Origin of the sequence: Marinitoga sp. 38H-ov (genome assembly GCF_011057715.1) — a bacterium.
Taxonomy (GTDB): domain Bacteria; phylum Thermotogota; class Thermotogae; order Petrotogales; family Petrotogaceae; genus Marinitoga.
This window is the reverse complement of record NZ_LNGH01000023.1, coordinates 57,672-115,342: the sequence shown is the minus strand read 5'-3', so window position 1 is coordinate 115,342 and position 57,671 is coordinate 57,672. Positions and strand designations below refer to the sequence as shown.

The following is a 57,671-nucleotide window of genomic DNA, read 5'->3' as shown; positions in this document are numbered from 1 at the left end:
GATGCTAGTATATATCATAAGGCGGGGAATTTTGTTAGAATTGTTGAAGGTGAAGAATATAATATAAAAATAACTACTGAATTTGATTTGAAATTTGCAAATTGGTTGATTGAGGAAGGGAAAATTAATGTTTAAAATTGGAGCTCATATGAGTACATCTAAAGGGTTTCATAAAGTACCTCTTGATACTTTAGCAATAGATGGGAATACTTTTCAGATATTTTGCCATAGTCCTAGAACATGGAAGGTAAAAGAACCTATGGAAGAGGATATTATAAAATTTAAAGAAAATATGAAAAAAAACAATATATCATTTGAAGACGTTTTGGTTCATTCTGGGTATTTAATAAACTTAGCAACGCCGAATTATGAAAACTGGGAAAAATCAATAAATTTAATGATTGAAGAAATAAAGATAACCTCAAAATTAGGAATTAGATATTTTAATGTTCATCCAGGATCGCATTTAGGCGAAGGTGATGAATTTGGTTATGACAGAATTGCAAAAGCATTGGATATTATTTTGAACGAGGTTAAAGATTTGAATGTTGATATATTATTAGAAAATGTAGCAAAAAAGGGCGGTAATATAGGTTGGAAAATAGAACAATTAGGAGAAATAATTAAAAGAAGTAATTTTCCCGAAAGATTAGGTATTACATTTGACACATGTCATGGATTTGATTCAAATTATAATATTAAAGACAAAAATGATGTGAAAAGATTATTGGATGAAATTGAAAAATATATAGGATTAAATAAATTTAAAATGATACATCTTAATGACTCAAAGTTTCCACTGGGAGCTGGTAAGGATAGGCATGAATTTATTGGTGAAGGAGAAATCGGTATTAGAGGTTTTGAAACATTTTTATCTTTTAATGAAATAGCAAAATTGCCTATGCATCTCGAAACTCCTGGTGATGATTTAGAGCATGCAGAAGATATTAAAGTTGTTAAAAGTATATTGGGAATATAAGGAAGGGGTGACAAAATGACGGATAATTTTGAAATTTTTGATGTTCAAGAAGAAAAGCCGAAAAAGAGAAAAAACATTTTTAAACGCGTTTTTTGGTTAGTAATTGTCTTATTAATTTTAGGGTATTTTAGCACAAGTGTATATCAAGTAGGGCCATCTGAAATGGGATTAGTACTTACTTTTGGTAAATATACATCAAGTACAGGACCAGGTATTCATTGGCACTTGCCATATCCATTTCAAAGTCATAGGATAGTTGATATTAAGACATTAAAAAAAGTAGAAATAGGATTTAGAACAGTAAATTATAGAGGAAAAATAGAATACCAAACAGTTTCCGAAGAAGCATTAATGATTACAGGTGATGAAAATATAGTAAACCTTGAAGCTGTAGTTCAATATAGAATTGCTGATCCGGTTAAATTTGCTTTTAGAATATTAAATGGTTTTGATATGGTTAAATTTGCAACAGAAAGTGTATTAAGGGAAATGGTTGCTATTAATGTTATTGATTCTGTATTAACTTCTGAAAGAGATAGAATTGCAATGGAAACAGCGGAAAAAGTTCAAAAAATACTTGATGAATATGGAGCAGGTATTAAGGTAGAAAATGTTTATTTGCAAGAAGTATCTCCTCCAAATGAGGTTGTAAAGGCTTTTGATGATGTTAATAGTGCAAAGCAAGATAAAGAGAAATTCATAAATGAAGCTAAAAGATACTCAAATGATGTTATTCCTAAAGCAGAAGGTGAAGCTCAAAAAATATTAAGAGAAGCCGAAGCATATGCATATGAAAAAGTAGCACTTGCAACAGGTGAAGCTCAAAGATTTAAGGAAATGTTGAAAGAATATACCAATGCAAAAGATATAACTAAAAAAAGAATTATATTAGAAGCAATACAAGATTTAGTTGAGAATTCTAAAGAAAAGATTATAGTTGATAGTTCAGATACGCTTAAACTATTAAACTTACCAGAAATTGGTGGTGATGTAAAATGAAAAAACAAACACGATTTATTATATTCGGATTATTAATATTATTGATAGTAATATTTATATATACTTCTGTCTTTATTGTAAACCAAGAACAACAAGCAGTGGTTTTAAGGTTTGGGCAAATTAAAAAAGTTGTTACAGAACCAGGTATTAGTTTTAAAACACCATTTGTTGATAATGTGGTAAAATTTGAGAAAAGGTTAATGTTATACGATATTGAGCCAGAGAGAATAATAACAGCAGATAAAAAAACAATAATAGTTGATACATATACAATATGGAGAATAAATGATCCCAAAACATTTATTGAAAGTATGAGATCAGTTGATTTAGCCTTAACAAGGATAGATGATGTTGTATATTCTAATGTAAGGGATTTAGTAGCTAAGTATACATTTGAGGAAGTGTTGTCAAAGAAAAGAGAAGAAATGTTATCGGAAATAACAAAAAGAAGTGGAGAGAATTTAAAACAATTTGGTATTGATATTGTTGATGTAAGAGTAAAAAGAACAGATCTTCCACCAGATATTTCAAAGTCAGTATATAATAGAATGATGGCAGAAAGATATTCAATTGCAGCACAAATAAGGGCTGAAGGGCAAAGAGAATCAGAAATAATTAAAGCAGAAGCAGATAAAAAAGTAAAAATTATCACTTCAGAAGCTCAAAAAAATGCAGAAATAATTAGAGGTACAGCTGATGCAAGTGTTATATCTATTTTTGCTGATGCTTTTGGTGCGGATCCGGAATTCTTTGAATTAAGGAGAATAGCAGATATTTATCAAAACTCATTTAAGGATGGAATGTTAATTTTATCTCCAGATTCACCAATATTAAAATTTCTATATGAGGAGAAATAAATGAAGAAAGTTATAACAGCAATATTTTTAATTATTTTATTTTTGAATTCATGTTCTAATATACAGAAAAAAATCTATATTAAAATCGAAGGTGACATTGCGTCACCTTCTTTTCCCATAAAAATCAATGTTAGTAATATAGATGAATATATATTAAAATTTTATGATAAAAACAATAATGAGATTTCTTTTAGAAAAGATAATGAAAAAATCTATTTCCTTAATTTGAAAGAAGGAAAGAATAATATAAAAATGAATGTAGTTTATAAAAATAAGGTTATTCAAGAAAAAACTTTTTCAGTATATTATGATAATACTTCACCAGATATATCTTTTTTAAATTATTATATTAGAAATGGAGAACTTAATATAACAGCATCTTCAAATGCTACAGATTTGGAAAAATTTATTTTAAAAACCGATAATAATTCCTATGAATTTAATATTAATTTTTCACTTCCTATTAAAAAAAATAATGGTGTTTTAAAATATGAATTATACGCAAAGGATAAATATAATAATATTTCTGAACCTAAAATAATAGAAATAGATACAAATAAAGATGAACCTCCACAAATATTAAGTCAAAATTTGGATATATCAATATATGGTAATACAAATATAAAAGTATTGGATGATTGGACTCCTGTAAATGAAATTAAATTAATTTTAAAAACTGAAAAAAATATATATTCGTTAATTAATATAGATGAAGTATTATTAGATAATTCTAAAGAAGGTACATTAATCGCTATAGATAATGGGGATAATAGAGTAGAAAAAAAAGTAAATATTAAATTAGAAAAAGATTTACCCTCTATTCCAACAGGTAATCCAAGATTAATTGATTTTTCTATAGATACATTTGGTTGGAATTATGAAACGGATTCCTATTCATATATTGTAGAGACACCATATTTATATGGATGGAAACAAAATTTAGAAACGAAAGCTGCATTTGCAAGAGTTACAGAATCTAATGTAGCTATGATAAGAGAAAAAAGTCAATTTTCAACATTAAGTTTTCCATCATATCCTACTATTAGATTTTCTGGAACTTTTGTTCATTTAGTTAGAAATATTCTTGAATCATCAGAAGAAAATTTATATCTCCCACAAATAAATTCCGAATTTTTAATAGGTGGAAAAACTGTTTTAGGTGAGAAAAGTGTTGTTATGGTAGAATCTGGTAGTGTTTTAAAATTCGTATCTAATTCGCAATTAATAATTAAGGGTTTATTTTTTATAATGCCAGGGGCAGGTAAATCGTTAATTAGCGGTAATGGTGAAATAATTGTGGATGGAGGTATATTAATAGCCTCAAAAACAATATTTGATAAAGTTAGGATTATAGGTAATAAAGCAAAATTAATTTATTTAGAAGATTCCGAATTTTTAGAAGGCTCTGATATTTTATCTACAAATGACTTTAGAATCTGTTTATATAATAATTTAGGATATAATAGCAATTTGAATTTTCATAATTCTGAAGAAATATATATTAAAGATAGTTCCTTTAAAAATATAACATTATATAACATAAATAAACTAGAAGTTATAAAATCATCATTTAATAATTTAATTGTTAATGGATTAAGTAAAATATTTTTAAATAATAGTATTGTAAACACTATAACACAAAAGAATTTTTCTTGGTCTAAATTTATTAATTCAAATATAAATAAATTATTAATTTCAAATTATTCTAAGAGTGTTATATATAATAGCGAAGTTGAAAGTATAGAATCGGAATCTAGTGTGGTGATTAAATGAAAGAATTAATATTAGAATCACCTAATAAGTTCCATTCACCAACTCACGGAACAACATTTCTTATAGAAATATGTAAATTAATGAAAAATGAAAAGAGAATACTTGAATTAGGGTCAGGAATAGGTAGTGTATCTTTATCTTTAGCAAAAAAATATAATAATATAGAAGTTATAGGTTTTGAAATACAAAAAGAGCCTTATGAATATTCATTAAAGAATGCTAAAATAAATGAATTAAATGTATCTTTTATTAATGATGATATTGCAAATATATCCAATTATTTGGAAAGGGAATCTGTTGATTGTATTGTTACTAATCCACCTCATTATTCTAGTAAGTCTCTAATTAGTCCTTATGATGAAAGAAAAACCGCTAGGACATTCAACGAAGATGAGCTGAAAAAATTTTTTATTGCAGCAAACTATGTTTTAAAAAATAAAAAAAGAATGATATTTGTATATCATCCAACATATTTTATGACTTTTTTAAAATTGGCAAAAAGATATAATTTAATACTCCAAGAAATGTATATAGCATATGGAAAGAAAGATAGTAATGCACAACTAATTGGAGGTATTTTAAGAAAAAATGGTGGGGAAAATTTAATAATACATCCACCAGTGTTTTTAAAAAGTAGTGGGAATTAAGGAGGATAATATGTTAATTACATTTGAAGGTATAGAAAGTTCAGGGAAATCCACATTATCAAAAAAATTAGCTGAATATTTTAAATCGAAAAATTATGATGTTATATGGAACAGAGAACCAGGTGGAACAGAATTGGGCGAAAGAATAAGAGAATTATTATTGGGAGATTATAATATTTGCAGCATAAGCGAAGCTTTATTATTTGCTGCAAGTAGGGCTCAGTTAGTTGAAGAATTAATAAGACCAAATAAAAATAAAATTATTATTTTGGATAGATTTGTAGATTCATCTATAGTTTATCAAGGTTATGCTAGGGAACTTGGTTGGGAAAAGGTCTTTGAAATAAATAAACATGCTTTAAATGGAATAATGCCAGATTTAACTATTGTTGTTGATATTTCAGTTGATGTTTCATTTAATAGGATGAAAAATAAAAATAGAGATAGAATAGAGAGTGAAGGAAAAGAATTTTTTGAAAGAGCAAGAGAAGGTTTTTTAAAATTAAAGGAATGGTTTCCAAATAGGAATATAGAAATAATTAATGGGGAACTTACTTTAAATGAAGAATTCGAATTATTATTGGATATAGTAAAGAAATATATTTAAAGAAGGGGATAATATGTTTTGGTTTAAAAAGAAAAAAAATAATCCATTTTATAATGAAGGTAATGCTTTAGTTATTTATTTTACATGTGATAATTGTGGTGAAAAGTTTAGAAGTTATCTTAGGAAGGGATATGATTTTTCAAATTCTTATGATGGAAAAGCTGTTTATGTTATTAATAAGGAATATATAGGTTCTAAATGCTCAGAAAAAATACAATTAAATGCTGAATTTGATGGTTCATATAAATTATTAAATTTTGAATTAATAGGAGGAAAAATTATAACTAAAGAGGAGTTTGAAGAATAGAATGGAAGGATGGATTCCAACAAGAAGGTTATTAAAAATTACAGAATTTGCAGATAAATTTTGCGGGAAAACTGAACCTATTCATAGATATATATATTTATATTTTGATAAAGTCTTGCGAGTTTCCATGACAGATGGTTGCGCTATTGCAGATATGTTTTTTTCAAAAGAATTTTTCCCATTTAAACAAACATATAAGATCTCTATACAACATTTAAAAGGATTATTAAAAGGTTTAAAAGAAGAGGAAAATCCTTTTATTAGAATGTTGGCTTTAGATGAAGGATTAAAAATAGATTTAGAAAATATGGCATTAAACATAGAATCAGAAGATAAAACAAAACCCGAATTTAAAATAGATAAAATATTTAATAAATCGCCAATAAAAATTAATAAAAAAACTTTTGTTGATTCTTTAGATTTTTCCAGTATATTAGCAATGGAAGGAGACATAATAAATATAATTTCTGATAGTAATGGAAATATGTGGAATTATTATCAAAGTTTTAATATGAGCACATATAGTTTTATAGGTAAATCGAATATATCTTTTTCAAGAGGAATACCGTATGTGACTGTACGACATATAATAAAGTCATTGTCGTTATTATCTGAAGAAATAATAGATATCTTTTTTTTAGATGATTCTATAATTTTAAAGGGTAAGGGTTATAATATAAAAATTTGCAATGTAATAAATCCGGTTATAGAATCTATAAATATGGAGTTTAAAAGTTTGGAAGAAAAGAGATTAAATATTAAAGAAATAAAAAAAATTATGAACAAAGCATTTACTGCCTTACCAGTTCATATAAAAGTATATATAATTTTTGGAAAAGATTCTTATATTTTAGCAAAAGATGGAAAAACAACTTTATCTTGGAAAATAAATTTAAAATTTGAAAATCAATATTTAATGGAGATTAATCATAGAAAATTTAGATCTATTCTTTCTAGAATGGATGATGAGATAATAGTAAAGACAAATGAAAAGAAAATAACATTTATAGATAAAAATAAGTATCTAGAAATATATGTAAAAGAATTTAAAAATCTTCAATATGTTGATAATCCAAAATTTTAATAATTCTTAGTTTTTTATCTTCATTTAAATCTATAATTTCGTTATTTATTTTAACAATAGGTTTCATTTTATTATTCCTATTAGTTCCAACGATAATTCCTTCTGAATTATCATTTAGCATTACTTTCATACCTGGAGGGAACAGGCCAAGAGAATTAATAAGATTTTGTGAAATTTCCGGATCAAAGTCTTTATTCACATGAGATAAAATATACGATATTGTTTTATAAGGAGACCAAGGTTCCTTATAACTCCTTTTGCTAGTTAACGCATCATAAACATCGCTTAAAGCTAATATTCTACCGTATAAAGATATGTCCTTTCCTTTTTTCTTAAAAATATATCCAGTACCATCAAACCTTTCATGATGTTCAATGGAACCATCAATAACTTTTTTTTGGTTAAATCCAGATTTTTCTAATATTCCTTTAGTATATAGTACATGTTTTTTTACAAATTCAAATTCTTTTTCAGATAATTTTCTAGGAGCATTTAATATCTCTAAAGGTATTTTTGTTTTTCCAACATCATGTAATATACCGCTTAAACCTATTTCTACTAATTCATCATTTTTAATTCCCATATCTAAAGCAATTAAGGTACTTAAAATCATTACATTTAAAGAATGGGAGTATAAATAGTCATCATAATTTTTTAATTTTTTTAGAGGGACAAAGATTTTATCTGAAAAATTATTACTCATTTCTTTCACAATTTCAGTAGTGATATTTTCAATTTCTGGAATATTCAAATTTCCTGTAGAAATTAGCGTTTCAAAAATATTTTTAATTTTTATAAAACTTTTTTCTAGAAGTTCTTTACTAATTGTTGTATTTATATAAGTATCAAAATTCATATTAGATACATCTTTAATTGGAATTCTAAAAATCCCATTATTTTTAATGTTTTTAATTTTTGATTCATCTAATAATGTTCCTTTTTTATATAAAATTTTTCCAGAAAAATCTTTTACATCCATTGCTAATACCATGTTTGGTAATACTTTATCTATAGATAGAAACTTCATAAAAACCCCTCACTCTATTAAAATATAGTCCAATACCTTTACAATTCTTAAATTTTTCTCTTTGCTTAAATCTAAAACATCTCCGTGATCTATTTTTATCAATGGACGTATTTTATTTGATCTATTAGAAGCAATAACTGTACCAAATTGGCCATTACTAAGTTGAACCCGTGTCCCTGCTGGATAAATACCGAAAGCGTTAATAAGACCTTGTGCAAACGTACCATCAAATTGTTTTTCTACATTAGTTAGAATAAATGAAATTGTCTTATATGGAGACCAAGGACCCTTATAACTTCTAACGCTTGTTAGAGCATCATAAACATCAGCTATTGCTACAATTTTACCAAAAACGGTAATTTCATTGCCATTTTTTTTCTCTAGATATCCTTTACCATCAACTCTTTCATGATGCTCGTATATTCCACCTATAATATTCTTATCTTTAATACCACTTTCAATTGCAATTTTTTTTCCATATAATACATGATTTCTCATAATATTCATTTCTTCTTCGTTTAAAACTCTTGGAGCATTCATAATTTCAATAGGAACTTTAGTTTTTCCAATATCATGTAATAATGAAGATATTGATATATCTAAAAGTTCATCACCCAAAATTTTACTTTCAACTGCTAATAGCGAACTTATTATCATAACATTTAATGAGTGTGCGTATAAATATTCATCAAAAGATTTTAATTTTTTTAAAGGAACAAATAGTATATCAGAATAATTATTTTCTATTTCATTTTTTATTGATGAAGCTATATCTATAACAGCATCAATATCTAAATTATTATTACTTTCCAAATTTTTAAAAACATCCTTTATTTTCTCATAATTTAAATCTAAAATTTCTGGTGAAATAACAGAATGCTTGAAAGCTTCTTGAGATATTTTTTGTGTAACTTTTAATGAAGAGACAGGAATATTAAAAATTCCAAATTTTTTTAATGTTGATATCACTTCTTCATTTATTTCTGAATTTTTTTTGAATATAATTTTTCCAGTTGTATCTCTGATATCCATGGCTAATATCATACCATATTTTGCTTTATTAAGTGGTATAATTTTCATTCTACCACTTCCTTTATATATATATTAGTATCTGGACCAGTTTTTATAATTTTCCCATCTACTAAAACATCAGGGAAAAATTCTATATCATTTCTTCTCATTACGATTCCAATAGAACCATCACTTAATTTTACTTGCGTTCCTGTGGGATAGTAACCTGTCACTTCATACAATAAACTTACATAGAATGGATCGAAGATAAAACCACATCTTTTTAATATCCAAGATAATGCTTGATAGGGTGTATAACCTAATTCGGTTAAAGAAGTGTATGCATCAGCAACTTGAGTCATTCTAACTAAAGGAGGAATTTTTTCTCCTTTTAAATGGAATTTCCCTTTTCCATCATATCTTTCATGATGATATAAAATGCTATCCAAAATTTCATAATTTAAAGCTGATTTTAATGTTTGTAATTTTTTGTAAGCTATAACATTATGTATAACAGAAATTTTATCATTACTGTCAAAATCATTTATTATCCTATCATTTAACATGGCATAACCAATATCATGTATTAAAGCAAATTTTACTGTTTGTTTGTACATAATATAAGGAGTATCTAATTTTTTTGCTATAATAGAAACTAATATAGCGGTATTTAAAGAATGATACATTAAACTATCATTTCCAAAAGAATTCATAAAGTTTAAAACGAAATATTCGGAAACATTTAAAGTTTTATATATTTCTTCAGAAATATTATTCAATGCAACATAAAACTCTTCTTTTGAGAAATGGGAAAAAATACCGCTAATATTCTCTAACCATTTAGAGTATTTTTTTTCATCAACTATAAGGTCAAAATCTTCAAAACTTTTTTGCATAAAACTAGAAGTTTCATCAAAAGAAACTTCTAGTTCAATTATATTACTTTTTTTAATAAGTTCAATAGTTTTTTCATCAAGAACTTGACCTTTTTTAAAATTTAATCTGTTTTTTAAATTATATATATCTTCCTGAACAATCATTCCAGGTTTTAAATTAAAAACTTTTACTTTCAAAAAAATCATCCCCATTTATTTTGGCTTAACAATAGAAATATATGGATTAGAATAAAAAATTTTTTTAGAAACCTCAAGAATATCATCGTTTTTTTGAGAATTAATTGTTTTAACCATTTCATCAATATTGATTAATTTATCAAATGCTAAATAAAAATCTAATGCTAAAAATCCAAAATTTAAACCAGTTTCTGTTTCAAGCATATATTTACCAGATAATCGTTTTTTTCCATAATCAATCCATTTGTCAATATTATCAAAATTATGAATATTTTGAACCAAATTTAATAAAGAAGAATTTAATTTCTCAAAATTTTCTGGAACAGTTGCTGCAAAAATTGTAAAAGTTCCATTTTCCGTATATGCAGAGTAATCAGCAGAAATTTCATAGGCCAATCCTAATTCTTCTCTTATTTTTGTGAATAATAATGAACTCATTCCACTACTTAAAAAAGTTTTTAGAATAGCTGCTGGATAAAAATCTTTAGACATTTTAGATGGAGCCTTAAAAGAATATGCAACATATACTTGAGATAAGTCTTCTTTTTCTTTTTCCGCTTTTTCTATATTTTCATTAAATTTAGGACTTTTAAAAATACATTTATCCCCAGTCTTATTTGGAATCAAACTTTCCATAGTATTTAATAATTCTTCTAATTCTTTTTCAGGTCCTACAAGTGATAAAACAATGTTATTTGGATTATATTTTTCTTCATAATATTTTTGTATATCATAAGAAGTGATATTTGAAACGCTCTCTTTGGTTCCTAAAACAGGAAAAGAAAATTCATTTAAGTACATAATATTATTTAATTGTTCAAATGTATTGTCTACAGGTTCATCTTCATACATTGCAATTTCATCTAAAACTATTTTCTTTTCTTTTTCAATTTCTTTTTCATCAAATTTTGCATTAAATAAAATATCAACTATAATCTCTAATGCAATTTTAGAAGCATTTAAAGGAACTTTAGCATAATATGCAGTAATATTTTTGCTAGTAAATGCGTTTAATAACCCACCGAATTCTTCGATGGGTCTTTTTATTTCTTCCATATTTCTATTATGTGTTCCTCTAAAAACAGAATGTTCAATTAAGTGCGATATTCCCATTAATTCTTTTGGCTCGTGTGCTGAACCTGCTCTAACTGCCGCAATAATAGAAATGCTTCGTACATTGTTTCTAGGAATAAATAGTATATCTATACCATTATTTAGAGTTTTCTTTTTGATCATTATCTTCCCCCGTTTTTTTAGAATGATAGCTTCGTCTGCTTTTTTTGTGGGGTGTTTCTACCCCGAATTTTTTTAGTTGAATTCTTCCGTTATCATCGATGCTTACTATCTCTACCTTTAGTATATCGCCAATTTTAATATTATTTAATATTTCTTTAGCATCATTTCCTAAGTTTGACATATGAAGTAATCCAACCTTGCCGGGAGCAATTTCAATAAATACACCATAGTTTTCTATTCTTGATACTTTTCCTTCAAAAATTTCTCCTTGTTTAACTTCTTTTATTAAATTTTGAATATATGAAATAGCATTATTTATATTTTCTACATTAAATCCACTTACTTTTGTTAAACCAGTTTCATCATTTATAGAAACCTCAACCTCAAACTCCTTGCTAATACCTTTTATAACTCTTCCTCCAGGTCCGATAACATCAGAAATCTTATCAATTGGTACAACTGTAGTTTTGATTAAAGGAGCATATGGGGATAATTCTTTTTTAGGTTCTGGTATAGTATTATACATAATATCTAATATATGTAATCTAGCAATTCTAGCTCTTTCCAAAGCTTCTTTTAAAACTTCTTCATTAACTCCCGCAACTTTAACATCCATTTGAAATGCAGTTATACCGTCTTTTGTACCAGTAACCTTAAAGTCCATATCACCTAAATGATCTTCCATTCCTAATATATCTGTTAAAACAACAAATTTATCTTCCTCAAAAATCAATCCCATAGCAACACCGGCAACATGTTTTTTCATTGGAACTCCGGCGTCCATTAAAGCTAAAGAACCTGAACAAACAGTTGCCATTGAAGACGAGCCATTTGATTCTAATACTTCTGAGACAACACGTATAATATATGGGAATTCTTCCTCTGAAGGAATTAAATTCTTTAATGCTCTTTCAGCTAAATGTCCATGTCCAATTTCTCTTCTACTTAATCTTAATCCTTTAACTTCTCCTGTAGAAAATGGAGGGAAATTATAATGTAACATAAATCGTCTTTCGCCTTCTTCAAATACTGTATCGATTATTTGAACATCCATAGGTTCTCCTAATGTAACAATTCCCAAACTTTGAGTTTCTCCCCTAGTAAATAATGCAGAACCGTGAGTTTTATCAAATAATCCTATTTCACAAGTTATTGGTCTGATTTCATCTATTTTTCTACCATCTGCTCTTGTATTTTCTTCAATAATCATTTTTCTCATTAATTTTTTTATTTTTTCATCAAAAGCTTCTAAAATAAAACGTTTATATTTATCAAATGTCTCATTATCCCATTTTTCAATATAATCAGTTTGGAATTTTTCTAATAATTCTTTTCTATATGAATCTATAGCGTCATCTCTATCTTTTTTTCCTTTAACTAATATTCTACTTTTTAATTCATTATCATCAATTAATGACTCAAAATCTTTTACAAATTCTTCAGGGTATTCAGGTGGGGTAACTTCCCACTTTTCAATATTAAATTCTGATACAACGCTTTCTTGAAATTCAATAATTTGTTTAATAGCATCATGAGCAAATAACAATGCTTTAACCATTTCTTCTTCTGATACTTCTAAAGATTCACCTTCTACCATTGTTATAGCTTCTTTAGTACCAGCTACAACAATATCCATTTTGCTGTTTTTTAATTCTTCTTGTGTTGGAAATACAATAAATTCTCCATTTACATATCCAACTCTAACTCCAGCAACCATGCCATCAAATGGTATAGGAGATAGATTTAAAGCAAAAGATGCACCGGTTATTCCCCAAGTTTCAATGCTGTCATCAGTATCCATAGATAATGCAGTTACTATAACTTGTATTTCATTATGAAAATCTTTAGGGAATAAAGGTCTTATAGGTCTATCTATCAATCTTGATGAAAGAATAGCTTCGCTACTTGGTCTTCCTTCTCTTTTTAAAAATCCGCCAGGGATTTTTCCAACAGCATAAAATTTTTCTTGAAATTCAACTGTTAAAGGTAAGAAATCAACACCATCTTTAGCTTCTTTTGAAGCAGTTGCTGTTACTAATATAGCAGATTTTCCATATTTTAATAGCACTGATCCGTGTGCTTGTTTTGCCATTTTGCCATGTTCAATAGCTAATTTTCTTCCGAAAATTTCGGTTTCCCATACTTTCATTTATATCACCCCTTTTAAATATTATTATAACATAAAATATTGTGAAATCGCAAAAATTTATCCCTAGCAAAGCTAGGGATAAAATTATATTTTAAATTCGTTAAGTTTATCATTTAGCATATCAACAAGTTTTTTCAGTTCATCGGCCTTATTATTTACTTTCTTTATTGCATTGCTTTCATCTTCTATTTCTTTTGTTATTTCTGATATTTCATTTGAAATTTCTAATATCATTTGCGCAGTTTTATCACTTGCAGCAGCCATTTCCTCCGTCGAAGTACTTTGTTCTTCTGCACTCGCAGTTAAACCTTCTATTCTCTGATTTATACTTTCGACTCTTTCCAAAATATTCTGGAACTTTTCTTTTATTTCTTTTGCCCTATTATCAACATTTTTTATTACATCAGCAGTTTCTTCTGTGGCTTTGCTAGCATCTTTAGCGCCATTTTTTATTTCAACTAATATTTTTGCTATTTCTTCTGTAGCTTTTTTACTTTCTTCTGCTAATTTTCTAATTTCATCCGCTACTACGGCAAATCCTTTTCCTGCTTCGCCAGCTCTAGCAGCTTCTATAGCAGCATTTAATGCTAATAAATTTGTCTGTTCTGTTATATTTGTAATTGTTTCAACTATTTCACCAATATTATTAGCCTTTTCTGTTAGATTTTCAACTGTTAATTCTGTTTTTTGTGCTTTTTCTACGGCTATTCCGATGATATTAGCTATTTCTTCTATTGATTTTTCTCCCTCTTCTGTTATAATAGTTGTTTCATTTGCTTCTTGTGAAATTTCTACTGCATTACTTGATACATTTTGTGCAGCAATTGATACTTCGTTTACTCCGGAGGTTAATTCTTCTGTTGTTGCAGCAGAGTTTTCAGCGTTTTCTTCAATTATTTTAGCTTTTTCAATAACATCATTATTAGCTTGTTCTGTTCTTTCAGATATATCTATTAATATATTTGAAGTCTCCTCTATCTTTTTTCCAGCATCTAATAACCATTTTATTGTAGAATTTAATTTATTTGACATATTTTTTAATGAATTAGCTATCATGGCTGTTTCATCTTTCCCTTTTACTTCAAAATCTACAGTAAAATCACCTGTACCATATATATCAACCTTTTTACTTAATTCTATTAATGGTTTTGAAATTCTTTTTGCAAATATTAATGATATTATTAATGATATTATTAATATAATAGAAGAAGTTATTATTAATATATTTTTAATGTTATTAGCAGCTTGGAAAGCTTCTTTTGTGGATACTTCTGAAATAATTGCCCAATTTATTTCTTTAAATTTTAAAGGAGAATATGCAACTAAAACTTTCTCATTATCAAAATTTGTAGATATTTCCCATCCACTTTCTCCATTTAATGCTTTTTCTACGTAATCTGTTTCTACTTTTTGTTTTAAAATACTATCTCTTTCTGAAATATTGTTTCTTATTATCTTATCTTTTCCAACTAAATAAGTTATACCCGTTTTTCCCATGCCGCTTTTATCTTGTAATATGTCATTTATTTTTTCAATAGATAGTCTAAAAACAAGATAACCGTATAAACCGAAATCCTCATCTTCAACTTTTATACCTGCAAATAATGCAGGATAACCGTAATAAATACCTAAATTTGAAAAATGAACTTCGTTATCATTCTTTTCTTTTAATAATAAATATAAGTCGGATAATATAGTATTTGATTTATTTAAGTCAGTTGCAAAATCATCATATTTCTTCACAGAGTATATCACTATACCATCGGGCGAAATTAAAAGCATATCTTCATAATCTTGTATATCTACAAAATTTTTAAAATCTATTTGTAAATCGGAATGTAACACACTATAATCATAGAACATACTTAAAATATTATTATCAAAATTCTCTTTATTAAAATTTTCATCATAGTAATAATCAAAAAGTTTTGATTTATCATCATATGGATTATTTTTTATGTATATATCTTTTAATGTATTTAGAATATCATCTAAATCCATACTTAATTTAAAATCATCTAATAAATTTGATGAAGAAAAAAATGCATCTTTTATTTTTTCAAAATCTTTTACATAATTTAAATTTGCTATTGAGTTAGATAATACATTTTTTATAAATTTTGATTTTATATCTCTAGCTAATATTAATTTCTCTGTAAAGCTATTTTTCAATGAATTTTGAGAATTAGTAATACTAATTGTGTAAAAAGAAAATAAAACTATGATGATGATAAATAAAAAAAGACTTAATATTTTACTTTGAATTTTCATTCAAATACCCCCTTAATATTGTTTAAATTTTTATATAAATTATTATATCATATGATTAAAAATTTTCAAACTAAGATTATTATATAATTTAAAATTATTATATATAAAAAATAAGCGCTCAATGGCGCTTATAACATTTTTCTAAATATATAATTAACAACTACCTGAATAGCTTTTTCATTAAATCCACCTTCTGGAATAATTATATCGGCATATTTTTTTGTTGGTTCAACATATGCATCATGCATGGGTTTTACTGTTGTAGTATATTGTTTGATAACAGAATCAATATCTCTTCCCCGCTCTTTTATATCTCGTTCTAAACGTCGTATAAATCTAATATCATTTTCTGTATCAACAAAAATTGCTAAGTCATACAATCCTCTTAATTCTTCATAATATAATGCAAAAATTCCCTCGACAATTATTATAGGCTTAGGTTCGAATTTTGAAGTTCCTACTCTCGTGAATTGAGAAAAATCATATTCAGGCAAATCAATAGTTTTTCCCTTTTTTAATTCTTCTATATGTTTAAACATTAATTCATTTTCTATCATATCAGGGTGATCATAATTATGTAATTTTCTCTGTTCTAAAGTTTCATGGCTTAAGTCTCTATAATAATTATCCATAGGTAAAATTTCGCAGTTTTGAACACCTAAAATATCCCGAATCTTATAAGCTACTGTAGTTTTTCCTGAGCCAGTCCCTCCTGCAATTCCTATAACATACATATAAACACTCCTCACTTTTTTGATTTTTTAAAATTAAACATTATACCTATAATAATATATATACTTGATATAACCAATATAGTTATTAATTCGATAGTGCTTATATTAATATTTTGTTTTAATATTGTATTTTCTCCAATTTTTAATGAAAGAGAATTTTCTAAAGCATATACAGTAAAAAATGAAGAAATTGTTGATGCAATGAAAATAGTTAATATAGAAACAACATTGTCAAAATTTTTAGCTATTAATATAGATATTATTAAACCAAAAAATATAATAAAAATCCAGGGGATATATGCTTGATTAATATTTTTCAAAAATTCTATTTTTTCAAAAATTTCAGGGTAAAATTTAAAAATAATAGTAGAAACTTCAAAGCCTACAATACCTCCTAAAATAAAACCTCCAACTTGAACAGATGACTTAAATATAGAATAAGTTAAAATTCCAATAATAATTGAAAATACTAATAGAGCAATTGGTTCGTAATTTCCGGCTTCTTTTAAAAGTGTTTGTATAAATTCAAATTGAAAAAGATAAGGAATTATAAATACATAACTACTAATAAAACCTAAAATAAAAAAGATAATTTTGGAAATTAATTTTGAAAATAAAACAGTAATTATAGAAACAGGCAAAATAATATACCACGAATCCGCAAAGGAATACAATACTTTTAAAGTTTCCGGATTTTCTTTTATAATATTTGTAATAGTTGAAACAATAGTTTCTTCCATAAATTCGCCTCCTTTATAGATATTATATCATATATTAGAAAAAAGTGATATAATATGAATATATAAAACTATTATAGGAGGTTTGAAAATGGAAAATCCACTAATATCAGCTATGATCCAATTTGCTATTTTGGGTACAGCAGGGGAAGTTGTATCTAAGATAATAACTAAAAGCAAAATATCTATTTTTAAAGTTATTTATTCAATTTTTGTATGGGGTATTTTAGGAGTTATTATAAAATTTGCTTTTACTGGTTTTAATGGTTTTGTTAGTGAATTAGTATCTCATAATTACCTTCCAACTGGGAAAATATATCAAGCTTTCTTTAAATCATTATTTACAAACGCATTTTTTGGTCCATGGTTAATAGTAATTCATAGATTTTTAGATAATATATCTAAATTAAAAGTTCCAACTGATGGATTAAAAGGTGCTTTATTTACACTATTATGGTTTTGGTTGCCTGCACATACAGTTACGTTTTCACTTCCTATTGAATGGCAAATTACATTAGCTGCAGTTTGGAGTTTTGTGTTGGGATTAATATTAGGATTCTTTTCAAATAAAAAAGCAAAAAAAATTGATGATAAGGTAGGGGAAAATGTTTAAAGTTTTAGTAATCGAGGATGATATAGTTTTAAATAAAACAATATGTGATTTTTTAAATAAATTTAATTACATAACAGTTTGTGCTCATAGAGGATTTGAGGGCCTTGATATGGCGATAAATGAAAGGCCAGATTTAGTGTTGTTAGATCTCAGACTTCCAGATGTTAATGGTATGGATTTAATAGAAAAAATAAAAAAATATATTGATGAAATAATTATAATAACTGCACATGGAGATATATCAGATGCGGTTAAAGCTACCAAGTTAGGTGTATATAATTTTTTAGAAAAACCGTTAGATTTGAAAAATTTAATAAATGAAATAAACAGAGCAGCAGAAACTATAAAACTAAAAAGAGAAATAAAAAAATTAAAGGAAAAATTAAATGAATTTCCAGAATTAATTGGTAAATCAGTAGTTATAGAAGATATAAAAAATAAAATTAATTTAATAGCGAATAAAAATATTCCAGTATTGATTACAGGAGAAAGTGGTACTGGTAAAGATGTAGTAGCTCAATATATTCATAGAGCTAGTGGTAGAGAAAAGTTTATATCTGTAAACTGTGGAGCTATACCACAGGATTTATTTGAAAGTGAATTATTTGGATATGAAAAAGGGGCTTTTACTGGAGCTGAAAAGGAAAAACCTGGTAAATTTGAGTTGGCAAATGGAGGTACATTATTTTTAGATGAAATTGGAGAATTACCTAAAAATATGCAAGTTAAATTATTAAGAGTGTTAGAAACCAAAGAAGTTGAAAGGATTGGTTCAACAAAGCCAACAAAAGTAGATGTAAGAATTATTGCTGCTACAAATAGAGATTTAAATAAAATGATTGAAGAGGGAAATTTCAGAGAGGATTTATATTTTAGATTATCGGTATTTCAAATAAATATTCAACCTTTAAAGGAACATAAAGAAGATATTCCATTGTTAGTAAATTATTTTATACATAAAGCAAATGAAGAATTTAATACCAAAATTAAGGGAATAAATCCAGATGTTTTAGATATATTTATGAAATATAATTGGCCAGGGAACATAAGGGAATTAAAAAATATAGTATATTCAATGATCGCTATATCTAATGGTGATATTTTAGATATAAGCTTATTACCAGAAAATTTAAAGGAATCTGAAAATATTGAATATATAAAAATACCAATGGGCCTTACATTGGATGAAGTAGAAAAAAGATATATATATAAGACTTTAGAATATAATAATTTTAATAAAACTCAGTCGGCTAAAATTTTAGGTATAACAAAAATGACATTATTTTCAAAATTAAAAAAGTGGGGGGATTATAATGAGTGATAATGAAAAGAAAGAAATTAATTTGGAAGATTTAGATGTTGATAAAATCAATGAATTAATGGATTTAGATTCATTAGAAAATGAAAAAATAGAAGAAGTTAACGAAAAAGTTGTTCCTCTTGATAATATAGAAGATACTCAAGAACCAGATATAAATGAGGTAGAAAAATTAGCAGAAGAATTAGAAAAAAAATATAGCGAAGATCAAAAAAGTGAAATAACTTCTACAGAAACAGAAGAAATACCAGAGTTAGAAATAGAAGAATCTACAGAAACAGAAGAAATACCAGAATTAGAAATAGAAGAATCTACAGAAACAGAAGAAATACCAGAGCTAGAAATAGAAGAATCTACAGGAACAGAAGAAATACCAGAGTTAGAAATAGAAGAATCTACAGAAACAGAAGAAATACCAGAGCTAGAAATAGAAGAATCTGCGGAAGTGGAAGAAAAACCAGAATTAGAAGAAAAGCCTGAACAAGAAAATATACAAAATTCAGATATAACAAAGAATGAAATTTTAGAAAATAAGGGAGAAGGTTCAATGAGTAAATGGGAAAATGATTTAGTGCAAACAAAAGTTGAAAATGAATTAATTGTACCAGAATATGAAAAAAAAGAAAATGACGATAGAATAAAATTAGTAGAAACAAGGTTATTTAATAAGCTTGAAGAATATGAAAATAAAATAAATGAATTAATGGAAAAAAATAAAAAATTAGAAGAAAAAATAGAAAATTATTATTCAAAGATAGAAAAATCTGAACAAGCGATAGCTATATTATTAAAAAACATAGTATCGGTTACCTTGGGAGATACGAAGGATATTTTCAATTCAATATTAAATATAAAATCATTAATTTCAGAAAAAAATAAAGTATATTTAATAAATATAGCAGAAAAATTTAAGGATAAAATATCTGAAGAATATAAATTTGTATTTAATTATATTTTAGGGAATTTGTATTCAGAAATAAAGGAAATTAGTAAGGCAGAAAAATATTACTTGAGAGCATTGCAAGATTGTGAAAAAGACAAATCTTTAGATATGCAATTTAATTTATCAATAATTCAGAATAATTTAGGAGCAATATATGCTGATTCAAAAAAATATGATAAAGCAAAAAAATATTTTGCATCCTCTTTGGAAATAAGAAATAAATTAGTAGAAAAAAATGAAAAATACAATATTTATTTATTTAATTCCTTAAATAATTTAGGAATGTTAGAAATTAAATTGGGTAATTTGGATTCTGCAGAAAGATATTTAAATGAGGCTTATGAAATTTTAAATAAATTTGAAATTTCAACTGAAGATAAAGCTCTTCTCTTTATTAATTTAGGAGATTTATATAGTGAAAAAGCTATTGCGGAAAAAGCAAAAGAATATTATGAAAAATCTTTAAAAGAATATTTGAAATTATATAATAATGATCAATATAATTATCGTGAAAAAGTGAATGAAATAATGAGCATGTTACATAAATATGATCCAAATATTTATGAAAAATATAGACTATAATATTTTGGGGATGATATTATGTCTGGATTTTCAATTAAAGTTGATGAGGATTTCATTAATAAAATAATAGATAGAGTTATAGAAAATAATATATCTATAAATGGCCTAAAAAATATGAATATTGAGATGAGAGATGATGGGATACATTTTCAGGTTGAGGTAAACTTTTTAAATAAAGATGCAATTTTTGATACATTGATTATATTTAAAGAAAAGCCAAAATCATTATCTGAAGGTATGTTAAGATTAGTTTTTTCTGGCGATGATGCAATAAAAAAAATATTAGAAGGTGTGTCTTCTATATTTTCAAGATTTGTTGATATAATTGAATTTAAAAATAATGAGGTTATAGTAGATTTTTCTAAAATTAAGTATGATGAAAAGGTTCAACCTTTATTTAATTCTATTAAAATAAAAGATTTTGATATAGTAAACAAAGAATTCAAATTAAATTTAGTTTATGAGGAGTAAGGTTTAATGGAAATAATTGTAGATAAATATATGATTATGGACATTTTAAATGGTATAATTAAATACACGACATATGATATTATTAGAAAAATATTTAACATGATTACAAATGTTAGATTTATGAAAAATAAGATTGAAATAAAAGTTTTATTTATTAAATATTTTATTAGTATAGATAACATTCCAGAGAAATTAAATGGTATTTTGGAGTTTAAACATAACTTACCTATAGATAAAATTAATAAAGGTAAATTACCTAAAAATATATATATTGACAAAAATAAAATATATGTATATATTCCTGATAATATAATTACTAGAAATATTTATTTTGAAGAGATTTCTTTTGATAATGATCAAATAATCATTAGATTAAATTAATATCCACACAAAAACAGGGGGTGTAAGAATGAGAAGATTATTAGTTTTATTGAGTATTTTGATTATTGGATTATTTGTTTTTGCTGAACAAATGAATTTGGTTATTCTTCACACAAGCGACTTGCATGGTAACATTTTTCCTGTAAATTATGCTACAAATTCTCCATATTACGTTGGATTAGGGCGTGTAGCTACATTTTATAAAATGGAAAAAGAAAAAAATCCAAATGTATTTTTAATTGACACGGGGGATTTAATCCAAGGAACACCTTTAGAATATTATCATGCAAGAATAGAAAATGATCCAATTGATCCAATGGTAAAAGTAATGAATCATTTAGGTTATGTAGCTTCTGTTATAGGAAATCATGAATTTAATTATGGTAAAAATATTTTAAACAAAGCGGTATCAGAGGCTAATTTCCCATTTTTAAGCGCAAATATAGTTGATAGAGACACTGGTAAACCTATATTTAAACCATATTTGGTATTTGATTATAATGGAATAAAGATAGGGATTTTAGGTCTTACAACAAAATTTATACCTAATTGGGAGGATCCTAAAAATATAAGAAACTTAGATTTTTATGATCCAGTTGATGTTGCTAGAAAGTATGTAAAAATATTAAAAGAAGAAGAAATGGTTGATGTTTTAATCGTTGGATATCATGGTGGATTTGAAAAGGATTTAAATACTGGAGAACCCACAGAAGAATTAACTGGTGAAAATGAAGGTTATGAATTATTAATGGAAATACCTGGAATAGATGTGTTGTTAACTGGACATCAACACAGATCTATTTCTGGTGTATATAATAATGTTGCAGTTTCTATGCCAAGTAGTTGGGGTAAAAAAGTTGGTAGAATAGAACTTACTTTAGATAATTCTGAAGGAAAATGGAAAATAGTTTCTAAAAAATCAGAATTGTTAGACTCAAAAACCGTAGAATCAGATAAAGAAGTATTGTCTCTTGTACAAGATTATGAAGATAAGGTACAAAAATGGCTTGATCAACCAGTTGGTATGGCTAAAGGCGATTTTTACGTAGACGATCCTTTAAAAGTAAGATTGGGAGATCATCCTTTAATTCAGTTTGTAAATACAGTTCAGCAAAAATATTCTGGAGTAAAAATATCTTCAACTGCATTATTTAATAATTATATTAAAGGATGGAAATCTGGACATATAACCTTAAGGGATATTAATGGTGTATATATTTATCCAAATACTCTGAAGGTTCTAAAAGTAACTGGAAAAGATATAAAAGATGCTATAGAAAAAAGTGCTGATTATTTTGTATATGAAAATGGAAAAGTTGATGTAAATAAATCATGGGTAGATCCAAAACCAAGGCATTATAATTATGATATGTGGGAAGGAATTACATATATTATTGATGTTTCAAAACCTGTTGGTGAAAGAGTGGTATTTTTAGAATTTGAAGGAAGACCTATTGAAATGGATAAGGAATATGAGATAGTATTAAATAATTATAGAGCTGGCGGCGGCGGTGGATATTCTATGTTTGCTGGAAAACCTGTTGTAAAAGAAGTTATGATGGAAGTTTCCGAATTAATGGCAGATTATATAATGGAACATAAAATAATAGAAGCTAAAGTAGATAATAACTGGTTTGTAGCAACAAGCGAAATGTATGAAGTTAAAGAAGGAGATACATTATTTAAAATAGGCAGAATGTTCAATGTATATCCATATGCATTAGCTCAATGGAATAACATAAAAGATCCAAATAAAATATATACCGGTCAAAAACTAGTTATTTATAAACCTGTTAAATAATAAATAAATCCCCCTTTTGGGGGATTTATTACAATTCTACAATTTCTGTATATTTTTGTCCATTTTCATCATATATTTCGAATTTGATCCTTTTCACACTGCTTTCAAAATCTTCAGATTCATCTTTTTCAATTTCATAATTATATCCATTATCGATTTTATTGACTTGAATTTTTATTTTTGCAAACCTTCCATTATTAAAATCATATGTTTCACCATCATCCTCAAAATATATAAATTCAGCACTATCTGTTACAAAACCAATTACAGTTAAATCAGTTATTTGCTTTTCATTTACATAATTTATTTCTTCTTCGTTTAGTGCAATTAAAGAATTTTCACGGATAAATATTGGAACTTCATCTATATTTGCTTCTATATAATATTCTCCAGGATTATATACTTTAATATTTCTACTATTATGTTTTGAAGCTTTCCAATACAACCATTTATTTTCAGGTAAATGAACAAATCTACCATTTGCATTTGGTTGAATAATAGGTGTTGCCATTATAGATGCTCCTACCATAAATTGATCTTCAATATCTTTTGATATTTCATCATCAAAGTATAAAAATAAAGGAGAAATAAAAGGTGTTAGATTATCAATAGATCTAAAAAATTCAGAATATAAATATGGAATTAATGCATATCTTAATTTTATTGTATTTCTTAATATATCTTCTATATATTCATCAAATGCCCAGGGCTCCTGATGTCTAGTTCCTAAAGCTGAATGATTTCTGTATAATGGAGAAAATACCCCTAATTGCATCCATCTAACAACTAGCTCTGGAGAAGAATTTGCACCAAAACCACCAATATCTGCCCCAGTATAGAAAAAGCCAGATAAATTTAATGATTGTAACATTCTTATATTAACTAACATATGTTCCCACCAGGACATATTATCTCCCATCCATATTGTTGCTATTCTATGATGTCCAGCGTAACTACTTCTAGATAATAGTAAATATCTTTTATTTGGTATAATTTTTTCAAATCCTTCTACAGTAGCTTTTGTCATATAATATCCATATAAGTTATGTAATTCATCATTTGAATATATACCTTGTGGTGTATTATGGTAAAAACTTTTGTAATATTCTCTTCTATTTGATAAATTTATAGCTTCATCTTTTATCATGAAAAATTCTAAACCTACTTCTTTTTCTTTTAGTTCGTCTACTTTTTTTAAATATTCTTTCAAAGTTTTTGGAACAAAGAAAATAGAAGGTTCATTCATATCATTCCAAAATCCGGTAATTCCTAAATCGGTAAATAATTTATATTTTTCTCCCCACCATTCTCTAACTTCTGGATTTAAAAAGTCTGGAAAATGTGTGTATCCTGGCCAAACGGTAGCAACAAAATATTCATTATTTTTGTCTTTGCAAAAATATCCATTTTTAACGCCTTCTTCATACACATCATAACCATCTTCTATTTTTACTCCAGGATCTATTATAGGAACTAAATTGAATCCTAGCTTTTTCATATTAGAAACAAATTCAGGGAAATTCGGGAATTTATTACTATCTACTGTAAATACTTTGTAATTTTCCATATAATCTATATCCATATAAATAGCATCGCAGGGGATATTTTTTCCCCTAAAAGTATAGGCAATTTCTTGTATTGTTTTAGCGTCTGGATAACTCCATCTGCATTGTTGGTATCCAAAAGCCCATTTTGGAGGTATATAAGGTTTACCTGTTAATTTTAAATATTCCTGTATTATTTCAATATCATTTTTTGTATCAAAAATATATAAGTCAAAATTATTTGAATTAATTTCTATTTTCATTTCATCAAATTTTGTATAACAAATATCAAATATTATTTCTCCTGGATAATCTATAAAAAATCCAAATTTATTACTTATAATAATAAAAGGGTGAGAACCATATAATGAATCTTTTTCAGGTGTATGCACAGGATCATCTGTTGCATATAATCTATATACTTTACCTCTTTTATTTAAGGGACCTAAGGTTTCGCCTAAACCATATACTCTATCTTTAGTGTTGAGTTTAAGAGATAAAATAGTTTTATTCTCTTTTTTGTTTAATGTGAAATAAACAATTTTTTCACAATCTTCAAAAGCAAGATCCTTCTTATTGAAAACGGTTGCATCCGTTTCAAAAGGAATACCAAACCTATATAGTGTTGTAATAAAAGATAGTTTTGTTTTTTTCATAAATATTCTCCTTTCTTTTTTTATATATGAAAAAAGGCCATTATAATTTCAAAAACTATAAGAATTACTATTAATAATTCTAAAAAATTTGCTCTTGAGCCTTCGTTTATTTCATTTAAAACTGTATAGCTTTCTAAAGCATTATCTAATTTATGTGATAATATCTTATACCTTCTATTTATTTCAAAAAATCTAGCCAATATTTCATATAACTCATCATATATATTCCATTCCCAAGTTATAGATGGTTTATCTAAAACCATAATATCAGATATTATTTCATGTCTTGTTTTAATTAGATTTAAAGCCTTTCCAACAGCAATATTTTTCATAATGGAGAGGAAGTGTTTATATTTATTATATTTTTCAATTGTTTTTTCAATATCTTCCTCTAATTCATCTGAAAGCTCTTCATATCTTTCTAAAGCTACGCTTTGAGCAATGGTTAAAGATATTAAAGATAATGATTCTTTAGAAATGTAATCCTCCTTAATATGAAGTGTTTCTGTATTAAAATCAATATAAAATGACTTTTTAAGATTATTATCAATAACAATATTTAGTTCATCTTCAAATTTTGCTTTAAATTCATCATCAACTAATTTTTCAATATATGAAATAAATTCTTTTATTTCTTTATCTAAAAAATCAAAAAAAACAAAAGCTCCAAATTGATAAATATGAACATTTTTTTGATTATAACTTAAAATAAGTGGCATTTCCCATTTTGTCACGACTGGTAACTGTAATTTTGCGGCAATCATTTGAATATCAATATTTTTTCCGGCATCAACAGCTTTAATTTTATATTCTGAAATGTTTCTTTCCATAGAGCACCTCCGTGCTAATAAAAGTTATATATTTAATAAACCTTATGATAACATATGATAGTAAAAATGCATATAGCGTTCTTAATACACCCAAATAAATTTGTGTTTGAAAATGTAAGAATGTATCTAAAATAGATACAAAAAGAATTGACTGTCCAATATTCCAAAAAATACTAAAAAATTTTGTGGGTGGTTTTGTAAAGATAAAAATATAAGCAAAAAATTCCTTAAAACGAGGTCTAGCAATTAACGTTTTCTCTAAGAAATCTCTAATATTTCTTTCATACATACTGGAAAATCCAAAATTTCCACTCCTAAGAATATAATAAGCTCCAAAAATTAGTAATATAATCGTTGAAAAAATAATATCTTTTTTATTCAATTTAAATTTTTTTATTTGTACAAGAAATAATACAAAAGGTAATATAATAAGTAATAATTTAACCCCTCTTATTACGGAAATTTTATATATTAAAAGATAATTATAACCTGTGCCATATATTAAGATTCCAAATAAAATGTTTAACAGAACAAATTTAAAAATATTTTGTTTTTTATCTTTTTTCCATTTAATCCAAGAAATAAAAGAAAATATAATAGCTAAAAAGACATAAGACCACCCATTTAAAAAGAAAAATGATAATAGATAGATTATAGAAAGTAAAGGTATAAATGTTCCTATATAAATAGAAGATAATATAGATGAAAATATAGGGATAATTTTATTGTGTTTAGGTAAAATAGGAATATCTTTATTATAATTTTTCATTCTTTTCTTAATACCTTCAATAATCAAATCTCTTTTTTCATGGTTAGGTATATAAAAAATATTTAATCTTCTTTCATTAAAGGCTCTCCAAAATCTCTGTTCAATTTGTTCAATATTATATTTATCCATCTCTTTAGGTTTAATATAATGTACATATCTAATCTTATATAATTCATTATTATTTAGATTAACTTTATATTTATCAAATAAATAACCAAAATCAGAAAATTCTGCAATAAGAACATTATCGTGTTCAGATAAAAATGCTTTAAACTCTTCAATTGTTAAACTAGTGGAATTTTCACTTATTAAAACATAATCTTTATAACTATAATATTCAATTAATTTATTTTCAATCATAGTAGATTGTTTTTCTAATAAATTATTGTCGATTATATGATATCCTCTTTTTAAATAATTATAGTCATTATAAGATATATATATAAATATTGAAATACTAAAAAAGATTGTTATCAAGAAAACAATATTAGAATACTTTTTCAATAATTACACCTCTAATCTTTCTAATACCTTCTTTAAATCAGTGGTTAAATTAGAAATTAATGTATATCTCTTATTAAGATATTCAAATTCTAAAAAGTAAGAATGTAAAAAATATCTTTTTAATCCTATTGATTTTTTAAGTAATCTATTTATTTCAAAATTACCATATTTATTATCTCCAGCTACAGGAGAACCTATATCTGCAAATTGTTTTCTTATTTGATGTTTTCTTCCAGTTTTTAAAGTAATATCAACAAGGGTTAAATCAATATTATTTATATTATAGTTTTCCAATACATCATAATATAATACTGCATTTTTTTCTTCTAAGACGTTTTCAAGTTTGTTACCATCTCCAGTTAATTTTCCAATTACTAATGATTGATATTTTTTTGTAATATCTCTACCTTTAATTATTTCAGTTAACTCTCTAGCGACTTGCTTATTTTTTGCTATGACTAATACACCAGATGTGTGTTTGTCCAATCTATGCACTAAATGTGGTTCAAATTTACCTTTTGCATAATATAAAATTCCTTCAATAATAGTAACCTTTTCTTCATTTCTGCCAGGATGAACAGATATGCCAGAGGGTTTATTTATAGCTAAAATTTTCTCATCTTCATATATAATGTCTAAATCTAAATGTCTGGGCAATATTTTTTCTTCTTTTTTTCTCTCATCTAATGGCCCCTTATACCTTATTTCTACAGTATCACCAATATTTAATTCAAATTCTTGTTTTTTAACTCTTTTACCATTTACAAAAATAAATCCTTTTCTAATTAATTTATATATAAACCCTAGTTTCAATGAATCAAAATTATTTCTCAAGAATTTATCTAATCTTTTATAATAATTTTTTTCATTTACAATTATATAATTTTGCATATTATCGCTCCTTTTTTGGTATAATTATATAATATATATAAAATTATAGAGGTGATAAAATTGTATACGGAAATTCTCAAAACATTATATAGTTTTTTAGGTGAAAATATTATAAATGAACAAAAGAAATTAAAATCTGAGATTTTTGATAAATTATCAACGAAATCTGATTATTATGAAATTTTAGACTTTTTAAAATTAGAAACATTTCCTCAAAAAGTGGAAGAAGTTTTTTTATCACTATTTATTATATCATTATTTAATAGATTACGTATATCAATAGATATAGAAAAGAAAATTTTAATTTACGGAAATGATAAGATAAGCTTAGAGGAATTAGGAATAAAAGATGTTGTCAAATCAGAAAATCTTTTGAGAGAGTTTATAGATTTAATTGATAGTAACTTGCCAACTGAATACCTTTTTGGAATATTATCAAATGATTTATCAAAAAGAATAAAAGTATTTAAAGAATTAATTGGCAATACAAAAATTACAGAGGAAAAATGGTCAAAAGAAGAATTGAAAGGATTAATTAATTCTCTTACAGAATCAACAAAAGAATTTTTAAAGTTTATGGTTAAAAAGGGTAAAAGCTCTAAAGAAGAGATAATTTCAGAGTTAAAATTAAAAGATACAAGATCTATATCTGCATTTACTAGCGCTATTTCAAGAAATTCACCATCTAACAAAGAAAGAATTTTGTTTGGCGAAAAAGGAAAAATATATATTAATGAAAATTATAGGGAGATATTAAAAGATCTTTTTTTGAATGAATGATTTTAAATGATTTAATGTATAAATTTTAATTGGGAGAGGTGATATTATGAAAATAGGCATTATAGGGTTAGGAAGAATGGGAATGAACATGGCAAAAAGATTATTACAAAATCATGATGTAGTTGTATATAATAGAACAAAAGAAAAAGTAGAAGAAATTAAGAAAGAAGGTGCAATAGATTCCTATTCATTAGAGGAGTTTGTTGAAAAATTAGAATCTCCTAGGATTATATGGTTAATGTTGCCTGCAGGAGAAATTACAGATAATAATATTGATAATTTAATTCCCTTGTTAAACAAGGGAGACATTATTATTGATGGAGCAAATACTTACTATAAGGATGATTTAAGAAGAGCTGAAAAATTACAGAAACACGGAATTCATTATGTAGATGCAGGTGTATCAGGTGGAGTCTGGGGTTTAAAAGAAGGTTACTGTACTATGGTAGGTGGTGAAAAAGAGATTTTTGAATATATAGAACCTATTTTAAAAACATTAGCACCAAAAGATGGTTACTTATATTGTGGTCCAACTGGAGCAGGACATTTTGTAAAAATGGTTCATAATGGTATTGAATATGGTTTAATGGAAGCATATGGTGAAGGATTTGAGTTATTAAAGGCATCAAAATATGGCGAAGAATTAGATTTGTATAAGGTTGCTCATTTATGGAATCAAGGAAGTGTTATAAGATCTTGGTTGTTAGAATTGTTGGAAGATGCGTTTAAAGAAGATAATAACTTAGATGAAATACAAGGGTATGTAGAAGATTCAGGTGAAGCAAGATGGACGGTTTTAGAAGCTGTTGAAACAGGAGTTTCAGTTCCTATAATATCAAACTCATTGTTTAAAAGATTTCAATCTAGACAAAAAGATGTTTTCTCAGATAAAGTAGTAGCAGCTTTAAGAAGGGAATTTGGAGGTCATGCTGTATATAAAAAGTCTGAAGATGTAAAAAGTAATATAGCAGGTGCTGGAAAGGTTCAAGCTGCAAATCCTGATGAAAAATTTAGAAGGTGATATTATGGGTATTATAGAAAACAAGATTGGATCAGTAGTAGAGCTTTGTGATGATCCAACTCCAGAGCCTGCAGGTATAATTATTTTTGGGGCATCAGGAGATCTAAGTTTTAGAAAATTAATTCCGTCAATGTATAAATTGTTTAAAAACAGAAAATTAATAGATTTTTATATTTTAGGTGTTGGAAGATCAAATTTTTCTGATGATGATTTTAGAAATAAGGTTTTAGAGTCACTTGATTTTAAACAGGATGTAGTAAAGAAATTTATTGAACATATATATTTTTTATCTGGTGATTATGATCAAGATGAATTATATATTAATTTAAAAGAAAAAATAAATATTTTAAATAAAAAACATAACACTAAAAATAATAAATTATTTTATTTCGCAACACCTCCTAATGTATATATTCCAATTATCAGGCATTTGGGTAAGTTTGATTTAAATAACGAAGATGAAAATTTTTCAAGAATGGTTATTGAAAAACCTTTTGGAAATAATTTAGAAAGTGCTAAAAAGTTAGATTGTGAGTTGCATAAATACTTAAATGAAAAACAAATATATAGGATTGATCATTATCTTGGAAAAGAAACGGTACAAAATATATTGATGATGAGATTTGCGAATATTGTTTTTGAACCAATATGGAATTATAAATATATTGATCATGTTCAAATAACTGTATCAGAAGAATTAGGAGTAGAAAATAGAATAGGATATTTTGAAAACACTGGATTATTAAGGGATATGGTTCAAAACCATATATTACAATTATTAACTTTAATTGCAATAGAACCTCCGGCATCACTTGATGCTAATATGATACATGATGAAAAAATGAAGGTCTTAAAATCAATTAGACGTTTTAATGTTGATAATTTAGATGAATTTGTTGTAAGAGGACAATATACAGATGGATATATAAATAATGAATTTAAAAAATCATATATAGAAGAAGTGGGGAAAAATTCTAAAACAGAAACATTTGTTGCATTAAAATTGTTGATAGATAATTGGAGATGGAGTGGAGTTCCTTTTTATATAAGAACAGGAAAAAGATTAAAGAAAAAATTATCTGAAGTTTCAATAGTATTTAAGGATGTACCGCATTCAATATTTTCGGATTTTTATCCTGTTAAATTTGAACCAAATGCATTAGTAATTAGAATTCAACCTGATGAAGGTTTTAAACTAATACTTCAAGCTAAACAACCAGGATCTAAAATATGTATAAATACTTTAAATATGGAATTTAAATATAGAAATTTCTTTGATTATGAACCTCAAGATGCATATGAAAGACTTATTTTAGATGCTTTGTTGGGAGATCAAACACTATATGTAAGAAATGATATTATGGAAGAATCTTGGAAATTGGTAACTCCTATTTTAGAAAGATGGGAGAATAGTGACTTATATTATTATCCTTCAGGAAGTTGGGGTCCAAAAGAATCAGATAGATTAATAGAAAAAGATGGTAGAAGGTGGAGAAATTATGAGAATATTTGAATATGAAAATATTAATGAGATGAGTTTTGATGTAGTTAAAACAGTAATGAATTTTTATGATTATTATATAAAAAAACAAGGGTATTTCTCTTTGGTTTTATCAGGGGGGAATACCCCTAAATTATTATATGAAATGCTAAGTATGAATCATAATATTGATTGGGAAAAAGTATATTTGGTTTTAGGTGATGAAAGGTATGTTCCATTAGATGATGAATATAGTAATTATAAAATGATAAATGACATTTTAATTTCAAAAATAAATATTCCTAAAGAAAATTTTTTATATGTAAATACAGAAATTAAAGATATAGAAAAATGTGCACTAGATTATGAAAAAAGAATAAAAGATTCTTTTAATGAAATATCGTTTGACTTAATATTATTAGGTATGGGAAATGATGGACATGTAGCATCAATTTTTCCAGATGTAGAGATATCTGATAAAAAATATGTTGATTTTGTGTATCCTAAAAATGCTAATCCAAAAGTGCCTAGGATTACATTAACCTATAAAGCAATTAATAATAGTAAAAATATACTCTTTTTAATTTCTGGAAAGAGTAAAATTAATAGATTAAAAGAAGCATTTAGGAATAGAATATATCCAGTATCTAAGGTTTCGCCAAAAGAAAATCTATTATTTTTTATTTCAAAAAATTAAGAAAATAATCACCTTATGTAGAAATATAACTTGAGGTGATATTATAATGAAAAAAACATATAAAAGTCTATTATATATTATAATTATATTAATACTTCAATCTTGTATTTTAAATACAAAACCGCCAAAACCAATATTAAAATATCCTACAAAATTAAATAACCTTCCACTTTCAATAGATTTCTATTGGGATTTGGAAGGTAATGTTGTTTTAGAAGATATTAATTATATTGTTAAGTATGGGACTAATAAGAATTTGTTAGATAGAAAAATTACAACATCTAATAAGAATATAAGAATAGAAAATTTATCACCTGAAACAACATATTATTTACAAATCATTAGCGTTAAAGGAAATGAAATTAATGAATCAGATATATATGAATTTACAACAACTGATATACCTAAAGTAAAATTTTTAACAAATAAAAATATTATATATGAAAATCATATATTATTATCTTGGGATGCAGAAGATAAGGATGGTATAAAAAAATATGAATTATATATATCAAAATCAAATGATTTTTTTGATATTGTAGATTTAGGGCTAAATAAAAGTTATTATATAGAAAATTTAAACACAAGAGAAACATATTATTTTAAAATAGTAGCATATGATAATTTAAATACATTTGGTGAAGATATACTTCAAATAAATGTAGGGAATTTAGAATTTTTCAATTTTAATCCTACGAATAATTCAAGAAGTATACCGTTGAATAATGTAAAATTATCTTTTGAATATACAGGTATATCTGATGATTTTACTTTAATATTTTCGCCTAATGATGATCTTTCAAATGATTTAAAATATTATTTAAGAAAAAATATATCTAGCAAGGAATTTACATTAAATTCTTTACCTGAAGGTACTACATTTTATTGGAAGATAATTGATAATAAAAATAAAATTGAAAGTTCTATACAAAGTTTTACAACATCATATAAACCAGAAATAAAAATTACATATCCAGTAAAAAACAAAGAAACGGAAAATTACCCCGTAGGAATGCCGGAAAATCTGAAAATTACTTGGAATGCAACTGATATAGATAATGATAACTTAACCTTTTTCATTAAATTAAAAGAAGTCAGTATGGAAGATAAAATTGAAAATATAGATTTTTCAAGAAATTTATTAATAGATGATTCTACAAAGAATATGTATTATAATGTAAATGGTTTGAAAAAAGGAAGTTATTATGCTTTTAAAGTTATAGCTGATGATGGGAAAGGTAATGAAGTAAGTAGCGAGATTGTTAAATTTAAAACTAATGTTGGTCCGGATAATCCATATGAACTATTTCCAAATAAAATAATAGATGTAGATACTAAAGTTGCAACTTTAACCTGGAAATGTTATGATCCTGATAATGAATTGAATTATAGGATATATTATGGTGAATCTTCTACGGATTTAATTTTAGAAGGAGAGACATCAAAAAATTATTATACTCTAAAGAATTTGAAAAATGGAACAACTTATTTTTGGCAAGTAGAAGCAATTGATACCAATAATGCAACATCTATTAGCGATATAGCAACTTTTACGACTAATAAAAAACCGATATTTAAAAGTGTAGAACCGACAAATAATATAGTAAATATTTCATTAAAAACAAAATTAAAATGGTTTTTTGAAGATACAAACTTAGCGTATTATAATCTATATATTTCTAAAGATAATGAACCTTTATCGCTACTGGCAACATTAACAGAAAATTATTATGATTTAAATATTTTACCTGAAACAAAATACAAATGGGAAGTATTAGCTTTTGATGTTTATAATGCTTCCGCAAGTTCTGGTATTAATTATTTTGAAACTACAAATAAACCGCAAATTCAATTATTGACACCTACTAGTTTTAATGAATCATTAAAGCCTGTATTTTCATGGGATGCAACAGATATAGATAATGATAAATTAAATTATAAATTATATATATATAATAATGGAAATATAATAGATGAAATATCAACAGATTCTACAATAGTAAAATATACTAATTTTTTGGAATCTAATATGGAATATACATGGGAAGTTATAGTTGAAGATAGTAATTTTGCAACAGCTATAGCTTCATCAAATTTTACTACATCAAGAAAACCCGTTATTGAATTAATATATCCTATATCAGAAGAAAATTTAGGATCAACAGTCACTTTAACTTGGAATGCAACAGATATAGATAACGATGATATATATTATGAAATATATTTAGATGATACAAAAATTGGAACAACAACAAATAAAAATTACAGTGTATCAGGATTATTACCAGATACATTATACACATGGAAAGTAGTTGCTATAGATTCTAATTTAGCTACAAATACATCTATTGAAGCAACATTTACTACAGATAAATCTCCAAATAATAAACCTAATATAACAAATATATATGGTTATGATGAAAATGGGAATTTAAATAAGGAACTCTCATTAAATGAAGAAAAATACCCTAATGTATTTAAAATTATATGGGGTTTATCCAATAATTCAAGTTATTACAATGTATACAAATCTAAAGATGGAATAGAAAGTATTATTGCTAGCAATTTAACAAATAATAATACAATTATATATATACCTGATGGCGGAAAATATAATTTATATGTGAAGGCATTTAATGATAAAGGGTTTTATACTAAGGGCGATGAAATTTCTTTAGAAATAAATAAACCTCCTATAATATTAGATTATTCTCCTAGAGAGAATGAATCTAATATATCATTGCATCCAACCATAATATGGAAAGCTGAAGATTATGATTCGAAAATATTTACATTAAGAATGTATTTTGGGTATAATAAAGAAGAATTAAATGAAGAGTATATGCCTAATACACAAACAGAGGGAGAATATACTATAAAAACGGAATTAAACCCTGGAACGAAGTATTATTGGAAAATAAAATTAGAAGATGAGATGAATGGTGTAACGGAAACAGAATTTAGAGAATTCACGACAACATATAGGCCTGAATTTAAATCTGTTAATTTATCAGATTATGCAACAAATATATCACTAAATTATAATTTACAATGGGAAGGATATGATAAAGATAATGATAATTTATCTTATACCATTAAATTAAATGGAAATAAATTAAAAGAAAATTTAAAGAGTAATGCATATACTTTAAATTTGGAATCTGATAAAAATTATTTGTTAGAATTGTTAGTAATTGATGATAAAGGTACAGAAAATTCTACTATTCTTAACTTTAGCACAACTAGAAAACCTATAATATATAATAATTCTATGTATGTTGAAGATACAAATCATTTTAAAAATGGAGATAAAATATATTGGAATGCATATGATCCAGATAACGATGAAATATATTATGAAATATACTTAGGAACTTCTCAGAATTCCTTAACAAAGATAGCAACAACAACTGAAAAAGAGTATAAACTAAATAATTTAATTGAAGGGAAAACTTATTACTGGAAAATAAAAGTATATGATAATAAAGGTGCTGTAAGTGAATCTGATATAAAAAGTTTTAAAACAAATACATCGCCAAATATTCAAAATATATATTATCCTAAAAATAATTCAATTGGAATTGAAAGAAATGTCACATTATATTGGGAAGCTACAGATTCTGAGAAAGATAAATTAAAATATGACATATATTTTGGAGATACTAAAAATAACTTAGTAAAAGTTGCATCAGATTATGTATATACAAGTTATAATATAAATAATTTAGAGAATGGAAAAACTTATTATTGGAAAATAGTTGCAAAAGACGGATTTGGTGGTGAAAGTGAATCTGAAATCTATGATTTTACTACTAATTCTCCACCTGTTTTTTCAAAAATTAATTATGAGTTATATAATGGATTAGAATTAAAAATTAATTGGGAAGTTAAAGATCCTGAAGGTCAAACAATAAGATTTGATTTATTAGAATCATTTGAAGATAGTAATTATAGTACAATATTATATAACGTTTATGATATTGAAAAATATTTAGGAAGATTATTGCCTGATACAAATTATTATTTAAAAATAAGAGCTATAGATGAAAAAAACGATTATGTAGAATCAACAATAACTTTTAAAACAAATAACATAGATACAAATATATTTACTATAGAAAGAGGCAATAATAATATAGAAAATTCTATAATCGATCTTAAAGAAGTTAACTCAAATGAATATGTATTTATCGAAAAGCAAAATAATGAATATTATTTAACAAAAATAGATTATACAGGAACAGAGACAACTAAAGATTCATCTATTACAATAAATTACACGCCGTACTTTATTGAAAATAATGCTAATTTATTAATAATTGGAATTAAAGATGATCAGATTATTTTTGAAGAATATGATAATAATTTAAATCTTATATCATCTAATCTTACAAATATTTTTTTATCGTCTATAAAAGATTTCATTAAAATATCAGATAATGAATATATAATACTAGGAGAAAATTCGGGAAATAATTATATAATAAATATTTTAAATGGTTTGAAAATGCTTGAAAAAAACTTTGGTAACACAAAATTATATTCAATTATTAAAATTTATGATTATGACAGTAAAGAAAAATTTATATTATCAGGAGAAAAAAATAATAAAGGCTATATGGCAAAGCTTGACAAAAATTTTAATTTAGAAGATGAGAAAATAGTAGATATAGATAAAATAGTAAAATTAGAAAATAACGAAAGGGATTTTTTTGCAGTGGGATTTATTAATAATGACTTAGTTATAAAGGGATTTAGTTATAGATTAAATGAATTATACAAACCGATATATGAAAACAATTTTTATAATTCTTTTGTGGATATAGTAAAAGTGGATAACGGATATTTAATGGCACTAAACAATAATGAAGGGGATATAGAGATATTAGAATTAGATAATAATATTAATGTAATTAATAAACATTATTTTGGAAGAGAATACGAAGATAAAGCGATGGGAATTATAAAAACATCAGACAATGGTTATATAATTTTTGGTCAAACAAAGTTTTCTGATCATACATATGGGAATTCTTATATTATAAAAACTGACTCCAATTTAGATGGTTGGAGTACACCATAGGAGGAAATATGGGAAAAATAAAACAATTTTTAATACTAATGTTATTCATTCCAGTATACACTTTAACTAATAATATTTTTATTAATTTTGATTATTATAATAATAATTTATCTAATATATATTTGGGATATGACTTGGAATTTTTAAAAATAAAAATTGGAAGTCAACATGACTTCCAATTTTCTGGTGGAATATCGATCCCATTTTATTACAATAACTATGTAATAGAGCCGTATTATAACTATTCGTCTTTTAACAGTTTAGGAATAAAGTTAGGGTATAAAAATTTTTCAATAAAATATAATTATAGTAAAAAAAATGGTAGTATATATGGGATTGACTTTGAAATGCCAATTATTAAATTTGGAAAAGACGAAATAGCTTTTTTAGAAAGTAAGGATAACATAAAAGTTATTGCTGGTGAAAGATTATTAATTAAATTGATAGCGAGAACAAGGAATAATAGACCAGCACAAAATATAGATTTATTTTATACCCTAAATGATTCTGATATGATATATATGGGAAAAACAAATATGTATGGAGAGGCGTGGTTTTCAAATAATATTACTAAATCTGGAAATTATATAGTAAACATATATAGTAATAGGAAATTAATAAAAAAAATAAAATTAGAAGTAATTCCATCATTCCCTAATAATATAACATTTGATTTTGATAAAGATAAAATATATACAAATGAAGAAAATTTAATTAAAATAAAAAATATCAAAGTTTATGATAAATATAATAATGAAATAAAAAATTTTAATATGAAATTTTTTGAATTTAATTTTGTTGGAAATATTAAAGATATTAATTTTTCTTATTTAGATAATACATTATTAATAGAACCTTTTGATAAAAGTGGTGTTTATGAAATATACTATAAAGCAGAAATAAATAAGAAAATAATATATGGAATAAAGAAAATAAAGGTAGAAAATAATCCGAAAAATATAGCAGATATAAGAGTATATATAAATTATATAGGGAAAGACTCAAATTATGCAATATTTAAAATCGAAAAACCCAAAATAATTTTTTTAAACTCTGAAATTATTCAAGCTGAAAAATATTTTGTTTATAGTAATAATGAAAGAGTGGAAGTAAAAAATGGAATATTTAAAATACCATTAGATAAAATACCAGAGAAATTTATTGTAGATGTATATTATAATAATTATTTAAAGACTATAATTGTACATAATTAAACTTTTGTACAATAATAACGTCTAAATAGTTGAAAAAAAAATATAAATATGTTATAATCATTAAGCTCGGGGACGAAACGGTTTCGACGGGGGTAGAGTAGGTCGGAAAGCGAGCCGTGGAAGACTGTTACCACGTAAAATGATCGGTCAAAAAGAGAATTGCCGAAGAAAATTACGCATTAGCTGCTTAATATAACATAGCAGCCGTCCTACCAACCGTTCTGGGTCAAATGGTTGATTAGGACGTCATATTTATGACCCTAACCCAAAAATCATTCTCTCGGGTTTTTGGGGACATCTTAGAGAGATAGCCTAATCTTATCCTGCCTATGGGAGAAGATTAAGCGAAATTTAAAACATAGGCTGCGCTCGGAGATGTCCGGGTTACTCTGCCTTCGGACGCGGGTTCGACTCCCGCCGTCTCCACCATAATAAAATGCCCATCACTGGGCATTTTTTCTTTTTAGATAATCTATAATTATATTTTTCTCAATATTTTTACTATAATCGAAGAAATATGCTGGAATATGAAGATATTCTTTATTCTTTTGTGGATTTTTTAAATAGTTATTAATATTTTCAAGATATTTTTTAGCAGTAATTTCCCAAGTATAATTTTCAACAACTCTTTTTCTTCCTAATTCAGAATATTTATCAAAATTCTTTAACCCATCTAAAATTCCCTTTTCCATATCTTTTATATCAAATGGATCTATTAATACACCATATTTACCTTTATCAAACGATTCCATAGGCCCACCATTTTTAGTAGCTACAACAGCAAGGCCTACTGCTGCTGCTTCAATAGGAGCTAAGCCAAAAGGTTCATAAAAAGCTGGTAAAACAAAAACGGACTTTTTCATAACAAAATATCTATAAGCACTTGATAGTTCTTCCTGCCCTGGTACATCAAATAAGGATATTTTACCATATAATCCATAGTCTTCTACTATTCTTTTTATTTCTCCTATAATTTTTTGTTCTTTCTTAGATAATTTATATATATCCTTAAAGCCATTTTTTAATCCTCTTACAAAAATAACAAGATTAGAAATTTCCTGAAGTTTTTTAGATTTTGCATATGCTCTAACTGCACCCAGATGATTTTTTTTCTCATCTACTCTACTAGATAGCACAATATACTGCTTATTAATTTCTTTAATATCTCTTTTTAAATAATTTTCAATATTTTTCCAAAAAAAGTCATCTATTTCTTTTTTTTCTGAAGAAAACGTAGTAATATTTACTCCAGGGGGAATAACTTTAAATTTTGAATCGTCATTAATATTTATAGCTCCATTATATAATGTATGTCCATATTGCTCAAATCTTTCAATATTTGTACTTACAATATTAAAAGCGGATCTGTTCATAGATAATCTTTCAGCATTGATTCTAATGGAAAAATTATATTCATTATCATATTGTTCAAAATTATCAATATTTACACCTAATTTATCAATTTTTTGTGCTCCTAAAGAGTGTGCTGTAAATGAAAAAGGAATACCTGTAATTTTTTCAAAAATTGCACCAGTTATACCGCCATCTCCATAATGTGTAGTTATAAAACTAGGTTTAATATTATTTTTTTCATAATATTTATTAATACCATAAGCAAAATCTTTTAAATATGGCCATAATAATTCTTTTCTTAAAAACCTATCTCCACCAAAAGGAATTCTTATTATTTTTAAATTATGATAATCTTCATAAAAATCAAAATCATCCTTAAATTCCGGCCAATTATTATCATTAATCTTTCTCGTGAAAATATCAACATCTACACCTAATTTAGAAAGTTCCATTGCAACCTCTCTTACATAAATTAACTGTCCCCCAAAATCAGGATGTTCTGTAATATATGAATTTTCTTTATCAAAATTACCTTGCGGATTAAAAAATGCAATTCTCATTTTTTCACCTCTTTAAAATATTTTAAGGCACCAGATAAATCTTTTAATTTTTGATTTTTATTTGCGGGATATCCATAAAAATCATAATAATTACATAATTTTATGAAATCAAGAATTATCTCTTCATTTGGTTTTTGTGGGTCATATATGTAATCTGTAACTAGGACAAATTTACCATAACTTTTAATTTTTAATATGTAATCTAATCTTGAATTAATATATTTATCTTCATTTTTTTTATTATATAAGTAAAATAAACTTTCTATACCTATTCCTGAAATAGTATATAAATATTTATGGTTATAGTCATAGTCTAAAATATCTTCTCCGTTTTGAGGAACTATTAAAAATACTGGATTCTTTTTTCTAGCATATTCTGCTATCTCAATTACAAATTTAATCATTTCTGATGCTGTGTATGTAATATCATAACCATTATTTGACCAAAATATATAAGAATCTATTAAATCTAGATAAACCCCACTAAACCCTTGTTCAATTATTTTATCCAAATAATTGAATATAATATTTTTCCAATCATCATGCCAATATTTGACTTTGTAATTTCCAGCCCAATTTGGATTTTCCTTGTATAACCATATAGGAGGATTTTTATACCATTCATTTTTCCAATAATATCTATAATCCTCAGCTTCACCAATGCTTAAATAAGCTAAAGGTGTAATTCCTTTATTCTTCAATATATTAATATCATTACTAGTGAATTTAAATTTTTCAGTACCATCTTTTGAATAATCTATTATTAAAAATTTAGGTCTGTAATTTGAAATAATATTTTCAATATTAGAACCGTTTATTTGGTAAATAACAGGCACATCAATAATTTCTTTTTTTGGTAAAAAGAAAAAAGTTATAAATAGTATTAAAATTGTTGATATTGTAAATAATTCTTTTGTCATAAAACTCCCCTTATATTTCATATTTTTCTTTTAATAAATCCCATTGTGCAATTGGAGCAATTGCGCCAATATATTTCAACTTTTCTGCAGCAAATGCTAATCCCAATTTTGTTGATTTAATAATATCTAAATTATTAATTATACCTGTATAAATGCCAGACCACACAGCATCTCCGGCTCCAGTAACATCAATAACTTTTGATGCATAAGATGGTATTTTTTTATCTATATTATCATTTTTAATATATACACCATCTTTTCCTAAAGTGAAAATAATGTTTTTAAAATTAAGTTCTTTAAAGTATTTAATATAGTTTTCTAGACTATCTTTTCCAAAAATATGTTCAGCGTCATCTAGTGAAGGTTTAATAATATCAGTATATGGCCCCAATTCTTTAAGTACATCTAATATGTTATATTTATTATGCCATAACATTTTCCTGTAATTAGGATCTAATCCAATAATTATATTATTTTTTTTAGCTAATTTAATTAAATTTACTATATTTTCATACTGTTTTGTTTCTGAAATTGCCCATGAAGAAATATGTAATATTTTAAACTTTTTTAAATCAAAATTTTTAGGAATATTTAAATTTAAAGAAGCGCTTCTATAGGCTTTAAATTCTGGAGTATTTTCTGATTTATTTACAAAAACAATATCGGTATTAATTTTTGATGAAATATTTAAATAATCTATTTTAACAGAATATTTTTTTAAAAAGTCAATTATATATTGTCCAAATGGATCATCACCAATTGTTGACAACAAATAACTATCTATACCTTGTTTTGAAATATTTATTGCAATATTTGCTGGAGAACCTCCGAAATATTTTTTGAAAACGGTTGCATTTTTTAGTAAAAAAGATTCTGTTATCATGTCAATTAAAACTTCGCCAATAGCTAAAAACATTAAATCACTCCTTGTAATATTGAGGCATTCTATCTTTAAAAATATCATTATATTTATTTATAAATTTATTATTTGCCTCCTCTGGATTGATATCAACAACTTTAACTTTATCCCCTTTTTCAGGCAATCTTATTAAAATTTCTCCTTTTGGATTAGTAATTTGGCTCATTCCTGTAAATTTATTTGAATTTAATAAATTAACTTCTTCTCCCCATCTATTTGAAGTAACAATAAACACTCTATTTTCCAATGATCTAATTTTATTAGCTTCTTGACAATATGGCATTACTAAGTTAGCGCTATGTGCAATAATTTGAGCTCCTTTTAGAGCTAGTGTTCTAAATGATTCTGGGAAAAACCAATCAAAACAAATAGCTAATCCAATTTTTACTCCATCAATATCTTCAACCCAAAAACCTGTATTTCCACTTTCAAAAAATATTTTTTCTTCATAGAATAAATGTGTTTTTCTATATATTCTATAACTTCCATCTTTTTTTAATAGAATAGAAGAATTATAAAATTTGTTTTCTTCTTTTTCAACAAAACCAAAGACTATATTTGTTTTCTTTGAAACAGCAATATCTCTAAATGATTTTATAGAATATCCATTTTTGTCTTCGGAAACCCATTCAACTTCATTTTTTGTATTAAAAGTATAACCAGTAAATGCTAATTCTGGGAAAACAAAAAGATCAGCATTTTCATTTTTTATTAAATTAATTCCCTTTTCAACATTTTCTCTAACTTGAAAAAGATCCGGTCTAAATTGAACTAATCCAATTTTCATGTTAATCACCTTTTAATATTCTTTTTTCTGTAATTATAGCATCCATTTTTATATCATGTTCAAAAGCAGGTAGTTCTTTTATAATTTGAAAATCAAATGCAATACCAATTAATAACCCACGTTTATGTTTTGAAAAATATCTATCATAATATCCTCCACCATAGCCTAAACGAAATAAATTATTATCAAAAGTTACACCAGGAATTAAAAAAACATCTATTTCATCAGTATAATAATTGCCAGCAGGTTCCATTATCCCAAATTTTCCTTTTTTAAAATCGTTGATAGAAGAAATTTTTATAAATTTCATATCTTTATCTATAACTTTTGGAAAAAATAAGTTTTTATCTTTAAATTCATATATTAAAGGTAGTAAATCAACTTCTTTTCGAAAAGGATAATACATAGCAATATTATTATAATCTAAATCTTTTAGGAAATTTTTAATATTTTCTCTTATGATTAAACTATATTCATTATACTCTGATTCTAACATTTTTTTTCTTTTTTCTAAAAATATTTTTCTAATACCATCTTTCATATTAATCACCTTAAAAATTCAATATTTAAAATATTTTTATTCATCTCAATTATATATAAATTATTATCTCTATAATAATGTATAATTTTACCTCCAGATATTTTTCTTATATTCATTTTACTTTTAATCATAAAAAATTTTGGGAATAAAGAAGAATCTGGAATAATAACTGTTAAATTATTTTCATTATATTCATATTTAACATCTTGTGTTAGATAATCAAAGAAAAAAGGATATGCTTCAGAAGCTGTTTGATTTCTTAACCAGGGAAATTTATTTTTAATTGTATTATAAAAAGTTTCTAAATTATTATACATTTGATCCCAGGTTAAATTTTTAGGATTTCTATCTTTTGAAAATACATCATCTGAGTGTATAAAATGTTGAAAAGTTCCAAAGTTAGCTAAGGTATTAATAGTGGTTAAATAAACTTTACTTAAAGGATAATAACCATATGTTGATCTTGGTATTATTATTGTAAAATTATTTCTTATTTCATATTCTGACAAATAAGAGTTATCTTCATATATTGTACCAACAGTTTTAATTGTTGGAATAGCTTGCAAAAGATTATTTATACCAAACTCATCAATTAAATTATTAGGTGCAACATAACTACTGATAATAGCATCATGACCAATAATATTACTAATAAATTTAATAGCTGCTTTTAAACTTAACTTAATATTTTCAGGATTAGCCCATCTATCTTTTGTTAAAGAATTATGATTATAACCATGTAATCCTAATTCAAAATCAGAATTACTAATCTCTCTCATGGTTTTGTATGGATAATTATTTTTACTAACAAAAAATTCAGTAAATTCAAATGGCGGTGTACTAGATCCATTATAACTTAATGGAGTTACAAATGTATATTTTATATTATATTTTTCTGAAAATTTTTTAATAGAAGGCCACCAAATTTCATAGTAATATTCATCGTCTGTAATTTTTTTCCCATTAATTACTAATTTTTCTACATTATATGAAGGTAATGGGAAATCATCTATATAAAAAATAAATGAATTTAATAAGCCTGCAATAGATGTATCTTTCATTTCAAGTATAGATTGTAAAATTAATCCTCTAACAGCTTTAAATATAATATATGGATATATATAACCAATATATCCATTATTTATTTTTTCATACCAAATAGCAGGTATTTTTACATTATTATTTTCTAAATAAGCTAAAGTAGTGTGTTTTTCATTTAAGGAAAGATTAAAAGAAATTTTAAAGTTTCTATTATACACACTACCATTTTCATCATTTCCAATAGGGAATAAATTTTTGGAGAAAACAATTTTTGAAATATCAATATTGTCAACTTTAGCGTAAATATTCCAAGGAGTGTTATAAATATTTGTTGAAAATATGAATGTTCCACCATTATTTATATATCTTTCTATAGTTTTTGTTTTTATATATCCAGCATCTGTATTCCAAATTATATAACTATATGGTATTAAGTCGAAATAAGATAGGTTATAAAATTCATCGACATTTATCAATTCATAATTTAATTTTGCGTACTTAAAAATAGTTGTTAATTCATTTTGAGAATATAAAAATCTCTCGTCATCAAAGTTTGTTTTAATAATTAAAATTTTATTCTGAGTGCCAACTTTTTGATTTATTAATTTTAAAATTAATTTTTCTATATTAAAAATTACATTCCCATCTTTATCAATAAAGCTATTAAAAATAGCTCCTCCACCATTATTAGATAATATTATCATAGGATAAGATTCATTATTAGAAATATAAGATAAAATTATATCATTATTTCCAAATGTAATATATTTCTCAACAGGTTGCAGAATATTTGTAGATGGTGATGTAATAAAAAAATCTTTTTTAAAATTAATATTATAATTATTAATGTCTTTATAGTCGTACATATAATGGATTCCTAATTTATTTAATAGATTATTCACTTCCCTTATATCAGAAGTTACTCCTAAATTATTGAAAAAAAAGAAAAACCCACCATTTTCAACAAAAGAAGATAATTGTCTTAAGTATAAATTTGAATTTTCTAAAGTAGGAGAGTAATACCAACTTATAATACCAAAATAATCTTTATTATTAATCTTATAATAATTTATATCTTCTATATTGCTTAATGCATAGTCAATATCGTATTTTTCCAATAGTGGAATTATATGGTATTTAAACATGTATTCACCATATTGTTCGGAGTTTTTGTATAACAGCAACAATTTTTTTTGCCCAAAAAGGTTAATAAATAACAATATAAAAAATAAAATTAATAATATTTTTTTCACCCTTGATTTTCCTCCATTAATCTTTTCATATCATTATAATTTATATAATAACCATCTTCTACATTTAATTTTTGCCTATAATATTCCAATTGAATAATATTTGAAACTTTTTTTATTAATACTTTATACCCGATGAAAGTACCCAATGCAAAAGCGATAGAATAACTAGCTCCTAAAGCATAATATCCAAGTTTATATGTAAATAGAAAACTCAATGTTAAGTTAGTTAGAAATACAAAAATATTCAAGTATAAAGCAGTATTTCTAAAATCAAAATAAAGAATAAGTAGCATAATCATCAAATAATAAGAATTTAACATAGCACCTATTAATCCTAATCTTAATATTGGTTTTAAAACTTGTGATACAAATGGAATTAAATTTAATTCATTCAAAAATAATAATGAAAAGGTAAATGCTAATTGTATTCTAACAACAAGATTTATATCATATTTTAATTCACTTAACATGTTGTTTTTTCTTATTTCTATTTCTGCATAATTAAACCCTTGTCTTAGTGAATCATAAAAAAGTTTATATGTCTTGTAAAATCTAGTTTCTAAAACTAAAATAAACATGGTTGATGTTGGTATAATAGTTAAATACGCAATAAACATTGGACTATCATATATAAAAGAAAAATGGAAGCCTCTTAATGGGATTTCCCCAAAATGTGGTGAAAACCAGGTAACAAAGTCATCAATCCATAATGCTAGATAATAAATAAAACCTATAAATATATTTTGCCAGTATTTCCTTAATTCTTTTGTCCACTCAAAAGATATTCCCATGTGACTTCCAAAATGAATTAAAGCAATCATATAGTGAAAAAATGTCCCAATATTAACACCAAAAGCATATCCTAAAATATATCCCAAAGGGTTTTCATCAGAACCAAAAAAATTTGAAAGAATAATAGAAAAAACTCCCATGATTAAAAAAGCTAATATATACCAATTTACGGAGTCTGAAGATAAAGAAGCTATTGAAATTATCCAAAGAGATAATAAAGATAAATTTAAATAAGAAAAGGATAATATAAACCATAATTCATTTCTATTAAAAGCAAAAAAAACTAACATTATTAATATTATAACCATAGAACTATATGTTAATATACCCATAACTTCAGGTAGTATTTTCTTATAATCCTTCAAGAATATCAAATCTGAAATTCTTCTAGATTCAAACATTATGAATAATCCTGATACAATTATAGAAGTTACAAAAGAATAAACAATAGATACATTAAAATAAATATTATCAGTTTTAAAAATTGTTAACAATATCCATAATGAAAATGTGGTAATGATCCAAGGACCAGAAGATACCATAACAGAGTATGCAACGGCTAATAAATCTGTTGAAACGCCACCTCTATGAAATAGTTTATTTAATTTAAATCCGACTCCGGCCATTATTTCACCACCGATAAGTATAAATCTCTATAGTTTTTAATCATTTGATCAAGTCTATATCTTTTTTGAACTCTTATCTTAGCTATTTTAGATGCATTCATTCTAAAATTATCATCTTCATATAACTTTATTAAGCCATTAGCTAAACCAATAAAATCTTTTGGCTTTACCACAATGCCAGCATCCCCAATTATATCTTCTTCAGAACCATATATCATTTCTGAGCACGCGCCAACATCAGTTGTAACAACAGGTATTCCTGCTGCAAATGCTTCCAAGATAACTAAAGGTTGTCCTTCGCTAACACTGGATAATAGTAACACATTTAGTTTTGGATAATAATCTAAAACATTCACTTTACCTGTAAATTCAATAGTATCTTCTAATTTAAAAATTTCTATCATTTCTTTACATTCTTGAAAATACTCTGGTTCTTCATCTGTAGGTCCAATAATATATAATTTAAAATTATCAATCTTTTCCTTAACAACTTTAGCTGCTTTAATAGCTGTTTTTATATCTTTTATTTCAACAACTCTTCCTACCAATCCTACAATATATGGATTTTTTTCTTTTCTATATTCTAATTTTGAAAACCTATCATAATCTATTCCATTAGGTATTACAGACATTTTTTCGGTATCTTCACAAAATTCTTTTTCAAACATTTGATTTTTAGAGAATAATGTTGTTATTTTATTTGAACCTTTATAAGTTAAAGCACTTATTGTGTTAAATAATTTTATCCATGCAGTTCTATACTCATCTTTTATCCAATCAGCTTTTAATACTTCAAGTTGTCTTTCCCTATGATATATACCATGTTCAGTTAAAATAACAGGAACATTGTATCGCAAACCATTAACAACAGCAGACACACCAGCATAACCAGTAGTTATAGTATGGTATACATCGCATTTTGGAAAATCTATAGTCATAGAATTTAAAACAGGCAATAACATTGATTGTAATGTCCAGTAGTAATTTGTAAAGTCTTCATAAGGTATATATGTTTTATAAAAATATAATAAAAAATCCCAATATATATCGGTCTTTAAAATACTAGTGAAATCATAATTATGATATTTTAATAAAATATCGTATAATTTTTCAGACATTTTTTTTTCATCAAATGGATATTTTATTGTTTCCTTTAAATATTCGCCTAAACGCTTATCAACTTTGTGTTTATGCTTAAAATTATATTTTGCAAAAAGAAAAAATTCAAAATAATCAACAATATTTTCTGAAAATGTATATTTGGGAATTCTTTTTTGTGGTTCAGGACCTAAATGAATAACACAAAATTCAATATCTTTCATATTTTGCATTAAAGTATTACCCCAACTGGATACACCTCCAGTTACATATGGATAAGTTCCTTCAAATATTATGCCGACTTTCATTTTAAATCACCTAAAGTATTTATTATATTTTCTATATAATTTAATTCATCTTTTGTATAATAAATAGATAAAGCATTTAATTTGTTTGAATTATATTTCCATAGTGTTAAATATAATATGATTTTATCTATTTTATCCAAGTTCTTATTTATATTTTTTAAAAAAATATCATTATTAGAATACATAAATAACCCCATTTTTCTTCTAAATTCTAAATTATTTGTAAAATCACTTATAAATTTTAAATTTGATATAGTATTTAAAGAATTTATTAAATAATCATATTTAATTTTCTCTGCAAATTTTAAAGTTTCTTCATCTTTCAAAGCAATAGCAACACTTATTAATTCATTAATAATAGCTAAATCTTCATCTTTATAACTTTTTTTATTTTTAAGTTTACTTATCAATTCAACCTCTCTCAAAAATGAAGTTCTTTTTTCCCAAGGCAAGCTTTTTATATAATTAGGATCAAAATCACGTGTGGTTTTGTAATTTATAAATATTAATAGAAAAATTAAGAATAAAGTAGAAAAAAACAATATATAATATATAGGTAAAGATTTATATATTTTTGAAAGAATACTTCTTATTTTATCTTTTGTTTTATTGTATGTATTTTTAGAATATTTTTTCATAAGGGACTTATCGATTATAAATTCAGTCATAAAATCTCTTTTGCTTTTCATATTATCCTCCCAATATAAATTTTATAGATTCGTGAGAAGGAGTAAAATTGTTATCTAAGAACTTGGAAATTAGTTGTTGTGCTTTTTTCATATTTTTCTTTTTTATATAATATAAAATGGCAAATTCATATATTTCAGGATATTGATATTTGTTTATTATATCATTTAATATTTCCTCTAGTTCTATATTATTTCCAATATATTCTAGAATTTCTAAATAATATAAGTATAATTTTGAAGAGTTTTGGAAAATTTCAATTCCTTTTTTTAGATTACTGATAACCTCTTCAATAAATTCATTTTCAAAACCTGGCATAATAAATCCAGATTTTAAATAGTATATAGAATATTTAGCATAATATAAATAATTTTCCAATGAATTTAATTCCTTGGATAAATGTGCAATTTTATTTATTAAGAATTTTTCTAGACTATTTAAAGCATCTGTAGCGTATAAAACAACATCAGGATGCATATCAATATTAATAGCGTTTTTTATTAATTCTATACCATCTACCAAATCAATTTTTTCTTCTTTAATAGAATTATAAATTAATCTAACAACAAATTTTCTTTGAGAAGCATCACCGTATTTCAATATAATATTAAAAGGTGCTAAATCAAAAGCATAATAGGCAATTTTTTTAGTTTCTAATAATTTCCCTTCTTCGAAGTCTATTTCATTATAAATTGGATCGAATCCTCTATATGAATAGTAGTGGATTATGGGATAAAAAGGAAATAAAACAAGAGATACAATTGACTTAAATAGAGTCGATGTAACAAGACGACTTTCTGAAAACAATATAATATATATAAATATAAAATATAAAAGTAAAAATATAAATGATAAAGAATAATTATTAAATAAAAATAAAAAAAGGCTAGCAAATCCAAAAAATAATGAAATGATAGATAATAATAGAAATATTTTTTTTTTAAACATGTCATCCTCCGAGCATAAATTTTATAGCATCGTTATTGGAAGAAAATCCGAGTTCCATATATAAGGAAATCAAATTTTGAACTTTTTTTGGATTTTTTCTTTTTATATAGTAAAAAATAGCAAATTCTAAAATTTTATAATGTTTAAACTTTAATAATACAGAATTTAAAATATTTTCTAACTCATCATATTCTCCTAATAATTCCATTATTTTAAAAGTAAAATAATATAAATCAGGACTTTCTGGGAAAATATCCATTGCGGGCAATAAAATAATAGAAGATTGCCATAATATTTCTCTTTCATGTTCTCCAGCCAAAAAACCAGATTTTGCATAATAATAAGAATATTTTCCAAAATTAATATAGTCTTCTAATGAATTTAAGTTATTCATATATTTATATATTGACTCAACTAAAAATTTCTCTAAATTAGTCAATGCATCTGATGCATAAAGAACTACATCGGGATGTGAGTCATTATTAATAGCACTTCTTATTAGTTGAATGCCATCAACAAACTCTATAATTTCTTGGATTATAGAGTTATATAACATTCTTATTACGTATTTACGCTGCTTGGGATCACCATATTTTAAAATAATATAAAATGGTGCTAAATCTATTGATGAAAAAGATATATTTCCATGAATATCTAATTTGGCTTCTTCAAAGTCAATAGGATTATATATTGGAGATATTTTTCTATAATGGAAAAATAAAATTAAAGGATAATAAGGAAATAGAAAAATAGCTATGCTTATTTTTATGATAATAAATTTCAATTCTTTTTTTTCAAATAAAGTAATAATTAAAAATATAATTAAATATAATAATATAAATATATAACCAATTATATATAAGTTAAATAATATAAAAAATATACTTAAAGTACCAATAATAAAATCAATAAATGATAAGATCTCAAAAAATTTTCTTTTATGCATATTTTGTATATGCCTCCAAAATTTTAATATCTTGATCGTAATTATTAATTTTCTCTAAAACCCTTTTTAATCCTATGTCACTACTAGAAGTTAATATAATCCTAAATTCAAAAGTGTTTTTGTCAAAAAATATATAATCAGTATCTCTTATAAATGATTTTAAATTTTCAACAGGGATATATTTATTACTTTTAGCTATTATAACTGAATAAGGAATTTTAAATCTTTTTCGTCTTTCTTCAATTTTTTCTAAAACATCTGAAAATTTTTCAATAATATCAATATCCTTGTTTTTTTCTGATAATTCTAAAGATGCATATAATAATGTACTTAACCAGTCAGATAATATTTTTAAATATATTTCAGTATTTTTATTGATTTTTTCTGGTTCTATAATTTCTACAATAATAAAACCTAAGATTGTATCTTTATCTTTTATAGCAACAGCAATAGCAGGTTCATATTCAAATTCATATTCTGTTTCAGTTAAAAATAATACATTAATATTAGAACTTCCAAATTCTTTAGCTAATCCTAAAACAACAGATTTATTTAAATCAAATGAGTTTGGCAAAAATTGTTCACCTTTTCTTACTTTTAATCTCAGAAAGTCATTTTTGCTTAATGTGTAAATAGATACAGTTTTTGCACCAATAAATTCTGATATTAAGTCTATTGCTTCATTAAAGATGTCTTCACTACTATCATATTCAATTTCTTTTAATCTATCAACTAATAAAGACACACCTTTTTTTTCTAAAACCAATTTTTGTTCCAAATCATCTGTAACATTTTTATACTTTCTAATATCTTCTTCTAACAATTCTATTTTATGTTTTAGTAATTCTAATTTATCATTTAATGTATTAATTTGTTGAACATACATATCTCTAAAAAAACCAACAATAACGCCGAAAGATAACATAAATAAGGGTATTTTAAGAACTTCCCAAGTAATAATAATATTAAAAAAAATCTCTTTGTTGTATAAATAAATTGACAAAAAAGTAAATAATGTTCCTGTAACTGTAGAATATAATGAAAGATTTATTCCATACCTTATTGAAACAAATAATGTGAAAAGAAAATATGGATTTGGATTAATTAAAACATATCCAAAATATCTAAGGGTAATATCTATAAAAAATAATAGAAAGTTTACAAGTGAAATTTCAATAAATCCAAATATTTTACTCTGATTCATATTACTCCCCCTGATTTGGATGTTTGGCTTTTATAGTATATAAATTAACATACCTTACAATATTTTTTTCTAATTCATAATCAAGGTTTAAAAACTTTAAACCATATAGTTTTTCTCCAAATATATTTTCATCAATATATCGAACAACTTGTGTTTTAATTTCATTTAGTATAAAATCTTCATCTAAAGCTAGTGATTTTAATAAATATTCTTTATTATCCAAAACCTCTTTTACTGCAATTTGAATCCCACCTGCACTAAAATCCCTAGTTTCAAAAGGTATTAATTTATTATTTTCTTCATCAAATAATATTCCATTCCTAATAATAGGAATTCTAAAAAAAATTCTTTTTTGTATTTTATAACAATATGCAGGTAAGTATATTAGTATATGATCCTTTGAGATGTCTAAAATATAAGATTTTATCATAACATTAGAACCTTTATTATATACCCTAATATTAATTTTTTCATTATTATGTAATTTTATTCTCTGATTTTTATATATCGGAGGAAGAATTTTAGCATATTTTTTTTTGAAATCCAGTTCTAATACTCTACTATTACCTATAATGTGTTGTTGAGGTAATTCTATATCGACTAAATCTCCATTATATAATATAGTATTTACTTTTACTTTTTCTATATAGATATTGTTTTTCTCTTCCATAAGATCTCTCCCAAAAAAACATATTTTTTTATATTATAACATAAATTTTAGGTAAAAAAATATTTAAATTAGTCTAATAATTATACTTACTAAATCATAGTAACTTTAATAAAAGTATAATTAATATACTATTATAGAACAAATGTTCTATAATAATTAATTGGCACATTGTTGCTTATTATTTAATATGGAGAAATAAATAATAGAAGGAGGTAATAAAATGAATAAAGTAGTAGTAACTGGTTTAGGTACAATTAATTCAATAGCTAAGTCAAAAGAGGAATTTAAAGAAAGTTTGAGAAAAATGAAAATAGGAATAGATTATATTACACAATTTGATACAAATGATCATAAGGTTAAAATTGCAGCAGAAGTAAAGGATTTTGATCCAACATTATATATGGATAAAAAAACTGCAAAAAGGTATGATAGATTTTTGCAATTTGCCATAGCTGCAACTAAAGAAGCGTTAGAAGATAGTAAATTGGGTGATGGTGAATGGAAAGAAAATGCTGCTGTAATTGTTGCATCAGGTATAGGAGGATTTAAAACATTATACCAAGAATTTGAAAAAATGGAAAAAAAAGGTCCTAAAGTTGTTAGTCCTTTTTTAATTCCTATGATGATATCAGATATGGCCTCAGGTGTTGTTTCTATAGAATTTGGATTAAAAGGTCCAAATTTTAATACAGTAAGTGCATGTGCTTCTTCTTTACATGCTATAGCAATTGGAAGTATGTTAATAAGACATGGATATATAGATGTAGCAATAGTTGGTGGAGCAGAAGCTACAATTGATCCAATGCCAATAGCAGCGTTTGCAAATATGAGAGCATTATCAACTAGGAATGATGATCCAAAAGGTGCATCAAGACCATTTGATAAAGATAGAGATGGTTTTGTGATGGGTGAGGGTTCAGGGGTAATAATTTTAGAATCGGAAGAACATGCAAAAAAAAGAGATGCAAATATATATGGATATATTGAAGGATTTGGTATGACTGGCGATGCTTATCACATTAGTGCTCCAGATGAAGAAGGAAAAGGTGCTGCTAGAGCAATTCAAATTGCTTTAAAAGATGCAAATATCTCTCCAGAAAAAATTGATTTAGCGAATTGTCACGCAACTTCAACGCCAGCTGGAGATGTTGCAGAAACAAGAGCATTAAGATCAGCACTTGGAGAACATGCAAAAAAAATATACATTCAAGGTTCAAAAACATTATTTGGACACGGATTAGGTGCAGCAGCAGCGATAGAATTTGTAGGTATGATTCTGCAAATGAAAGAAGGCTTTATTCACGGTATGCCAAATCTAGAAAATATTGATGATGAGTTAAATGATTTAAATATTCCAAGAGAAACAATAGAATATAAAGCAGAATATGCTATAAAAAATTCTTTTGGATTTGGAGGACATAATGTTTCTATTGTGTATAGGGGTATATAAGGAGATGATAATATGAAAATAGGTTTAGTAACAGATAATACATGTAATTTATCAACAGAATTTTTAGAAAAAAATGATATAGGAGTTGCTTCATTATATATTTTAAGAGAAGGGAATCATATAAGAGCTATTGATATTTGCCCTACAACATTTTATGAAGAATTAAAAGTAGGATCATATATACCTTTAACTTCCCAACCATCTGTAAAAGATTTTGAAGATGTATATAGAGATATGTTAAAAAGATATGATTATTTAATAACTGTAACAATATCTGAAAAATTAAGTGGAACTTTGAATTCAGCAAGATTAGCTTCTACAATGGTAGATGAAAAAAGAATATTTGTAGTTGATTCAAAATTAACTAGCTTTGGATTGGGATTTTTATTATTAGAATTAAAAGAAAAAATTGAGAGTAATAATTATTCATTAGAACAACTAATAGAATATGCAAAAAATTTTTATAATACAATAAAAATAATGTTTTCAGTTACTAACTTAGATTACTTGTATAAAGGTGGAAGAATAGGGAAAGCAAAAGCTTTAATGGGCGGATTATTAAATATGAAACCATTGTTGTCTCTAATAGAAGGAGAAATAGTTCCTTTAAAAAGCGTTAGAGGATATAATAAAATGATAAAAGAATTAATAAATTCATCATTAGAAAGAATAGATTCATTAAAATTAAAAAGAACAGCAATTATTCATACGGGTAATTTAAAATATGGAACTATGATAATTGAAGAATTAAAAAATAGAGGAATTAACGAAAATATTTATGCATTATTAGATCCGGTAATTGGAACACATTTAGGTCCAGATGCAATAGGGGTGATAACACAATGGGAATAGATGAAATAATGAGGATATTACCTCATAGATATCCATTTTTATTAGTAGAAGGTGTAATTGATATTCAAGAAAAAAAAATAATTGCATATAAAAATGTCAGTATAAATGAACCTCATTTTAAAGGTCATTTTCCTGATTATCCAATTATGCCAGGAGTATTAATAATAGAAGGATTAGCACAAACTGCAGGAATACTTTTGATGAAAGATATAAAAGAAGGATCTATTCCATTATTTTTAGGGATAGACAAAGCAAGATTTAAAAAAGAAGTTAGACCTGGAGATAAACTAATATATGAAGTAGAGATTCTGCAAGAAAAAATGGGGATGTATAAGGTAAATGGAATAGCTAAAGTGGAAGATAAATTAGTTGCAAGTGCAGAATTAATGGTTGGAATAAAGAGGGGATAAAATGTATATTACTCAAATAAATGCATATATTCCTGAATATATTTTGGATAATGAAACATTAGCAAAAAGATTTAATGTTTCAGAAGAATGGATTTTAAAAAGAACAGGAATAAAAAATAGATATATTTCTAATATAGATGTATTTCAAATGGGGGTAAAAGCTGCTGAAAAATTAGATTTAAAAGATGTTGATACAATACTATTTGTATCTTCAATTGGAGCGCATTATGTTCCTTACTACGTTAGAATGTATGAAAAGCTAAATATAAACAAACTAAGATATGGTATTGATGTATCAAATGGTTTTGTAGGTTTTGTAACATCAATGCATATAGCCGATGTTATGTTTAGAGAAAAAATAGCAAATAAAATATTAATAGTAATATCAGAGAAATTATCTGATCTTGTAGATAAAAACGATATAAATACATCGATATTATTTTCTGATGCGGCAGTAGCATTGATATTGGAAAATAAAGATGATATTATATGTGATCATAGAGTAATATATGATAGTGAGTATTTAGATGCGTTAAATATAAATGAAGATAAAAAGATAATAATGGATGGAAAAAGAGTCTATAAATTTGCTGTTAGTAATATGAAAAAGATGATAAGAGATTATTTAAATGATTATAATGATAAAATTATCATTCCGCATCAAGCTAATAAGAGAATTTTAGAAAGTGTTAAGAGTAGTTTTAATGATGTAGAATTTTTAGATATTATAGAAGATTATGGAAATACAGGAGCAGCAAGTATTCCATTAACAATGTATAAAACATTTGGTAATAAAAAAATCGATCTAAAAAAATATTTATTAATATCTGTAGGTGGAGGAATGACAACATCAGGTATTACCTGGAGGTGCAATAATGAATAGAATAACCAGATTACTTGGAATAAAATATCCAATATTAGAGGGTGGAATGGCATGGGTTGGTACTGCTAAATTAGCAGCAGCTGTTTCAGAAGCTGGAGGATTAGGGACTATTGGTGCCGGAAGTATGACCCCAGATATATTAAAAAATGCTATAAAAGCTATAAAAGAATTAACAGATAAGCCGTTTGCTGTAAATATTATATTAGTAAATCCATATGCCGATGAATTAGTTGAAATAGTAAAAAGAGAAAATGTTCCTATAGTTATATTTGGAGCAGGTAATCCTGGTAAATATATTAAATCTTTAAAAGAAAAAGATATAAAAGTATTAGCTGTAGTATCTTCTGAAAATTT

The 57,671-nt window shown here is 25.2% G+C and carries 51 protein-coding genes and 1 other RNA gene (2 of these 52 cut by a window edge); 27 read left to right on the top strand and 25 right to left on the bottom strand.

What is annotated here, in order from left to right; genetic code table 11:
• The 9 genes in view from ispD to AS160_RS07745 are tightly spaced (at most 15 nt apart) and all read left to right on the top strand, a layout consistent with a single transcriptional unit that may run on beyond the window.
• A protein-coding gene (gene ispD, locus AS160_RS07785; protein ID WP_165147331.1) for a 2-C-methyl-D-erythritol 4-phosphate cytidylyltransferase crosses the window boundary here: on the top strand, nucleotides 1-135 show its 3' portion. Its footprint begins 555 nt before the window's first position; 135 of the gene's 690 nt are visible here — the last part of the coding sequence; the start codon falls outside the window, past its left edge; it ends in the stop codon at nucleotides 133-135.
• Entirely contained in the window at nucleotides 128-979 is an 852-nt protein-coding gene (locus AS160_RS07780; RefSeq protein WP_165147328.1) for a deoxyribonuclease IV, read from the top strand. Before ispD ends, AS160_RS07780 begins: the two co-directional genes overlap by 8 nt.
• Nucleotides 980-994: 15 nt before the next feature.
• A complete protein-coding gene (gene hflK / locus AS160_RS07775) occupies nucleotides 995-1,978 on the top strand; it encodes an FtsH protease activity modulator HflK (RefSeq protein WP_165147325.1) in 984 nt (327 codons plus the stop codon).
• On the top strand, nucleotides 1,975-2,835 hold the full coding sequence (hflC, locus tag AS160_RS07770; protein ID WP_165147322.1) for a protease modulator HflC: 861 nt from the start codon (nucleotides 1,975-1,977) through the stop codon (nucleotides 2,833-2,835). The genes hflK and hflC overlap by 4 nt, the downstream gene beginning before the upstream one ends.
• Nucleotides 2,836-4,608 carry a hypothetical protein gene (locus AS160_RS07765; protein ID WP_165147319.1) on the top strand — a complete coding sequence of 591 codons (1,773 nt, stop codon included), beginning with the start codon at nucleotides 2,836-2,838 and terminating at the stop codon, nucleotides 4,606-4,608. It abuts the gene before it with no gap.
• Complete coding sequence (locus AS160_RS07760) at nucleotides 4,605-5,255, top strand: methyltransferase (RefSeq protein ID WP_165147316.1); 651 nt, start codon at nucleotides 4,605-4,607, stop codon at nucleotides 5,253-5,255. The genes AS160_RS07765 and AS160_RS07760 overlap by 4 nt, the downstream gene beginning before the upstream one ends.
• 10 nt (nucleotides 5,256-5,265) lie before the next feature.
• The gene (tmk, locus tag AS160_RS07755) at nucleotides 5,266-5,862 is read left to right on the top strand and encodes a dTMP kinase (RefSeq protein ID WP_165147313.1); all 597 of its coding nucleotides are present in this window, start codon (nucleotides 5,266-5,268) and stop codon (nucleotides 5,860-5,862) included.
• Nucleotides 5,863-5,875: 13 nt separating this feature from the next.
• Nucleotides 5,876-6,169, top strand: coding sequence for a hypothetical protein (locus AS160_RS07750; RefSeq protein ID WP_165147310.1), 294 nt, complete (start codon nucleotides 5,876-5,878; stop codon nucleotides 6,167-6,169).
• Nucleotides 6,159-7,253: a hypothetical protein gene (locus AS160_RS07745; protein ID WP_206528139.1), complete on the top strand. Its 1,095-nt coding sequence runs from the start codon at nucleotides 6,159-6,161 to the stop codon at nucleotides 7,251-7,253. Before AS160_RS07750 ends, AS160_RS07745 begins: the two co-directional genes overlap by 11 nt.
• Here the strand turns inward: AS160_RS07745 and AS160_RS07740 are convergent.
• The 8 genes from AS160_RS07740 to AS160_RS07705 all read right to left on the bottom strand — a co-directional run bounded on the left by AS160_RS07740 (nucleotide 7,216) and on the right by AS160_RS07705 (nucleotide 17,494).
• On the bottom strand, nucleotides 7,216-8,280 hold the full coding sequence (locus AS160_RS07740; protein WP_165147305.1) for an HD-GYP domain-containing protein: 1,065 nt from the start codon (nucleotides 8,278-8,280) through the stop codon (nucleotides 7,216-7,218). The genes AS160_RS07745 and AS160_RS07740 overlap by 38 nt on opposite strands.
• A 9-nt stretch (nucleotides 8,281-8,289) precedes the next feature.
• Nucleotides 8,290-9,360: an HD domain-containing phosphohydrolase gene (locus AS160_RS07735; protein ID WP_165147303.1), complete on the bottom strand. Its 1,071-nt coding sequence runs from the start codon at nucleotides 9,358-9,360 to the stop codon at nucleotides 8,290-8,292.
• Nucleotides 9,357-10,364 (bottom strand): HD domain-containing protein, encoded by a 1,008-nt coding sequence (locus AS160_RS07730; protein ID WP_165147301.1) that lies wholly within the window; start codon nucleotides 10,362-10,364, stop codon nucleotides 9,357-9,359. Before AS160_RS07730 ends, AS160_RS07735 begins: the two co-directional genes overlap by 4 nt.
• A 15-nt stretch (nucleotides 10,365-10,379) precedes the next feature.
• Nucleotides 10,380-11,600, bottom strand: coding sequence for a pitrilysin family protein (locus AS160_RS07725; protein WP_165147298.1), 1,221 nt, complete (start codon nucleotides 11,598-11,600; stop codon nucleotides 10,380-10,382).
• Nucleotides 11,575-13,749, bottom strand: coding sequence for a polyribonucleotide nucleotidyltransferase (locus AS160_RS07720; RefSeq protein WP_165147296.1), 2,175 nt, complete (start codon nucleotides 13,747-13,749; stop codon nucleotides 11,575-11,577). The genes AS160_RS07725 and AS160_RS07720 overlap by 26 nt, the downstream gene beginning before the upstream one ends.
• An 84-nt stretch (nucleotides 13,750-13,833) precedes the next feature.
• The gene (locus AS160_RS07715; protein WP_165147294.1) at nucleotides 13,834-16,020 is read right to left on the bottom strand and encodes a methyl-accepting chemotaxis protein; all 2,187 of its coding nucleotides are present in this window, start codon (nucleotides 16,018-16,020) and stop codon (nucleotides 13,834-13,836) included.
• A gap of 128 nt (nucleotides 16,021-16,148) precedes the next feature.
• Nucleotides 16,149-16,754 (bottom strand): uridine kinase, encoded by a 606-nt coding sequence (gene udk, locus AS160_RS07710; RefSeq protein ID WP_165147292.1) that lies wholly within the window; start codon nucleotides 16,752-16,754, stop codon nucleotides 16,149-16,151.
• Between the two features lie 11 nt (nucleotides 16,755-16,765).
• Nucleotides 16,766-17,494 (bottom strand): hypothetical protein, encoded by a 729-nt coding sequence (locus AS160_RS07705; protein ID WP_165147289.1) that lies wholly within the window; start codon nucleotides 17,492-17,494, stop codon nucleotides 16,766-16,768.
• Nucleotides 17,495-17,582: 88 nt separating this feature from the next.
• Between AS160_RS07705 and AS160_RS07700 the strand changes: the two genes are divergently transcribed.
• From AS160_RS07700 to AS160_RS07675, 6 genes are read left to right on the top strand one after another with little or no spacing between them, the layout of a single operon-like run.
• The gene (locus tag AS160_RS07700; protein WP_165147286.1) at nucleotides 17,583-18,104 is read left to right on the top strand and encodes a hypothetical protein; all 522 of its coding nucleotides are present in this window, start codon (nucleotides 17,583-17,585) and stop codon (nucleotides 18,102-18,104) included.
• Complete coding sequence (locus AS160_RS07695; protein WP_165147283.1) at nucleotides 18,097-19,425, top strand: sigma-54 dependent transcriptional regulator; 1,329 nt, start codon at nucleotides 18,097-18,099, stop codon at nucleotides 19,423-19,425. The genes AS160_RS07700 and AS160_RS07695 overlap by 8 nt, the downstream gene beginning before the upstream one ends.
• The gene (locus AS160_RS07690; protein WP_165147280.1) at nucleotides 19,418-20,947 is read left to right on the top strand and encodes a tetratricopeptide repeat protein; all 1,530 of its coding nucleotides are present in this window, start codon (nucleotides 19,418-19,420) and stop codon (nucleotides 20,945-20,947) included. Before AS160_RS07695 ends, AS160_RS07690 begins: the two co-directional genes overlap by 8 nt.
• A gap of 18 nt (nucleotides 20,948-20,965) precedes the next feature.
• Nucleotides 20,966-21,418 carry a hypothetical protein gene (locus tag AS160_RS07685; protein WP_165147277.1) on the top strand — a complete coding sequence of 151 codons (453 nt, stop codon included), beginning with the start codon at nucleotides 20,966-20,968 and terminating at the stop codon, nucleotides 21,416-21,418.
• Between the two features lie 6 nt (nucleotides 21,419-21,424).
• Entirely contained in the window at nucleotides 21,425-21,799 is a 375-nt protein-coding gene (locus AS160_RS07680; protein ID WP_165147274.1) for a hypothetical protein, read from the top strand.
• 28 nt (nucleotides 21,800-21,827) lie between these two features.
• Nucleotides 21,828-23,600, top strand: coding sequence for a 5'-nucleotidase C-terminal domain-containing protein (locus AS160_RS07675; protein WP_165147271.1), 1,773 nt, complete (start codon nucleotides 21,828-21,830; stop codon nucleotides 23,598-23,600).
• A gap of 28 nt (nucleotides 23,601-23,628) precedes the next feature.
• On the opposite strand, the gene AS160_RS07670 is transcribed toward AS160_RS07675, so the two are convergent.
• The 4 genes from AS160_RS07670 to AS160_RS07655 are packed head-to-tail and all read right to left on the bottom strand — an operon-like array spanning nucleotide 23,629 to nucleotide 28,794.
• Nucleotides 23,629-25,800 (bottom strand): TIM-barrel domain-containing protein, encoded by a 2,172-nt coding sequence (locus AS160_RS07670; RefSeq protein WP_165147268.1) that lies wholly within the window; start codon nucleotides 25,798-25,800, stop codon nucleotides 23,629-23,631.
• Nucleotides 25,801-25,820: 20 nt separating this feature from the next.
• The gene (locus tag AS160_RS07665) at nucleotides 25,821-26,630 is read right to left on the bottom strand and encodes an RMD1 family protein (protein WP_165147265.1); all 810 of its coding nucleotides are present in this window, start codon (nucleotides 26,628-26,630) and stop codon (nucleotides 25,821-25,823) included.
• The gene (locus AS160_RS07660; RefSeq protein WP_165147262.1) at nucleotides 26,605-27,903 is read right to left on the bottom strand and encodes a DUF5693 family protein; all 1,299 of its coding nucleotides are present in this window, start codon (nucleotides 27,901-27,903) and stop codon (nucleotides 26,605-26,607) included. Before AS160_RS07660 ends, AS160_RS07665 begins: the two co-directional genes overlap by 26 nt.
• Nucleotides 27,904-27,906: 3 nt before the next feature.
• Nucleotides 27,907-28,794, bottom strand: a complete 888-nt coding sequence (locus tag AS160_RS07655; RefSeq protein ID WP_165147259.1) for an RluA family pseudouridine synthase — start codon at nucleotides 28,792-28,794, stop codon at nucleotides 27,907-27,909.
• 51 nt (nucleotides 28,795-28,845) lie between these two features.
• Between AS160_RS07655 and AS160_RS07650 the strand changes: the two genes are divergently transcribed.
• The 7 genes from AS160_RS07650 to ssrA all read left to right on the top strand — a co-directional run bounded on the left by AS160_RS07650 (nucleotide 28,846) and on the right by ssrA (nucleotide 39,498).
• Nucleotides 28,846-29,574, top strand: a complete 729-nt coding sequence (locus tag AS160_RS07650; RefSeq protein WP_206528138.1) for a hypothetical protein — start codon at nucleotides 28,846-28,848, stop codon at nucleotides 29,572-29,574.
• Nucleotides 29,575-29,620: 46 nt separating this feature from the next.
• Complete coding sequence (gnd, locus tag AS160_RS07645; RefSeq protein ID WP_165147253.1) at nucleotides 29,621-30,595, top strand: phosphogluconate dehydrogenase (NAD(+)-dependent, decarboxylating); 975 nt, start codon at nucleotides 29,621-29,623, stop codon at nucleotides 30,593-30,595.
• The gene (gene zwf, locus AS160_RS07640) at nucleotides 30,576-32,108 is read left to right on the top strand and encodes a glucose-6-phosphate dehydrogenase (RefSeq protein ID WP_206528137.1); all 1,533 of its coding nucleotides are present in this window, start codon (nucleotides 30,576-30,578) and stop codon (nucleotides 32,106-32,108) included. The genes gnd and zwf overlap by 20 nt, the downstream gene beginning before the upstream one ends.
• On the top strand, nucleotides 32,095-32,772 hold the full coding sequence (pgl, locus tag AS160_RS07635; protein WP_165147250.1) for a 6-phosphogluconolactonase: 678 nt from the start codon (nucleotides 32,095-32,097) through the stop codon (nucleotides 32,770-32,772). Before zwf ends, pgl begins: the two co-directional genes overlap by 14 nt.
• A gap of 46 nt (nucleotides 32,773-32,818) precedes the next feature.
• On the top strand, nucleotides 32,819-37,855 hold the full coding sequence (locus AS160_RS07630; protein WP_165147247.1) for a fibronectin type III domain-containing protein: 5,037 nt from the start codon (nucleotides 32,819-32,821) through the stop codon (nucleotides 37,853-37,855).
• A gap of 8 nt (nucleotides 37,856-37,863) precedes the next feature.
• Nucleotides 37,864-39,069, top strand: a complete 1,206-nt coding sequence (locus tag AS160_RS07625; RefSeq protein ID WP_165147244.1) for a hypothetical protein — start codon at nucleotides 37,864-37,866, stop codon at nucleotides 39,067-39,069.
• A gap of 68 nt (nucleotides 39,070-39,137) precedes the next feature.
• Nucleotides 39,138-39,498, top strand: a transfer-messenger RNA (tmRNA) gene (gene ssrA / locus AS160_RS07620).
• A 14-nt stretch (nucleotides 39,499-39,512) separates the two neighbouring features.
• On the opposite strand, the gene AS160_RS07615 is transcribed toward ssrA, so the two are convergent.
• Genes AS160_RS07615 through AS160_RS07555 form a run of 13 tightly spaced genes read right to left on the bottom strand, consistent with a single transcriptional unit; the run spans nucleotide 39,513 to nucleotide 53,722 of the window.
• Nucleotides 39,513-40,982, bottom strand: a complete 1,470-nt coding sequence (locus AS160_RS07615) for a glycosyltransferase (protein WP_165147241.1) — start codon at nucleotides 40,980-40,982, stop codon at nucleotides 39,513-39,515.
• Nucleotides 40,979-41,902, bottom strand: a complete 924-nt coding sequence (locus AS160_RS07610) for an MJ1477/TM1410 family putative glycoside hydrolase (protein ID WP_165147238.1) — start codon at nucleotides 41,900-41,902, stop codon at nucleotides 40,979-40,981. The genes AS160_RS07615 and AS160_RS07610 overlap by 4 nt, the downstream gene beginning before the upstream one ends.
• 10 nt (nucleotides 41,903-41,912) lie before the next feature.
• Entirely contained in the window at nucleotides 41,913-42,818 is a 906-nt protein-coding gene (locus AS160_RS07605) for a PfkB family carbohydrate kinase (protein ID WP_165147235.1), read from the bottom strand.
• Nucleotides 42,819-42,822: 4 nt separating this feature from the next.
• Nucleotides 42,823-43,608, bottom strand: a complete 786-nt coding sequence (locus tag AS160_RS07600; RefSeq protein ID WP_165147232.1) for a nitrilase-related carbon-nitrogen hydrolase — start codon at nucleotides 43,606-43,608, stop codon at nucleotides 42,823-42,825.
• Between the two features lies 1 nt (nucleotide 43,609).
• Nucleotides 43,610-44,149: a 5-formyltetrahydrofolate cyclo-ligase gene (locus tag AS160_RS07595; RefSeq protein WP_165147229.1), complete on the bottom strand. Its 540-nt coding sequence runs from the start codon at nucleotides 44,147-44,149 to the stop codon at nucleotides 43,610-43,612.
• A 5-nt stretch (nucleotides 44,150-44,154) separates the two neighbouring features.
• A complete protein-coding gene (locus AS160_RS07590; protein WP_165147226.1) occupies nucleotides 44,155-46,443 on the bottom strand; it encodes a DUF2194 domain-containing protein in 2,289 nt (762 codons plus the stop codon).
• Complete coding sequence (pelG, locus tag AS160_RS07585) at nucleotides 46,440-47,861, bottom strand: exopolysaccharide Pel transporter PelG (RefSeq protein ID WP_165147223.1); 1,422 nt, start codon at nucleotides 47,859-47,861, stop codon at nucleotides 46,440-46,442. The genes AS160_RS07590 and pelG overlap by 4 nt, the downstream gene beginning before the upstream one ends.
• Nucleotides 47,861-49,267, bottom strand: a complete 1,407-nt coding sequence (gene pelF / locus AS160_RS07580; RefSeq protein ID WP_165147220.1) for a GT4 family glycosyltransferase PelF — start codon at nucleotides 49,265-49,267, stop codon at nucleotides 47,861-47,863. Before pelF ends, pelG begins: the two co-directional genes overlap by 1 nt.
• Entirely contained in the window at nucleotides 49,264-49,956 is a 693-nt protein-coding gene (locus AS160_RS07575) for a hypothetical protein (protein ID WP_165147217.1), read from the bottom strand. The genes pelF and AS160_RS07575 overlap by 4 nt, the downstream gene beginning before the upstream one ends.
• Before the next feature lies 1 nt (nucleotide 49,957).
• Nucleotides 49,958-50,902, bottom strand: a complete 945-nt coding sequence (locus AS160_RS07570) for a hypothetical protein (protein WP_165147214.1) — start codon at nucleotides 50,900-50,902, stop codon at nucleotides 49,958-49,960.
• A gap of 1 nt (nucleotide 50,903) precedes the next feature.
• Nucleotides 50,904-51,848: a hypothetical protein gene (locus AS160_RS07565; protein WP_165147211.1), complete on the bottom strand. Its 945-nt coding sequence runs from the start codon at nucleotides 51,846-51,848 to the stop codon at nucleotides 50,904-50,906.
• Nucleotides 51,841-53,052, bottom strand: a complete 1,212-nt coding sequence (locus tag AS160_RS07560; RefSeq protein ID WP_165147208.1) for a hypothetical protein — start codon at nucleotides 53,050-53,052, stop codon at nucleotides 51,841-51,843. The genes AS160_RS07565 and AS160_RS07560 overlap by 8 nt, the downstream gene beginning before the upstream one ends.
• Before the next feature lies 1 nt (nucleotide 53,053).
• On the bottom strand, nucleotides 53,054-53,722 hold the full coding sequence (locus AS160_RS07555) for a PilZ domain-containing protein (RefSeq protein WP_165147205.1): 669 nt from the start codon (nucleotides 53,720-53,722) through the stop codon (nucleotides 53,054-53,056).
• A 220-nt stretch (nucleotides 53,723-53,942) separates the two neighbouring features.
• Between AS160_RS07555 and fabF the strand changes: the two genes are divergently transcribed.
• The 5 genes in view from fabF to AS160_RS07530 are tightly spaced (at most 12 nt apart) and all read left to right on the top strand, a layout consistent with a single transcriptional unit that may run on beyond the window.
• Nucleotides 53,943-55,172, top strand: coding sequence for a beta-ketoacyl-ACP synthase II (gene fabF, locus AS160_RS07550; protein WP_165147202.1), 1,230 nt, complete (start codon nucleotides 53,943-53,945; stop codon nucleotides 55,170-55,172).
• A gap of 12 nt (nucleotides 55,173-55,184) precedes the next feature.
• Nucleotides 55,185-56,024 carry a DegV family protein gene (locus AS160_RS07545; protein ID WP_165147200.1) on the top strand — a complete coding sequence of 280 codons (840 nt, stop codon included), beginning with the start codon at nucleotides 55,185-55,187 and terminating at the stop codon, nucleotides 56,022-56,024.
• Complete coding sequence (gene fabZ, locus AS160_RS07540) at nucleotides 56,015-56,434, top strand: 3-hydroxyacyl-ACP dehydratase FabZ (protein ID WP_165147198.1); 420 nt, start codon at nucleotides 56,015-56,017, stop codon at nucleotides 56,432-56,434. Before AS160_RS07545 ends, fabZ begins: the two co-directional genes overlap by 10 nt.
• 1 nt (nucleotide 56,435) lies before the next feature.
• Nucleotides 56,436-57,317 carry a 3-oxoacyl-[acyl-carrier-protein] synthase III C-terminal domain-containing protein gene (locus AS160_RS07535; RefSeq protein ID WP_165147196.1) on the top strand — a complete coding sequence of 294 codons (882 nt, stop codon included), beginning with the start codon at nucleotides 56,436-56,438 and terminating at the stop codon, nucleotides 57,315-57,317.
• Nucleotides 57,310-57,671 carry the start of a nitronate monooxygenase gene (locus tag AS160_RS07530; RefSeq protein ID WP_165147193.1) on the top strand. It continues 541 nt past the right edge of the window, so only the first 362 of its 903 coding nucleotides appear in the window; the start codon lies at nucleotides 57,310-57,312; its stop codon lies beyond the right edge, outside the window. Before AS160_RS07535 ends, AS160_RS07530 begins: the two co-directional genes overlap by 8 nt.

Excerpts from the sequence above, each read along its gene's own strand:
- AS160_RS07780 (WP_165147328.1), top strand. The coding sequence starts at position 128 with ATGTTTAAAATTGGAGCTCATATGAGTACATCTAAAGGGTTTCATAAA.
- hflK (WP_165147325.1), top strand. The coding sequence starts at position 995 with ATGACGGATAATTTTGAAATTTTTGATGTTCAAGAAGAAAAGCCGAAA.
- hflC (WP_165147322.1), top strand. The coding sequence starts at position 1,975 with ATGAAAAAACAAACACGATTTATTATATTCGGATTATTAATATTATTG.
- AS160_RS07765 (WP_165147319.1), top strand. The coding sequence starts at position 2,836 with ATGAAGAAAGTTATAACAGCAATATTTTTAATTATTTTATTTTTGAAT.
- AS160_RS07760 (WP_165147316.1), top strand. The coding sequence starts at position 4,605 with ATGAAAGAATTAATATTAGAATCACCTAATAAGTTCCATTCACCAACT.
- tmk (WP_165147313.1), top strand. The coding sequence starts at position 5,266 with ATGTTAATTACATTTGAAGGTATAGAAAGTTCAGGGAAATCCACATTA.
- AS160_RS07750 (WP_165147310.1), top strand. The coding sequence starts at position 5,876 with ATGTTTTGGTTTAAAAAGAAAAAAAATAATCCATTTTATAATGAAGGT.
- AS160_RS07740 (WP_165147305.1), bottom strand. The coding sequence starts at position 8,280 with ATGAAGTTTCTATCTATAGATAAAGTATTACCAAACATGGTATTAGCA.
- AS160_RS07735 (WP_165147303.1), bottom strand. The coding sequence starts at position 9,360 with ATGAAAATTATACCACTTAATAAAGCAAAATATGGTATGATATTAGCC.
- AS160_RS07725 (WP_165147298.1), bottom strand. The coding sequence starts at position 11,600 with ATGATCAAAAAGAAAACTCTAAATAATGGTATAGATATACTATTTATT.
- AS160_RS07720 (WP_165147296.1), bottom strand. The coding sequence starts at position 13,749 with ATGAAAGTATGGGAAACCGAAATTTTCGGAAGAAAATTAGCTATTGAA.
- AS160_RS07715 (WP_165147294.1), bottom strand. The coding sequence starts at position 16,020 with ATGAAAATTCAAAGTAAAATATTAAGTCTTTTTTTATTTATCATCATC.
- udk (WP_165147292.1), bottom strand. The coding sequence starts at position 16,754 with ATGTATGTTATAGGAATTGCAGGAGGGACTGGCTCAGGAAAAACTACA.
- AS160_RS07705 (WP_165147289.1), bottom strand. The coding sequence starts at position 17,494 with ATGGAAGAAACTATTGTTTCAACTATTACAAATATTATAAAAGAAAAT.
- AS160_RS07700 (WP_165147286.1), top strand. The coding sequence starts at position 17,583 with ATGGAAAATCCACTAATATCAGCTATGATCCAATTTGCTATTTTGGGT.
- AS160_RS07695 (WP_165147283.1), top strand. The coding sequence starts at position 18,097 with ATGTTTAAAGTTTTAGTAATCGAGGATGATATAGTTTTAAATAAAACA.
- AS160_RS07690 (WP_165147280.1), top strand. The coding sequence starts at position 19,418 with ATGAGTGATAATGAAAAGAAAGAAATTAATTTGGAAGATTTAGATGTT.
- AS160_RS07685 (WP_165147277.1), top strand. The coding sequence starts at position 20,966 with ATGTCTGGATTTTCAATTAAAGTTGATGAGGATTTCATTAATAAAATA.
- AS160_RS07680 (WP_165147274.1), top strand. The coding sequence starts at position 21,425 with ATGGAAATAATTGTAGATAAATATATGATTATGGACATTTTAAATGGT.
- AS160_RS07675 (WP_165147271.1), top strand. The coding sequence starts at position 21,828 with ATGAGAAGATTATTAGTTTTATTGAGTATTTTGATTATTGGATTATTT.
- AS160_RS07670 (WP_165147268.1), bottom strand. The coding sequence starts at position 25,800 with ATGAAAAAAACAAAACTATCTTTTATTACAACACTATATAGGTTTGGT.
- AS160_RS07665 (WP_165147265.1), bottom strand. The coding sequence starts at position 26,630 with ATGGAAAGAAACATTTCAGAATATAAAATTAAAGCTGTTGATGCCGGA.
- AS160_RS07655 (WP_165147259.1), bottom strand. The coding sequence starts at position 28,794 with ATGCAAAATTATATAATTGTAAATGAAAAAAATTATTATAAAAGATTA.
- gnd (WP_165147253.1), top strand. The coding sequence starts at position 29,621 with ATGAAAATAGGCATTATAGGGTTAGGAAGAATGGGAATGAACATGGCA.
- zwf (WP_206528137.1), top strand. The coding sequence starts at position 30,576 with ATGAAAAATTTAGAAGGTGATATTATGGGTATTATAGAAAACAAGATT.
- pgl (WP_165147250.1), top strand. The coding sequence starts at position 32,095 with ATGAGAATATTTGAATATGAAAATATTAATGAGATGAGTTTTGATGTA.
- AS160_RS07630 (WP_165147247.1), top strand. The coding sequence starts at position 32,819 with ATGAAAAAAACATATAAAAGTCTATTATATATTATAATTATATTAATA.
- AS160_RS07625 (WP_165147244.1), top strand. The coding sequence starts at position 37,864 with ATGGGAAAAATAAAACAATTTTTAATACTAATGTTATTCATTCCAGTA.
- AS160_RS07615 (WP_165147241.1), bottom strand. The coding sequence starts at position 40,982 with ATGAGAATTGCATTTTTTAATCCGCAAGGTAATTTTGATAAAGAAAAT.
- AS160_RS07610 (WP_165147238.1), bottom strand. The coding sequence starts at position 41,902 with ATGACAAAAGAATTATTTACAATATCAACAATTTTAATACTATTTATA.
- AS160_RS07605 (WP_165147235.1), bottom strand. The coding sequence starts at position 42,818 with ATGTTTTTAGCTATTGGCGAAGTTTTAATTGACATGATAACAGAATCT.
- AS160_RS07600 (WP_165147232.1), bottom strand. The coding sequence starts at position 43,608 with ATGAAAATTGGATTAGTTCAATTTAGACCGGATCTTTTTCAAGTTAGA.
- AS160_RS07595 (WP_165147229.1), bottom strand. The coding sequence starts at position 44,149 with ATGAAAGATGGTATTAGAAAAATATTTTTAGAAAAAAGAAAAAAAATG.
- pelG (WP_165147223.1), bottom strand. The coding sequence starts at position 47,861 with ATGGCCGGAGTCGGATTTAAATTAAATAAACTATTTCATAGAGGTGGC.
- pelF (WP_165147220.1), bottom strand. The coding sequence starts at position 49,267 with ATGAAAGTCGGCATAATATTTGAAGGAACTTATCCATATGTAACTGGA.
- AS160_RS07575 (WP_165147217.1), bottom strand. The coding sequence starts at position 49,956 with ATGAAAAGCAAAAGAGATTTTATGACTGAATTTATAATCGATAAGTCC.
- AS160_RS07570 (WP_165147214.1), bottom strand. The coding sequence starts at position 50,902 with ATGTTTAAAAAAAAAATATTTCTATTATTATCTATCATTTCATTATTT.
- AS160_RS07565 (WP_165147211.1), bottom strand. The coding sequence starts at position 51,848 with ATGCATAAAAGAAAATTTTTTGAGATCTTATCATTTATTGATTTTATT.
- AS160_RS07560 (WP_165147208.1), bottom strand. The coding sequence starts at position 53,052 with ATGAATCAGAGTAAAATATTTGGATTTATTGAAATTTCACTTGTAAAC.
- AS160_RS07555 (WP_165147205.1), bottom strand. The coding sequence starts at position 53,722 with ATGGAAGAGAAAAACAATATCTATATAGAAAAAGTAAAAGTAAATACT.
- fabF (WP_165147202.1), top strand. The coding sequence starts at position 53,943 with ATGAATAAAGTAGTAGTAACTGGTTTAGGTACAATTAATTCAATAGCT.
- AS160_RS07545 (WP_165147200.1), top strand. The coding sequence starts at position 55,185 with ATGAAAATAGGTTTAGTAACAGATAATACATGTAATTTATCAACAGAA.
- fabZ (WP_165147198.1), top strand. The coding sequence starts at position 56,015 with ATGGGAATAGATGAAATAATGAGGATATTACCTCATAGATATCCATTT.
- AS160_RS07535 (WP_165147196.1), top strand. The coding sequence starts at position 56,436 with ATGTATATTACTCAAATAAATGCATATATTCCTGAATATATTTTGGAT.